50 protein-coding genes and 1 riboswitch (1 of these 51 cut by a window edge) are annotated in these 55,972 nt (G+C 73.6%); of the genes, 32 read left to right on the top strand and 18 right to left on the bottom strand.

Translation table 11 applies throughout. The features are described from left to right. From ACFV3E_RS27885 to ACFV3E_RS27850, 8 genes are all read right to left on the bottom strand, one after another. On the bottom strand, nt 1-737 hold the 5' portion of the coding sequence (locus ACFV3E_RS27885) for an LLM class flavin-dependent oxidoreductase (protein ID WP_500537156.1). It extends 343 nt beyond the left edge of the window; the window shows 737 of its 1,080 coding nt (coding positions 1-737); the start codon lies at nt 735-737; its stop codon lies off the left edge, out of view. Then, the gene (locus ACFV3E_RS27880) at nt 734-2,110 is read right to left on the bottom strand and encodes an NtaA/DmoA family FMN-dependent monooxygenase (protein ID WP_500537155.1); all 1,377 of its coding nucleotides are present in this window, start codon (nt 2,108-2,110) and stop codon (nt 734-736) included. Before ACFV3E_RS27880 ends, ACFV3E_RS27885 begins: the two co-directional genes overlap by 4 nt. Before the next feature lie 19 nt (nt 2,111-2,129). Beyond that, a complete protein-coding gene (locus ACFV3E_RS27875) occupies nt 2,130-3,383 on the bottom strand; it encodes an LLM class flavin-dependent oxidoreductase (protein WP_500537154.1) in 1,254 nt (417 codons plus the stop codon). Nucleotides 3,384-3,454: 71 nt separating this feature from the next. After that, entirely contained in the window at nt 3,455-3,571 is a 117-nt protein-coding gene (locus ACFV3E_RS27870) for a putative leader peptide (RefSeq protein ID WP_500537152.1), read from the bottom strand. Between the two features lie 76 nt (nt 3,572-3,647). Beyond that, the gene (locus ACFV3E_RS27865) at nt 3,648-4,385 is read right to left on the bottom strand and encodes a GNAT family N-acetyltransferase (RefSeq protein ID WP_500537151.1); all 738 of its coding nucleotides are present in this window, start codon (nt 4,383-4,385) and stop codon (nt 3,648-3,650) included. 40 nt (nt 4,386-4,425) lie between these two features. Further along, nucleotides 4,426-5,454: an ABC transporter substrate-binding protein gene (locus ACFV3E_RS27860; RefSeq protein WP_500537150.1), complete on the bottom strand. Its 1,029-nt coding sequence runs from the start codon at nt 5,452-5,454 to the stop codon at nt 4,426-4,428. A gap of 93 nt (nt 5,455-5,547) precedes the next feature. After that, nucleotides 5,548-6,324, bottom strand: coding sequence for an amino acid ABC transporter ATP-binding protein (locus ACFV3E_RS27855; protein WP_500537149.1), 777 nt, complete (start codon nt 6,322-6,324; stop codon nt 5,548-5,550). After that, on the bottom strand, nt 6,321-7,325 hold the full coding sequence (locus ACFV3E_RS27850) for an amino acid ABC transporter permease (RefSeq protein WP_500537148.1): 1,005 nt from the start codon (nt 7,323-7,325) through the stop codon (nt 6,321-6,323). The genes ACFV3E_RS27855 and ACFV3E_RS27850 overlap by 4 nt, the downstream gene beginning before the upstream one ends. Before the next feature lie 634 nt (nt 7,326-7,959). Next, nucleotides 7,960-8,063: riboswitch (SAM riboswitch) on the top strand. Between the two features lie 201 nt (nt 8,064-8,264). Between ACFV3E_RS27850 and ACFV3E_RS27845 the strand changes: the two genes are divergently transcribed. Then, on the top strand, nt 8,265-9,050 hold the full coding sequence (locus ACFV3E_RS27845; protein ID WP_500537147.1) for a glutathione S-transferase C-terminal domain-containing protein: 786 nt from the start codon (nt 8,265-8,267) through the stop codon (nt 9,048-9,050). 75 nt (nt 9,051-9,125) lie between these two features. Here the strand turns inward: ACFV3E_RS27845 and ACFV3E_RS27840 are convergent, their stop codons facing one another. After that, entirely contained in the window at nt 9,126-9,632 is a 507-nt protein-coding gene (locus ACFV3E_RS27840) for a cupin domain-containing protein (RefSeq protein WP_500537146.1), read from the bottom strand. Between the two features lie 139 nt (nt 9,633-9,771). On the opposite strand from ACFV3E_RS27840, the gene ACFV3E_RS27835 reads away from it, so the two are divergent. The 11 genes from ACFV3E_RS27835 to ssuE all read left to right on the top strand — a co-directional run bounded on the left by ACFV3E_RS27835 (nt 9,772) and on the right by ssuE (nt 20,738). After that, complete coding sequence (locus tag ACFV3E_RS27835; RefSeq protein WP_500537145.1) at nt 9,772-10,206, top strand: RrF2 family transcriptional regulator; 435 nt, start codon at nt 9,772-9,774, stop codon at nt 10,204-10,206. Next, nucleotides 10,203-11,120 carry a DsbA family oxidoreductase gene (locus tag ACFV3E_RS27830; RefSeq protein ID WP_500537144.1) on the top strand — a complete coding sequence of 306 codons (918 nt, stop codon included), beginning with the start codon at nt 10,203-10,205 and terminating at the stop codon, nt 11,118-11,120. The genes ACFV3E_RS27835 and ACFV3E_RS27830 overlap by 4 nt, the downstream gene beginning before the upstream one ends. Nucleotides 11,121-11,608: 488 nt before the next feature. After that, the gene (locus tag ACFV3E_RS27825) at nt 11,609-13,183 is read left to right on the top strand and encodes an ABC transporter substrate-binding protein (RefSeq protein ID WP_500537143.1); all 1,575 of its coding nucleotides are present in this window, start codon (nt 11,609-11,611) and stop codon (nt 13,181-13,183) included. 32 nt (nt 13,184-13,215) lie between these two features. Next, nucleotides 13,216-14,244: an ABC transporter permease gene (locus ACFV3E_RS27820; protein ID WP_500537142.1), complete on the top strand. Its 1,029-nt coding sequence runs from the start codon at nt 13,216-13,218 to the stop codon at nt 14,242-14,244. Nucleotides 14,245-14,246: 2 nt separating this feature from the next. Further along, nucleotides 14,247-15,137: an ABC transporter permease gene (locus ACFV3E_RS27815; RefSeq protein ID WP_500537141.1), complete on the top strand. Its 891-nt coding sequence runs from the start codon at nt 14,247-14,249 to the stop codon at nt 15,135-15,137. Beyond that, a complete protein-coding gene (locus ACFV3E_RS27810; RefSeq protein WP_500537140.1) occupies nt 15,134-16,012 on the top strand; it encodes an ABC transporter ATP-binding protein in 879 nt (292 codons plus the stop codon). Before ACFV3E_RS27815 ends, ACFV3E_RS27810 begins: the two co-directional genes overlap by 4 nt. Beyond that, entirely contained in the window at nt 16,009-16,878 is an 870-nt protein-coding gene (locus ACFV3E_RS27805) for an ABC transporter ATP-binding protein (RefSeq protein ID WP_500537139.1), read from the top strand. Before ACFV3E_RS27810 ends, ACFV3E_RS27805 begins: the two co-directional genes overlap by 4 nt. A gap of 26 nt (nt 16,879-16,904) precedes the next feature. Further along, complete coding sequence (locus tag ACFV3E_RS27800; protein WP_500537138.1) at nt 16,905-18,245, top strand: NtaA/DmoA family FMN-dependent monooxygenase; 1,341 nt, start codon at nt 16,905-16,907, stop codon at nt 18,243-18,245. Nucleotides 18,246-18,269: 24 nt separating this feature from the next. Next, nucleotides 18,270-19,310 (top strand): LLM class flavin-dependent oxidoreductase, encoded by a 1,041-nt coding sequence (locus ACFV3E_RS27795; RefSeq protein WP_500537137.1) that lies wholly within the window; start codon nt 18,270-18,272, stop codon nt 19,308-19,310. A 1-nt stretch (nt 19,311) separates the two neighbouring features. After that, on the top strand, nt 19,312-20,124 hold the full coding sequence (locus ACFV3E_RS27790) for an alpha/beta hydrolase (RefSeq protein ID WP_500537136.1): 813 nt from the start codon (nt 19,312-19,314) through the stop codon (nt 20,122-20,124). Between the two features lie 56 nt (nt 20,125-20,180). After that, nucleotides 20,181-20,738 (top strand): NADPH-dependent FMN reductase, encoded by a 558-nt coding sequence (ssuE, locus tag ACFV3E_RS27785; protein ID WP_500537135.1) that lies wholly within the window; start codon nt 20,181-20,183, stop codon nt 20,736-20,738. A gap of 30 nt (nt 20,739-20,768) precedes the next feature. Here the strand turns inward: ssuE and ACFV3E_RS27780 are convergent, their stop codons facing one another. Further along, nucleotides 20,769-21,647 carry a LysR family transcriptional regulator gene (locus ACFV3E_RS27780; RefSeq protein ID WP_500537134.1) on the bottom strand — a complete coding sequence of 293 codons (879 nt, stop codon included), beginning with the start codon at nt 21,645-21,647 and terminating at the stop codon, nt 20,769-20,771. Between the two features lie 103 nt (nt 21,648-21,750). Between ACFV3E_RS27780 and ACFV3E_RS27775 the strand changes: the two genes are divergently transcribed. From ACFV3E_RS27775 to ACFV3E_RS27765, 3 genes are all read left to right on the top strand, one after another. Next, a complete protein-coding gene (locus ACFV3E_RS27775) occupies nt 21,751-22,287 on the top strand; it encodes a universal stress protein (protein ID WP_500537133.1) in 537 nt (178 codons plus the stop codon). 59 nt (nt 22,288-22,346) lie between these two features. Continuing rightward, nucleotides 22,347-22,589 carry a hypothetical protein gene (locus ACFV3E_RS27770; RefSeq protein ID WP_500537132.1) on the top strand — a complete coding sequence of 81 codons (243 nt, stop codon included), beginning with the start codon at nt 22,347-22,349 and terminating at the stop codon, nt 22,587-22,589. A 212-nt stretch (nt 22,590-22,801) separates the two neighbouring features. Further along, entirely contained in the window at nt 22,802-23,641 is an 840-nt protein-coding gene (locus ACFV3E_RS27765; protein WP_500537131.1) for an AAC(3) family N-acetyltransferase, read from the top strand. Here ACFV3E_RS27765 and ACFV3E_RS27760 read toward each other — a convergent pair. After that, nucleotides 23,634-24,749: a hypothetical protein gene (locus tag ACFV3E_RS27760; RefSeq protein WP_500537130.1), complete on the bottom strand. Its 1,116-nt coding sequence runs from the start codon at nt 24,747-24,749 to the stop codon at nt 23,634-23,636. The two genes, ACFV3E_RS27765 and ACFV3E_RS27760, sit on opposite strands and share 8 nt — an antisense overlap. Before the next feature lie 169 nt (nt 24,750-24,918). Here ACFV3E_RS27760 and ACFV3E_RS27755 point away from each other — a divergent pair, with 169 nt between their 5' ends. From ACFV3E_RS27755 to ACFV3E_RS27735, 5 genes are all read left to right on the top strand, one after another. Beyond that, nucleotides 24,919-27,186 carry a large ATP-binding protein gene (locus ACFV3E_RS27755; RefSeq protein ID WP_500537129.1) on the top strand — a complete coding sequence of 756 codons (2,268 nt, stop codon included), beginning with the start codon at nt 24,919-24,921 and terminating at the stop codon, nt 27,184-27,186. A gap of 68 nt (nt 27,187-27,254) precedes the next feature. Further along, nucleotides 27,255-28,160 (top strand): AAA family ATPase, encoded by a 906-nt coding sequence (locus tag ACFV3E_RS27750; RefSeq protein WP_500537128.1) that lies wholly within the window; start codon nt 27,255-27,257, stop codon nt 28,158-28,160. Next, a complete protein-coding gene (locus ACFV3E_RS27745; RefSeq protein WP_500537127.1) occupies nt 28,157-29,188 on the top strand; it encodes a hypothetical protein in 1,032 nt (343 codons plus the stop codon). The genes ACFV3E_RS27750 and ACFV3E_RS27745 overlap by 4 nt, the downstream gene beginning before the upstream one ends. Next, nucleotides 29,182-31,992, top strand: coding sequence for a hypothetical protein (locus tag ACFV3E_RS27740; protein ID WP_500537126.1), 2,811 nt, complete (start codon nt 29,182-29,184; stop codon nt 31,990-31,992). Before ACFV3E_RS27745 ends, ACFV3E_RS27740 begins: the two co-directional genes overlap by 7 nt. Further along, a complete protein-coding gene (locus tag ACFV3E_RS27735; RefSeq protein WP_500537125.1) occupies nt 31,989-33,215 on the top strand; it encodes a toll/interleukin-1 receptor domain-containing protein in 1,227 nt (408 codons plus the stop codon). Before ACFV3E_RS27740 ends, ACFV3E_RS27735 begins: the two co-directional genes overlap by 4 nt. 59 nt (nt 33,216-33,274) lie before the next feature. Here the strand turns inward: ACFV3E_RS27735 and fxsT are convergent, their stop codons facing one another. The 3 genes from fxsT to ACFV3E_RS27720 form a co-directional block, all read right to left on the bottom strand. Next, nucleotides 33,275-37,234 (bottom strand): FxSxx-COOH system tetratricopeptide repeat protein, encoded by a 3,960-nt coding sequence (gene fxsT, locus ACFV3E_RS27730; RefSeq protein ID WP_500537124.1) that lies wholly within the window; start codon nt 37,232-37,234, stop codon nt 33,275-33,277. Continuing rightward, nucleotides 37,231-38,412, bottom strand: a complete 1,182-nt coding sequence (gene fsxC, locus ACFV3E_RS27725; protein WP_500537123.1) for an FxsC protein — start codon at nt 38,410-38,412, stop codon at nt 37,231-37,233. The genes fxsT and fsxC overlap by 4 nt, the downstream gene beginning before the upstream one ends. A 370-nt stretch (nt 38,413-38,782) precedes the next feature. Further along, nucleotides 38,783-39,931, bottom strand: coding sequence for an FxsB family cyclophane-forming radical SAM/SPASM peptide maturase (locus ACFV3E_RS27720; RefSeq protein ID WP_500537122.1), 1,149 nt, complete (start codon nt 39,929-39,931; stop codon nt 38,783-38,785). A gap of 721 nt (nt 39,932-40,652) precedes the next feature. On the opposite strand from ACFV3E_RS27720, the gene ACFV3E_RS27715 reads away from it, so the two are divergent. Then, entirely contained in the window at nt 40,653-42,953 is a 2,301-nt protein-coding gene (locus ACFV3E_RS27715; protein ID WP_500537121.1) for an esterase-like activity of phytase family protein, read from the top strand. Between the two features lie 78 nt (nt 42,954-43,031). On the opposite strand, the gene ACFV3E_RS27710 is transcribed toward ACFV3E_RS27715, so the two are convergent. Beyond that, a complete protein-coding gene (locus ACFV3E_RS27710; protein ID WP_500537120.1) occupies nt 43,032-43,766 on the bottom strand; it encodes a class I SAM-dependent methyltransferase in 735 nt (244 codons plus the stop codon). Nucleotides 43,767-43,876: 110 nt separating this feature from the next. On the opposite strand from ACFV3E_RS27710, the gene ACFV3E_RS27705 reads away from it, so the two are divergent. From ACFV3E_RS27705 to ACFV3E_RS27695, 3 genes are all read left to right on the top strand, one after another. Then, on the top strand, nt 43,877-44,350 hold the full coding sequence (locus tag ACFV3E_RS27705; RefSeq protein ID WP_500362850.1) for a carboxymuconolactone decarboxylase family protein: 474 nt from the start codon (nt 43,877-43,879) through the stop codon (nt 44,348-44,350). A gap of 110 nt (nt 44,351-44,460) precedes the next feature. After that, on the top strand, nt 44,461-45,096 hold the full coding sequence (locus ACFV3E_RS27700) for a DUF1345 domain-containing protein (protein WP_500537119.1): 636 nt from the start codon (nt 44,461-44,463) through the stop codon (nt 45,094-45,096). Between the two features lie 181 nt (nt 45,097-45,277). Beyond that, the gene (locus ACFV3E_RS27695) at nt 45,278-45,604 is read left to right on the top strand and encodes a hypothetical protein (protein WP_500537118.1); all 327 of its coding nucleotides are present in this window, start codon (nt 45,278-45,280) and stop codon (nt 45,602-45,604) included. A gap of 102 nt (nt 45,605-45,706) precedes the next feature. On the opposite strand, the gene ACFV3E_RS27690 is transcribed toward ACFV3E_RS27695, so the two are convergent. Beyond that, entirely contained in the window at nt 45,707-46,186 is a 480-nt protein-coding gene (locus ACFV3E_RS27690) for a MarR family winged helix-turn-helix transcriptional regulator (RefSeq protein WP_500362856.1), read from the bottom strand. Nucleotides 46,187-46,579: 393 nt separating this feature from the next. Here ACFV3E_RS27690 and ACFV3E_RS27685 point away from each other — a divergent pair, with 393 nt between their 5' ends. The 6 genes from ACFV3E_RS27685 (at nt 46,580) to ACFV3E_RS27660 (ending at nt 52,382) form a co-directional block, all read left to right on the top strand. Beyond that, entirely contained in the window at nt 46,580-46,939 is a 360-nt protein-coding gene (locus tag ACFV3E_RS27685; protein ID WP_500537117.1) for a hypothetical protein, read from the top strand. A 68-nt stretch (nt 46,940-47,007) separates the two neighbouring features. Next, the gene (locus tag ACFV3E_RS27680; protein ID WP_500537116.1) at nt 47,008-47,322 is read left to right on the top strand and encodes a hypothetical protein; all 315 of its coding nucleotides are present in this window, start codon (nt 47,008-47,010) and stop codon (nt 47,320-47,322) included. A 529-nt stretch (nt 47,323-47,851) separates the two neighbouring features. Continuing rightward, a complete protein-coding gene (locus ACFV3E_RS27675) occupies nt 47,852-48,505 on the top strand; it encodes an FMN-dependent NADH-azoreductase (protein WP_500537115.1) in 654 nt (217 codons plus the stop codon). A gap of 184 nt (nt 48,506-48,689) precedes the next feature. After that, complete coding sequence (locus ACFV3E_RS27670) at nt 48,690-48,971, top strand: hypothetical protein (protein ID WP_500537114.1); 282 nt, start codon at nt 48,690-48,692, stop codon at nt 48,969-48,971. A gap of 47 nt (nt 48,972-49,018) precedes the next feature. After that, nucleotides 49,019-51,895, top strand: a complete 2,877-nt coding sequence (locus ACFV3E_RS27665; protein ID WP_500537113.1) for a SpoIIE family protein phosphatase — start codon at nt 49,019-49,021, stop codon at nt 51,893-51,895. Nucleotides 51,896-52,118: 223 nt separating this feature from the next. After that, on the top strand, nt 52,119-52,382 hold the full coding sequence (locus ACFV3E_RS27660) for a response regulator transcription factor (protein WP_500537112.1): 264 nt from the start codon (nt 52,119-52,121) through the stop codon (nt 52,380-52,382). 27 nt (nt 52,383-52,409) lie between these two features. On the opposite strand, the gene ACFV3E_RS27655 is transcribed toward ACFV3E_RS27660, so the two are convergent. Further along, complete coding sequence (locus tag ACFV3E_RS27655) at nt 52,410-52,955, bottom strand: TetR/AcrR family transcriptional regulator (protein WP_500537111.1); 546 nt, start codon at nt 52,953-52,955, stop codon at nt 52,410-52,412. A gap of 173 nt (nt 52,956-53,128) precedes the next feature. On the opposite strand from ACFV3E_RS27655, the gene ACFV3E_RS27650 reads away from it, so the two are divergent. Then, on the top strand, nt 53,129-53,980 hold the full coding sequence (locus ACFV3E_RS27650) for an oxidoreductase (RefSeq protein WP_500537110.1): 852 nt from the start codon (nt 53,129-53,131) through the stop codon (nt 53,978-53,980). Between the two features lie 74 nt (nt 53,981-54,054). Next, nucleotides 54,055-55,506: an aldehyde dehydrogenase gene (locus tag ACFV3E_RS27645; protein ID WP_500537109.1), complete on the top strand. Its 1,452-nt coding sequence runs from the start codon at nt 54,055-54,057 to the stop codon at nt 55,504-55,506. A gap of 79 nt (nt 55,507-55,585) precedes the next feature. Here the strand turns inward: ACFV3E_RS27645 and ACFV3E_RS27640 are convergent. Continuing rightward, nucleotides 55,586-55,972, bottom strand: a 387-nt coding sequence (locus tag ACFV3E_RS27640) for an ATP-dependent DNA ligase (protein ID WP_500537108.1), incomplete at its 5' end; no start/stop codon positions are given.

Here is a 55,972-nt window from a genome sequence, read left to right as displayed (position 1 = left end):
TCCTGGGAGGTACGGGCGACGTACAGGCCGGCCGTCCCGGCGCCGACCGCGAGGCGGGCCGGGTCGTGGCCGTGGTGGGCCCAGCGTTCGCGGTAGTGGCGGATCAGTTCCGCGTACGGCTCGACGGGGTGGGTGACGTTCGCCGAGAACAGGGGGTCCCCGTAAAGCGCGGCGAGGTCCACCGACTCCTTGCTGGTGGCGCTGCCGTGCCACACCCGGATCGGCTGCTGCAGCGGCCGCGGCCACGCCTGCGCGTCCTTCAGCGCGGGACGGAACCGGGTGTCGGCGGTCACCTTCCCCTCCCGCCAGAGCCGGCGGAACACCTCGTAGCTCTCGGCGTTGCGGTGCCACTGGTCCTCGGGGGTGACGTGGAACAGCTCGCGCTGCGCCGTGCCGTTGCCCTTGCCGATGATCAGCTCCAGGCGGCCGCCGGACAGATGGTCCAGCGTCGCGTAGTCCTCGTAGGCCCGCACCGGGTCGAGGAGGCTGAGCGTGGTCACCGCGGTGAACAGCCGGATCCGGGAGGTGAGGGCGGCGATGTGGCTGAGCACGACGGGTGGTGAGGAGGACAGGAACGGCCGCTCGTGGCGCTCCCCCACGCCGAAGCCGTCGAAGCCCAGTTCCTCGGCCAGCAGCGCGTTGTCGAGCACCTCGCGGAACCGCGCGGCGGTCGGCTTCAGCGCCCCGGTCACCGGGTCCGGGGCGTGCACGATCAGGGTGATGGCCAGGAACCTCACGACGCGGCCCGCTCCGCCGCGGCGTCGGCGTCGGGGTGGGCGAGACCGAGGTGGTCGCGCAGCGTCGTCCCCTCGTAGTCGGCGCGGAAGACGCCCCGCTCCTGGAGCAGCGGGACGACGGTGTCGGCGAAGCCGTCCAGGCCGCCCGGGGTGACGTGCGGGACGAGGATGAAACCGTCGGCGGCGTCGCCCTGCACGAAGTCGTCGATGGTCGCGGCGACGGTGGCCGGGGAACCCACGAAGGACTGGCGGTTGCCGGTCTCGATGACCAGGTCGCGGATCGACCACTTGTTGGCGGCGGCGAGCTCCCGCCACTCGCGGGCGGTGGTCAGCGGGTCGCGGTACATGCGCACCTGGGCACGGCCGCGGGCGACGGTGTGCTCTCCGGGATCGGGGTCGATGTCCGGGAGCGGGCCGTCCGGGTCGTAGGCGGACAGGTCGCGGTTCCAGACGAACTCCAGGTGCTTGATCGCGGTGGCCCCGCTGACCTGCTGCCGCCGCACCTCGCGGGCCAGTTCGGCGGCCTCGGCGTCGGTGTCGCCGAGGACGAAGGTCGCGGCCGGGAGGATGAGCAACTGGCCGGGGCTGCGGCCGTACTTGGGCAGGCGGCCCTTGACGTCGCGGTAGAAGGCCCGGCCCTCCTCGAAGGTGCTGTACCGGCTGAAGATGGCGTCGGCGTCGGCGGCCGCGAACTCCCGGCCCTCCTCGGAGTCGCCGGCCTGGAAGATCACGGGGCGCCCCTGCGGGCTGCGGGGGACGTTGAACTGCCCGTGGATGTCGAAATGGTGCCCCTTGTGCACGAAGGATCCGGCCCGCGCGTCGCGCAGGAAGGTGCCGGTCGCCGGGTCGGCGACGATCTCGTCGCCCTGCCAGGAGTCGAGGAGCTCGCCCGCGGTGGCCAGGAACTCCCTGGCGCGGGAGTAGCGCTCCTCCTGGGGGAGGAATCCGCCGCGGCGGAAGTTCTCCCCGGTGAAGGCGTCCCAGGAGGTGACGACGTTCCAGGCGGAGCGCCCGCCGGAGAGGTGGTCGAGGCTGGCGAACTGCCGGGCCACCTCGTAGGGCTCGTTGAAGGTGGAGTTGATGGTGCCGGTGAGCCCGATGCGCTCGGTGACGGCGGCGAGCGCGGCGAGGACGGTGAAGGTGTCGGGGCGGCCGACCACGTCCAGGTCGTAGATCCTGCCGCCCTGTTCGCGCAGGCGCAGGCCCTCGGCGAGGAACAGGAAGTCGAACTTGGCACGTTCGGCGGTCCGCGCGAAGTGCGCGAAGGAGCCGAACTCGATGTGGCTGCCGGCCTGCGGGTCACTCCACACGGTGGTGTTGTTGACGCCGGGGAAGTGGGCGGCCAGATGGATCTGCTTGCGCGGCTTGCTCATGGCGTACGGTTCCTCCGGCTCAGGCGGTCGCGCTGGTGGCGGCGTAGCGGTTGGCGGGGCGGGCCAGACCGAGCAGGCCGCGCAGGGTGTGGGCCTCGTAGGCGTCCCGGAACGCGCCGCGGCGCCGCAGTTCGGGCACGAGCCCCCGGGTGATGGCCGGCAGGTCGTGGCCGATCACCGCGGGACGCAGCCGGAAGCCGGTGAGCCCGGCCCGCCGCCACTCCAGCAGCAGGTCCGCGAGGCCGGCGGGCGTGCCGGCGAAGACCCTGGCGTCGCTGGTGTACGGCGTGCCGGCGAGGCCGTCCAGCCGCTCCAGGCGGGCCCGCGCCGCTCCGGCGTCGTCGTCGAGGAGGACCACGAGGTCGCCGAAGACGTGCAGGGGCTCGCGCTCCCGGCCGGCCGCCTCCTGTGCGGCACGTATCCCGGTGACGATCGCGCGGGCCTGGTCACCGTCGTGCGGGGTCACGTATCCGACGTCCGCGGAGCGGGCCACGAGCCGGAACGGCACGTCGCTGTGGGCGAGGGCGCTGACGACCGGCTGGCCCTGGGGCGGCCGGGGTGTGATGGAGGGGCCCTTGACGCTGAAGTGCCGGCCCTCGAAGTCGATGTAGTGGAGCTTGTCGCGGTCGATGAAGCGGCCGGTGGCGACGTCGCGGATCTCGGCGTCGTCCTCCCAGCTGTCCCAGAGGCGGCGCACCACGTCGACGTAGTCGGCCGCCTCGTCGAAGAGGCCGGAGACCAGCTCCCGTACCGCCGGGGTGTCCAGGTCCTCGATGCCGAACGGGGGGATGGCGCGCCTGCCGAAGTGCGCGGCCTCGTTCCGCCGGGCCGAGACCTGGACGCGCAGACCGGCCCGGCCGGTGCTCACGTAGTCGAGGGTGGCGATGGCCTTGGAGAGGTGGAACGGCTCGGTGTGGGTGGCGACCACCGTCGGCACGAGACCGATGTGCCGGGTCAGCGGGGCCACGCGCGCGGCGATCAGGACGGCGTCCAGGCGGCCGCGCACCTGGTCGGTGCGTCCGTCGGGTTCGGTGAAGTGGGAGGACTGCGGACCGAGGGAGTCCTCGATCGTCACGAAGTCGAGCAGCCCCCGCTCGGCCTCGGTGACCACGTCCTGCCAGTAGCGGGCGGTGAGCAGTTCACGGGGCCGGGCCGTCGGCTCACGCCAGGCGGCCGGGTGCCAGCCGGCCCCGTCGAGGGCCACGGCGAGGTGCAGCGGGGCGTTCGGCGAGGAAGCGGGAAGTGGGTACGGCGAAGGGATGTCCGAGGACATGGGAGGGGCCTTCCTGATCGACCACGGGTCTCAGCGGCCCTCGTCGGGAGGGCCGGCGGCGGGAGCGGGGGTCAGGAACGACAGAGGGAGGCGGCCACGCGCTGCAGGTCGATGTGCGCGCGGGAGTAGAGCAGGGGACTGCGGGGTGGGGCGGGGACGACGAGGGACGCGCGGGACGGCATCGGCACGGACCTCACCTCCGCTCTGTCCGGATACGGCGGGCGGCACGGCGCCCGTACTTCTCCTGTCAACGGAACGCCTTCCCTAGCCGGTCTGTTCCCCCGGGCCGCCCGGGGTTCGCAGGAAGAGGAAGGTCGTCCGGCGGCGCAGGGTGAAACCGATCGACTCGTAGAGCCGGATCGCACCGGTGTTGACGGCGGCGGCGTGGAGGAAGGGGGTCTCCCGGCGGTCCCTGATCCCCGCGGCGACGGCCCGTACCAGCCGGGTCGCCAGGCCCCGGCCGCGGTGACCGGGGTGGGTGCACACCGCGCTGATCTCCGTCCATCCCGGCGTCCGCAGTCGTTCCCCGGCCATGGCGACCAGCCGTCCGCCGTCCCGGATGCCGAGGTAGGTGCCGAGTTCGACGGTCCTGGGGAGGAAGGGGCCCGGCTTGGTGAGGGCGATGAGTTCGAGGATCTCGGGGACGTCGGCGGCGCCCAGCCGCACCGCCTCCGGGGCGTGTTCGGCGCGCAGCGAGGTGTCGACGAGCTGCACCCCCACCCCGCCCTCGACGAGTTCCCATCCGTCCGGCGGCTGCTGGGCGCCGGTGACCGCGACGGCGGCCCCCGGCCCGACGAGTACGGTCAGGTCCGCCCAGGCCCGCGGATCGGCCGGGTCGGACAGCGCGGTGAACGGGGAGACGTCGGCGGGGTAGCGGGCGGCACGGCCGACGCGCTCGGCGAACCGGGCGTGCGGACCGGTGAGTGCCGCCCAGGCGGGGTTGTCCAGGACGTGCGGTGCCGCCGGGCTGTGCGGGCGGTCCGCGGGGATGCTGAGGGACATGGCTGCCGGATCTCCGTACGGTCGTGCGGCGGACGGGGCGTCAGGAGTTGTCGAGCGGCAGTCCGGGCGGGTCGACCTCCGAGGTGCCGACGGCCTCGTTGGACAGGTTCCAGGCGGCGAGCCACTTGGCGTACTGCCCGTTCTCGATCAGGTGGTTGATCGCGGCCGCGACCGGCTTCGCGAGCCCGCTGTCCTTCTTCGCGGTCGCGGCGATCAGGCCCTGGAGGCTCGCACCGGCGCCGGAGAACTTGCCCGCGTTGCGGGTGGGGTTTGGGGTCGTGGCGACCTGGGTGACGTGGTACGCGATGCCGGGGTTGGGGCCGAAGTAGGCGTCGATCTTCCCGCCGCCGAGTGCCAGATAAGTGCTGTTGTTGTCGGGGAAGTACTTGACGGTCAGCTCCTTGCCCTCCGCCTGGAGCTTCTTCCGCCACTCCAGCAGGATCTTCTCCTGGTTGGTGCCGGAGCCGACCGCGACGGTCTTACCGGCGAGGTTCCGGTAGTCGTCGGCGAAGTTCCAGGTGCTGTCCTTGAGGACCTCGAAGGCCAGGTTGTCCTCCCGGTAGGAGGCGAACTCGTACTTCCGCTTGCGTTCCTCGGTGTCGGTGACGTTGGAGAAGGCCACGTCGACCTTGCCGCTGTCGATGCCGACGAAGAGGTTCTCCCACGTCGAGTTCTTGAGCCGGGGCTTGAGCCCCAGCACCGCCGCGACCAGACGGCCGAGGTCGGGTTCGGCGCCGGTGAGGGTCTTCTGGTCGCTGCCGACGTACGCCAGCGGTGCGAAGCCGGCGGGCAGCGCGCCGACGCCGATGACCAGCTCGCCCTTGTCGGCGACGGCCTTGGGCAGTCCGGCGCTGATGGACTTCACCTCCGTCACCTTCAGCGTGGTCTCCTTGGCCGCGCCGTTGGACAGGCTGCCCACGGTGACCGTTCCGGCGGAGGATCCCGCGCCGATGGTGGCGGAGGCCTCGCTGTCGCTCCCGCAGGCGGCGAGTCCGCCGGCGAGAAGGGTGAGGGCGGCGGTGGCCGTCAGGGTACGGATGAGTCTGCCGCGAGGGCGAAGAGTGCGCATGGCCGTCCTTGTCCGTTGTCTGTCGTTCGTCGTTCGTGTTCGTGTTCGTGTTCGTGTTCGTCGTTCAGTGGTCCGTGGAGCGCGGGGAAGCGGTCAGAGGACCTTGCTGAGGAATTCCTTCGTCCGCTCGTGTTCGGGGTGGTTCAGCACCCGGTCGGGCGGGCCCTGTTCGACGATCCGGCCCTCGTCGAGGAAGACGACGCGGTCGGCGACCTCCCGGGCGAAGCCGATCTCGTGGGTGACGATCACGAGGGTGGTGCCGCTGGTGGCCAGGTCCTTGATGACGGACAGCACCTCGCCGACGAGCTCCGGGTCGAGGGCGGAGGTGGGTTCGTCGAAGAGGATGACGCCGGGGCGCAGCGCGAGGGCCCGGGCGATGGCCACGCGCTGCTGCTGGCCGCCGGACAACTGCCGGGGATAGGCCGCGGTCCGGTCGGCCAGCCCCACCCGGCCGAGCAAAGTGCGGGCCAGCTCGCGCGCCTCCGGCTTGCGCAGCCGGCCGGTCGCCACAGGGGCGGCGGCCACGTTGTCCAGCACGGTGAGGTGCGGGAAGAGGTTGAAGTTCTGGAAGACGAAGCCGATCCGGCTGCGCTGGGTGAGGATCACCCGCTCGCTCAGTTCCCTGAGCCGGATGCCGTGCCGGCGTACGCCGATGAGCTCCCCGTCCAGACTGACGTGACCGGCCTCGGGCTTCTCCAGATGGTTGATGACACGCAGCAGCGTGGACTTGCCGGAACCGGACGGCCCGATGACGACGGTGACCTCCCCGGGCCGGACCGTCAGGCTGATCCCGTCCAGCACCCGGTGGGCCCCGTACCACTTGTGCACGTCGTGGACCTCGACGGCGGCCGGGCGTATGTCGGCGGTCATGTCGCGGTCTCCGTCCGGACGCGGGCCCGCAGGTCACCCAGGGCGATCCGCAGTTTCTGCAGGGGCGTCGGCGGGACGGTGCGCAGCGCGCCGCGCGAGTAGTGCCGCTCGACGTAGAACTGGACGACGGAGACGACGCTGGTGAGGATCACGTACCAGACGGTGGCGACCAGCAGCAGCGGCACGATGTCGCCGGGGTAGGTGCTGCCCATGCTCTGGACCGAGCCGAACAGGTCGAGCAGCGAGACGTAGAAGACCAGCGAGGTCCCCTTGATCAGCCCGATGAGCTGGTTGACGTAGTTGGGGACGACGGACCGCAGCGCCTGCGGAAGCACGATCCTGGCGAACTGGTAGCGCTTCGGCAGGCCGAGCGCGGCGGCCGCCTCGTGCTGCCCCTGGTCCACCGAGAGGATTCCGGCCCTCACCACCTCCGAGGCGTAGGCCGCCTCGTTGAGGCTCAGACCGACGACGGCCACCACCATGTCGGTGGCGAGCCTGGACTCGTCGAAGGTGAGGAAGGCCGGCCCGAAGGGCACACCCAGGCTCAACGTCCGGTACAGCGCGCTGAAGTTGTACAGGAACAGCAGCACGACGATGAGCGGCACCGAGCGGAAGAGCCAGGTGTACGTCCAGCTGACCGCGCGCAGCACCGGGCTGCCCGAGAGCCTGGCCAGTGCGAGGGCGATCCCGCCGAGCAGGCCGAGCACCGCGCTGTACGCGGCCGCCTCCAGGGTGATGAGCAGCCCGTCCAGGATCACCGGCCGGACGAACCAGTACGCGAAGCGGTCCCACTGGTAGAAGGGGTTGGTCACCAGCCCGTGGGCGATCTGGGCGACGAGCACCAGCACGACCGCCGTGGCGATCCGGCGTCCGCGCCGCCGCAGCGGCAACACCCGCTGTGCGGTGGGCGGTCGTGGTGCGGGAGGCGTCGCGTCGGCGGGTGCTCCGGGCGGGGGCGGCGCCGGGCGGGAGGACACGGCGGTGCCGGGTGGTTCGGTCATGGGGGACTCCAGCGGTTCGGTGCGCCCCGGTCGCGCACGCGGCAGCGGCCCCGCCGGGATCGGGCGTCCGGCGGGCGTGGCGATGGGGCGGGAGGCGGGCGGAGCGGGCCTGGGCGAGCCTGGGCGGGAGGGCACGCCGCCGCGTCAGCGGCGGGGGCCGGGGTTCAGGAAGCCGTCAGCCTTGACAGAGGGCGCGACACTGCGCGGTACACGCGCAACAGGAGGCGCCGGGGACGTGGCGCGCGGCGACGGGGAGCCGCGGGCACGACGGGACGCGGCCGTGGGGCCGCTGTGCGGCCGTCCCCGGGGCTGCGTGCATCGTCGTCACCGTCACCGTTCCGCCCCGCGGGGCCTCGCGTCCATTGCCGTCGTCGGACCGTCCGGTCCGGTCGTCATCCGGGGCGTCCCACCGCGGCACGGGGGGTCGCGGGCCGGCGAGCCGGGCTCGCGCCGGAGCTCATGACCGATCTGCGGCGTAAGTTAGGCACGGCCCACCGGGAATGTCAACGAGGCCGTCTCACATCGTGAGCGGTCCGATGAGACGCGTACGCGTCCCTTGACGCACGGGGTTTGACGACTCGACACTGATGGGCAGGTCACGATCGTCAGCGCCCACCACACCGCCCCGCGGCGCGGTGGGTCATCGGCCCCGGCCCGCTGACCGGCAACCCTCACATCGCGGTGGGGTGCCCCGGGTGACGACCTGGTCCCGCCGGTGCGGCGGGGCAAGCGCGGTCCCGCGTCCTGCGGGCCCCGAGCCGGGGAGGTGGACATGCCCAGGGCACGAGCCCTCCTCCTCACCCGCCGTCTGCACATCGACTTCCTGCGCGTCTGCAGCTCGTTCGGCGCGGCCGGCTGACCTCCACCCAGGACCTTCAGCCGTCCCGCCGCCGGTGCCCCCATGGGGCGACCGGCGGCCCGCCACGCCTTGGAGAGGGCATGACCGAGACGATCCCGCTCGACCCCGCACTCCACGCCTCCTGTTCGGCGCTGCCGCGCGCGTCCCGTCCCGACCGCTTCCGCAGCCGCATCGGTGTCGACCTCGCCGGCGGCTTCTACCCCGCGCCACGCCGGTACGAGCTGTTCCTGTCGCCGGGGTGCCCGCTCTCGCAACGGGTCGCCATCACCCTCGACCTGCTGGGGCTGCGGGACTCCGTCGTCACGACGCCCGTCCCGGCGGGGGCCGCCGGCGACACCGCGCTCGCCGCGCTGCGCGCGGCCTACGAGGCCACGTGGCACCACTACGACGGTCCGCTCACCGTGCCCGCGCTGTGCGACCGGTGGACCGGGCGGGTCGTCAGCAACCACACCCCGGACATCCTCGGCGACCTCGCGGGCCGCCTCGGCGCCGAGGGGTGCGCTCCCGTGGCCCCGCTGTGTCCCCCGGCCCTCCTGCCCGACATCGAGGCCCTCCGGCGCACGGTCGACGCGGGCGTGACGAGAGCCGCCGAACGGGCCGCGGACGGGACACCGTCCGACCGTGACGCGGCCCTGCGGACCCTGCACGCCACCCTCGACCTGCTGGACCGCCGGCTGGCCTGCGGGCCGTACGTCCTGGGTGGGCACCTGACCGCCGCCGACGTCGACGTGTGGGTGGCCCTCTCCCACCTCGCGAGCGGCCTGCTCTGCTCCTACGGCCACCTCACGGCGTACGTCGCCCGTCTCGGCGGGCACCCGGCGTTCCATGCGCAGCCGGCGGCCGCCGCGCTCGCGTCCGCCCCCTGACGCACGCAGCCGTCCCCGCCCTCGCCACAGGGGCGGAGGGCGGGGACGGCTGCGTGGGTCCGCGCCTCCGGCCGCTCAGGCGTCCTCGGCCGGAAGGGCGTACAGACCGGGGAGGTTGACCACGACGGCCTCCTGGGTGCTGCGGGCGATGACGACCACGGCCTCCTCCGCGGGGTCCGGGTTCTCCTCGCGGTGCGGCACGAACGGGGGGACGAAGACGTAGTCGCCGGGCGAGGTGCGCAGGCGCACCTCCTCGGGCGCGTCGCCCGAGTCGTCCAGGAAGACGAACTCGGGGTGCCCGCTCACGACGTAGATCGCGGTCTCGGACTCGCCGTGGTGGTGGTCGGAGGACGCCGTCGCCGGGGCCACGTGGGTCTGGCCCATCCACAGCTTCTCGGAGCCCACGGTCCGCCCGCTGACGGCGGCGAACCTGCGCATCCCGCCGGTCTGCGCCGTCTCGCCGTCCAGGGCGTCCGCGCGGATGTGGTGCAGCCGGGTCCGCAGGGGCGCGGCCGCCTGCCCGGGCGCGTCGTGGAGATGGGGATGGAAGCCTTCACCGGGGTTCGTCAGGGGCTCGCTCATGGCCGGGACGCTAGAGCGGCCCCGAAAAGGATGTCAAGAAGTGTCCTTTGCGCTTCACCTGCGGCAATGCTGCCGCAATGTACCGAGCACGGCAGCCGAACCCCCGGGCGGCACCGACCGGTTGGGGCATGATGGGCCCATGCATATCTCCGCGAAGGCGGACTACGCCACGCGGGCTCTGCTGGAGCTCGCCTGTGAGCCTGCCCGCCCCCTGACCTGCGAGGCCATCGCCTCCGCGCAGCAGATCCCGTTCCGCTTCCTGAAGTCCGTGGTGGGCGAACTGCGCAAGGCCGGGCTGGTGCGCAGTCAGCGCGGCTGCGAGGGCGGCTACTGGCTCGGCCGGCCCGCCGGCGAGATCACCCTGCTGGACGTGGCGCGCGCCGTGGACGGCGAGTTGATCACCCTGCGGGGGGAGTCGCTGGCCGGGCTCGGCTACCCCGGTCCGGCCGCGGGGCTGCCCGGGGTGTGGCGCCAGGTCGAGGCGGGCGCGGCGGTGGTCCTCGGCGGGGTGACCCTCGCCTCGCTCCTGCCGGCGGCCGCCGCGGAACGGCTGGACCGGAAGGGAGCCGCGTGACGGCCCCGCCTCCCCCGCCCGCCGTGGAGGTGGTGGAGTACACCGATCCGCTGTGCCCCTGGGCCTGGGGGTCGGAACCGGTGTTCCGCAGGCTGCGGGCGGCGCTGGGCGGCCGGGTGCGCTGGCGCCGCGTGCACGGCGTCCTGTTCGACGTCGACGACGAACCACCGCCCGACCCGGCCGCGGAGACCGCCTGGTACGCGCGGCACGTCGAGGAGATCAGCGCGCACACCCGGGCACCGCGGGCGGAGCGTCTGAGCCGGGTGGCGGCGAGTTCCTGGCCCGCCTCGCTGGCCGCCAAGGCGGCCGAGCTGCAGGGCGAGGAGGTGGCCGGGCGGGTGCTGCGCCGGCTCCGGGAGACCGTGTTCGTGCTCGGGGAGCCGGCCGACACGCCCGCGCTCGCGCTGGCCGCCGTACGGGGCGCGCCGGGACTGGACCCGGTACGGCTCGCGGCCGACGCGGCGGCCGACCACGTCCTGGCGCGGGTACGGGCCGACCGGGCGGAGACACGGCGCCCGGTGCGCGAGGCGCTGGCGGCGCGCGGCCCGTCGCCGCACCCCGGAGCGGCGAAGGAGACCGCCGACGGCGGGTACCGGTACGCGCTGCCGACCCTCCTCGTACGCGCCCCGGCCGGGCAGCGCGTGGTGCCCGGCTGGCGGCCCTACGAGGAGTACGCCTCCGCCGTCGAGGAGTTGTGCCCGGGACTGCTGCGGACCCCGGATCCGCTCACGCCGGACGAGGGCCTGCGGCGCTACCGGAGCCTCACCGATCCCGAGCGGGCCCTGCTGGTCACCGGTGCCTGGCCGCCACCGGAGGCGGTCCGGGTGGACACCGGGAACGGCCCGCTGTGGCTGCACCCCGAGGAGGCCGCGACGCACCCGGCCACCGCTCGCGGTGCCCGCGCCGTGCGCTGACCGCGCCCTGATCCGCCGTCACGGACCCGTCCCGCCAAATGAGACACCAATTGGTGTCTATTGACAGCCGCTCACGGCGCTCGCCAGGATGAGCAGCATGCTCACGACGCACCCCGGTGTGGTGTGCCGCTACGTGGACCTGCGGCGCACCTGCAGCGCCCTCTGTCGCTGACCGGCCGCCGCCCACGGCCCACAGGCGCCTGACCGCATCCGTCAGCACCGGCCGCGCCGCCGCCCCGTCGAGCCGCGCCCGCCCTCCGCGCCGCCCCTTCCGCGCTCCGCCGCCTTCTCCCACCGCATCCCGGTGAGCCCCCGCGTACCCCCGGACGCCCTGCCCTGAGCGCGGCGTGCCCGGCGTCTGCCCACCAGACCCCGTCGGCACGGCCGTCCCGGCACGGGACGGCGCCGGGCGCGGGTGCGCGCCGTGCCCGCCGCCACGCCCCCGCCTGCCCTGAGCCGGTCCGGGGGCCCTCGAAGAAAGCACTCACATGCCCGGACGACTCACGCCCAGCCGCCCCGGACCCGCCTCCCCCGCCGCCCGGCGCCCGGGCCGGCTGCGCACCGCGGCCCTCGGAACCGCCCTCGTCTCCGTCCTCGTCCCCGCCCTCGGCGCGTGCGGCGGCGGCGCCGGCGCGTCGACGGGGAGCGCCGCACTGAAGTGGGCCTCCTCCTACTTCCCCGCCCACTGGGACCCGGTGGTCTCCGGCAGCGGCGCCCAGTTCCGCCAACTCGCCCTCGTCTACGCCTCGCTGACGCGAACCGACGAGAACGGCAAGGCCGTCCCCGACCTCGCGAAGAGCTGGGAGTACAACGACAAGGGTGACGAGATCACCTTCCACCTCCGCCCCGGCCTGAAGTTCAGCGACGGCGAGCCCGTCGACGCGGCAGCGGTCAAGGCGGCGATCGAGCGGGCCAAGAAGCAGAAGAACTCGGCGCTCTTCGGCGACCTGACCTCGATCGCGTCGGTGGACGCCGACGGCCTGGACGCGGTCGTCCACCTCACCCAGGTCGACTACCAGATACCCCAGTTGCTCGGTGAGCGCGTCCTGCAGATCGCCAGCCCCAAGGCGGCCGCGGCCCCGCAGAAACTGGACCAGAACCCCGTCGGCGCCGGTCCGTTCGTGGTGAAGCAGCTGATCCCCGGCACCAAGGTGCTGCTCAAGAAGAACCCGGACTACTGGGACGCGAAGAACATCCACATCGACGACGTGGAGCTCACCTCCGCCCCCGACGCCTCGACGGTCGTCTCCGGCCTCCAGACCGGCGTCTACAACTTCGCCGACCTCGAACCGAGTCAGGCCGAGGCCGCCGGGAAGGCCGGCCTGGACGTCTTCGTGCAACCCGGTTTCAACGCCTCGAACCTCAGCCTCAACGTCAACAAGGCGCCGTTCGACGACGACAGGGTCGTCGACGCCGTCCGCCACGCGGTCAACCGCGAGGAGTTCGTCGACAAGCTGACCTTCGGCTACGGGGAGGCGACCGACCAGCCCTTCCCGCCGGGGTACGTGGCCTACGACCCGAAGTCCCGGGACCCGTACCCGTACGACCCGGCGACGTCCCGCAAGCTGCTCGCCGAGGCCGGCCACAAGCCGGGCGACATCAAGCTCGACCTCGTCATCCCGGCGGAGGACCCGCAGGCCGAGATCGTGCAGGCACAGCTGGCCGCGGTCGGCATCACCGTCCGCATCAAGGTCGACAAGAACTGGGCCACCCCGTTCTTCGCCAAGGACCTGACGTTCTCGCTCTACGGCACCACCGGGCGTGACTCCGCGGTGCAGACCCTCACCGCGCACTTCGGGCCCAACGGCCCGCTGAACCTGAGCACTCCGTACGAGCCGGCCGGCTTCGACGCGGCCGTGGCGAAGGTCCGCCGCACGCCCCTGGACTCCCCCGACTACGTGGGGAACCTCCAGGCCGCGACCCGCGCCGGGCTGAAGAGCAAGGCCCTGGTCTTCACGTACTCCTCGCCCAACCTCTTCGCCAAGAGCAAGGCGATCTCGGACCTGCCGAAGAACCCGGCCCACATCGACTGGACCGGCGTGACCATCGCCGGCGGCAGCTGACCACCGTCCACCACTCAAGGGGAGGCAACCTCATGACGACGACCGCCGCGCCGGTCGCCCTCACCCCCCGTCGCGGCGTCGCCGCGGCCAGGGCCCGGCACGCCGCGGGCCGGGTCCTGGCCGCCCTCGCCCGGTCCGTCGCGATCATCGTCCCCGTGTTCCTGGTCGCGACCTTCGTGACCTTCGCGCTGCGGGCGCTGAGCGGGCTCAGCCCCGCACGGATCCAGCTGGGCGAGGACGCGACACCGGAGGCCATCGCCCGGGTCGAGGCCCAGTGGGGGCTCGACCGGCCGTTCCTGGTCCAGTACGGGGACTGGCTCGACGGCATCCTGCACGGGCGGCTCGGCACCAGCTGGGCCAACGGCGCCGACATCTCCACCCTCATCGGGCTCGGCCTGGGCGTAAGCCTCTCGGTCGCGACGCTGGCCCTGCTCATCGGGGTGGTCGTGGGCTTCGCGCTGGGCACGGTGGCGGCGCTGCGCAGCACCACCTGGATCGACCGTGCGATCACCGGATTCGTCACGGTCGTCTCGGTGATGCCGGCCTTCGTGGTGGGCATCGTGCTGGTCGTCGTCTTCGCCGTCGGTCTCCACTGGTTCCCCTCCGGCGGCTACGTCCCGGCGGAGCAGGGCGTCGGGCCGTGGCTGGCCCACATCACCCTCCCGGCGATCGCGCTGAGCTTCGACGTGGTCGCCGACGTCGCCCGCCAGCTGCGCGCGGGCCTCGTGGCGGCCCACCGCGAGAACTACGTGACGGGCGCGGTGGTGCGCGGCCTGAGCCCGCGGCGGATCTTCTTCGGCCACGTCCTGCGCAACGGCCTCGGGCCGGCGCTCGCCACCCTCGGACTGAAGTTCCCGGCCCTGGTGGGTGCCTCCGTCGTCACCGAATGGATCTTCGGTCTGCAGGGCTTCGGCAGGTTCGCCAACGACGCCGCCCAGGCCGGGGACGTACCCGCCGTCCAGGGCGTCCTCGTGGTGTCGATCGTCCTGGTCGTCTCCTTCAACCTGATCGTCAACCTGGTGCTGGCGCGCGTGACGCCGGCGTCCCAGCGGGGGGTCTGACCATGGTGCGCCGCGTCCTCTCCCTCACCTCCGGCCGGATCGCCGCGGTCGTCCTGACCGTGATCGCGCTGCTGGCGCTGCTCGGTCCCTGGCTCGCACCGCACGATCCCCTGGCCACCGGCGACAACACCCTGGCCGCCGCCTCGGGCTCGCACTGGCTGGGCACGGACTACCTCGGCCGTGACGTCCTCAGCCGGCTCCTGGACGGCTCGCGCGTCAGCGTTCTCGGTTCGCTCGAAGTCGCCCTGACGGCCCTGGTCGTCGGCGCGGTGCCCGGCATCCTGTCCGTCTACTGGGGCCGGGTCTTCGAGTGGACGACCCTGCGCCTGGCCGACACGCTGGTCGCGCTGCCCTTCCTGCTGTTCGCCGTCGCCGTGGTCGCGCTCCTCGGCAACGGCCTCACCCAGGCCATGCTGGTCACCGGCGTGCTGGTGTCACCGCTGTTCTACCGGGTGGCCCGCGCCGCGACCCTGGCCGTGGCGCGCTCGCCGTACGTGGAGGCGGCGCTCGTCTCGGGTGCCTCGACGGGCTGGATCGTACGCCGCCACGTGTGGGGCAAGATCCTCCCGCCGGTCGCGGTCGCGCTCGCCCAGACCATCGGCGTCGGTTTCGTGATCGTCTCCAGCCTGACCTTCCTCGGCATCGGCGTGCAGCCACCGGCACCCACCTGGGGCGGCCTGCTCGCCTCCGACCTGGGCTACCTCAGCCACCAGCCGTGGGCCCCGGTGGCCCCCGCCCTGCTGATCATGGCCACCGTCTGGGCGAGCAACCTGCTCGCCGACGCGATCCGCGACGTCTCCGGCGAGGCGGGACGCGCACTGCTCGACCGCCGCAGGGCCCGCGCCAACCGCCTCGACAAGACCGACCCCGCCCCCGCCGGAGGTGTGCGATGACGACCGTGTCCGAAGGACTGCTCCCCCGGCCTGCCCCGGGCGCCGCGCCGGACACCCCGGCACCGCCGGTGCTGTCCCTCCGCGACGTGCGCATCGGCGACCGCGCGGGCGACCGCGAGATCGTCCACGGGGTGAGCTTCGACCTCGCACCAGGAAAGGCGGTCGGCATCGTCGGGGAGTCCGGCAGCGGCAAGACCCTCACCTGCCGCGCGGCACTCGGCATCCTGCCCGCGCACTTCGAGGTCACCGGTGGGTCGATCGAGATCGACGGCACCGACGTCGCCACCCTGACACGGGCTCAGTGGACGGCCCTGCGGGGCGCCACGATCAGCGCGGTCTTCCAGGACCCGGCCTCCTACCTCAACCCCTCGATCCGGGTCGGCGCGCAGATCGCCGAAGTCGTGCGCGCCAAGAAGGGGCAGCGGCGCCGCGAGGCCCGCCGGCAGGCCGTCGAGCTGCTGCGGACGGTGCAACTGCGCGACCCGGAACTGGTCTACGGCAGCTACCCCCACGAGTTGTCCGGGGGCATGCTCCAGCGCGTCCTGATCGCGGCGGCGATCGCCGCCGGCCCGCGGATCCTCATCGCCGACGAGGCCACCACCGCCCTCGACGTCACCGTCCAGGCCGGGATCCTCGACATGCTCGCCGAACTGCGCGAACAGGCGGGGCTGGCCCTCGTCGTCGTCTCCCACGACCTCGCGGTCGTCGCCCAGCTCTGCGACGAGGTCGTCGTCCTGCGGGAGGGCGAGGTGGTCGAGCAGGGCCCGACCCGCGCGGTGCTGCACGACCCGCGGCACGAGTACACCCGTCTGCTGATCGCCGAACACGAGCAGTACGGCCTGGAGAAGTTCCTCAGCGTGAAGGAGGACGCATGACGGGCGAGCCGCCGCGGACGACGCCGGCCGGCGGTGCGGACCCCGCCGGTCCCGTGCTGGAGATCGCCGGCCTCGACGTGCACTACGGCCTGCGGCGCCGGCGCCGCCAAGCACTGCGCGGGGTGTCCCTGACCGTCGCGCCCGGCGAGGCCGTCGGCCTCATCGGCGAGACGGGATCCGGGAAGTCCACCCTGGCCCGGGCCGTGCTCGGCCTGGTGCGCGCCTCGGCCGGGTCGGTCGTCGTCGGCGGGGAGGACGTCACCCGTCACGGCCCACGCCAGTGGCGCGCCCTGCGCCGCCGGGGCGTCGTCCAGTACGTCTTCCAGGACCCCCTGCGCAGCCTCGACCCGGACCTCACCGTCGAGGAGTCCCTCACCGAACCGCTGCTCCTCCAGGGCGTCCCACGCGAGGAGGCGGCCGACCGGGCGCGGGCGTTCCTCCCCCGCGTCCGCCTGCACGAGGAGCTCCTCGGCCGGCTGCCCGGGGAGCTCTCCGGCGGGCAGCGCCAACGGGTCGCGGTGGCCCGGGCGCTGGTCACCGGACCGCGCCTGGTCATCCTCGACGAACCGGTGAGCGCCCTCGACGCGGCCAACCGCGTGCAGATCCTGGAGATCCTCAAGGAGCTCCGCGCCTCCGGAGTGGCCCTGGTCTTCATCTCCCACGACCTCGGCTCCGTGGCCGGGGTCTGCGACCGCGTCGCCGTGCTCCACCAGGGCGAACTGGTCGAGGTCGGCACCACCCACGACGTCGTCAACCACCCCCGCCATCCCTACACGCGCCTGCTCATCGGCTCGGCGCCCACCCTGCGTTCCGCCCCGGCGGACCGGGCCGAACGCGAAGCGCTGCGCGCCCTGCTGCGCACCTGACCCCACGACAGACAGGAACAGCCACCATGTCCCGCAGGATCCACCTCGCGCTCCACCCCTACGGCGTCGGCGGCCCCGGCCAGCACGGCCTGTGGAAGGACTCCCGCGTCGCCAAGAACGCCAGCACCGACATCAACTACTACATCGCGCAGGCCAAGGCAGCCGAACACGCCCTATTCGACGCCCTGTTCATCGTCGACAGCCAGTTCATCAACGCCACCTACCCCGCCCACTACCTCAACCGGCTGGAGCCGCTGACCCTGCTGTCGGCGGTCGCCACGCACACCCGTCACGTCGGGCTGGTCGGCACGGCCAGTTCGACGTACAACTCGCCGTTCAACCTCGCCCGCCGCTTCGCCTCGCTCGACCACATCAGCGGCGGCCGCGCCGGCTGGAACGTCGTGACCAGCTTCGACACGGGCACCTCCAGGAACTTCGGGTTCGACGAGCACCTGGACTACACCTCCCGCTACGGCCGTGCCCTGGAGTTCGTCCGGGTCGCCCGCGGCCTGTGGGACTCCTACGAGGACGACGCCTTCCCGGCCGACGTGGAACGGGGCGTCTTCCTCGACCCGGCCAAGTTGCACGCGCTCGACCACGAGGGCGAGCACTTCAGGGTCGCCGGCCCCCTCAACCTGTCCCGGTCCCCGCAGGGCCAGCCCGTGATCTTCCAGGCCGGCGTCTCCGAGGAGGGCCGCGACCTGGCCGCCCAGGTGGCCGAGGGCATCTACGCGCCCGGGGGCACCCTCGGGCAGGCACAGGAGTACTACGCCGACATCAAGCAGCGCACCGCCTCCTACGGCCGCGACCCCGACCACATCAAGATCTTCATCCACGGCGGACCGGTGGTCGCCGCCACCGACGAGGCCGCCCGGCGCCGCGAACGGGAGATCTTCGAGGAGGACAACGACTTCGACCGCAACCTCGCGCTGCTCGGACGTTCCTTCGGCGCCTACGACTTCAGCGTGCACGACCTCGACGCGCCCTTCCCCGACGTCGCGCACCTCGCCGAGAAGGGCGGACGCACGGGCGCGGCCAGGATCATCGAGCGGGCCAGGGCGGAGAACCTGACCCTGCGCCAGGTCGCTCAGTCGGCCAACGAGTTCCGCACCTCGCCCTTCGTCGGATCGCCGCGGACCGTCGCCGACACCATCGAGCAGTGGTTCGACGCCGGCACCTTCGACGGCATCAACCTCGCCTTCCGCACCGACGACGAGCTCGAACTCTTCGTGGACGGCGTCGTGCCCCTCCTCCAGAAGCGCGGCCTGTTCCGCACCGAGTACGAGGCCGACACCCTGCGCGGCAACCTCGGCCTGCCGGTCCCCGCCAACCGCCACACCCGCGAGCGCCTGCTCGTGGCCGACTGAGCACGGGACGGGACGGACAAGGCCATGACCACCGAGCACCCGCGCCTGCGACTCGGCTTCCTCACCCACGTGCAGGGCCGCGACGACGACCCGGTCCGCACCTACCGCAACGCCCTGGAACTCTTCGTCGCCGCCGACGAACTCGGCTTCGACGCCGGCTGGGTGGCCCAGCACCACGTCTCCCTCGGCGGCGGGGGGCTGTCCTCGCCCTGGACGTTCCTCGCCCACGTCGCGGCGCGCACCACCCGGATCCGGCTCGGCACCGCCGTCACCATCCTCCCGCTGGAGGACCCGATCCGGCTCGCCGAGGACGTCGCCACCGTCGACACCCTCAGCGGCGGCCGCGTCGAGATCGGCGTGGGCAGCGGCTACAACGGCCTGGAGTACGCCGCCTTCGGCCGGGACGTCGCCCGCAAGCGCGAGCTGACCAGCGAACACCTCGACGTACTGCGCAGCGCGCTGGCACGTGAGGAGGTCGGCGCGCCCGGCTTCCGCATCCAGCCGGCCGCCGGCGACTTCGGCGACCGCATCTGGCAGGGCGCCTTCAGCACGCAGGGCGCCGCGTACGCGGCGGCCGCCGGGTCGAACCTCCTGCTCAACCGGGCGGCGTACGGCTTCGACTCCCCGACCGACGCGGTGCAGCGACCCTGGGCGGACGCGTACCTCGACGCCTGGGACCGGCCGCGCCGCCCGCGAATCGGGCTGTCGCGGTTCGTGTTCCCGGCCAAGGACCGGCGGACGGCGCTGGGGCAGATCGGCGAGGACGTCCACCGGGCGGCGCTGCGCATGGCGGAGGGCGGCGCCTTCCCGAAGGGCCTGGACCTGGACGAGGCGCTGCGCCGCTTCCACTCCTTCTTCGGGCATCCCGAGGAGATCGTCGCGGCGCTGCGGCGGGAGCGGGTCCTGCCGGTCGCGACCGACCTGATCACCCAGTTCAACCCCGCCGTCCCCGACCACGACGCGGCGTTGCGCGCCCTGGAGCTCATCGCGACCGAAGTGGCGCCGACGCTGGGCTGGCGGCGCGCGGCCGAACCCGAGCCCCGGCCCGAGCCGGCAGGAGTCTGACATGACCGAGCAGACCGAGCAGCCCAAGCAGACCGACCGCATCGACCACGCCGACCACACCGACCACCACGGGCCCGAGGGCCTGCTCGTCCGCGGCACGGTCGTCGTGGTGCCGGGCCGCGGCGAGACACGGGCGACCTACGCCCGCTTCGCCCGGCGGTTGGCCGCCGACGCCTATCGCGTACGGGTCGTCGACCCCCCGGAGCCGGACGCGGACGACCCGGCCGGTTCCCTGACCCGGTTCGGCGAGCGCCTCGCGGACGCCGTCGAGGGCACCGCCGCCGAGGGCGCGCCGGCCGCCCCCGTCGTCCTGGTGGGCGCCGACTCCGGCGCCGTCGCCGTCGCCGCGCTCCTGGGCGGGCCCGGCCGGGCCGGCGTCCGGCCGGACGGCGTCGTCCTCGCGGGGCTTCCCGGCCGGGCGGCCCCCGCCGAGGACGGCGGCTGGGACGGGGAGCTCGACGTCCGCACGTCCTGCCCCACCCACCGCGACACGCTCACCCGGGACCCGCGCGTACGCCGGGGCTCGCTGGGCGAGGCGGTGCCCGACGCCCTGCTCACCGCCGCGTACGAGGCCGAACTCACCCTTCCCGCGCTCTTCCTCGCCGGCGACGCCGACCCGCTCGCCGATCACGACGCGCTCGCGCGCGCCGCCAAGTCCCAGCCCCGCGCCCGGCTTTCGGTCGTCCGCGGCGCCCACCACGACGTGCTCAACGACGTACAGCACCGCTCGGTGGCAGCCGAGGTCGTCACCTTCCTGGAGACGCTGCGCAACGGGCTGGTGCCCGTCGTGGCCGTGGAATCCAGCACCTGGTGACCGCATCGAGGTCCCCGCTCGCCCCCACCCCGCCCGCCCGAACCCGGAAGGTCCCCATGGCCGTCATCCTGTCCGTCTCCGGAAGCCCCTCCGCCACCTCCCGCACCCAACGGCTGCTGCGCCACCTGGACGACCGGCTGCGGCTCCAGGGCCACGAGGTGGTCCCCCTGGACGTGCGTACGCTGCCCGCCGACGCCCTGCTCGGCGCCGACGTCCACCACCCGGCCATCACCGGGGCCGCGGCCCTGTTCCAGCGGGCGGACGGGGTGGTGATCGGCACGCCCGTCTACAAGGCCGCCTACTCGGGCCTGCTGAAGTCGCTGCTCGACCTGCTCCCGCAGTTCGCCCTCGCCGACAAGACCGTGCTGCCGCTGGCCACCGGTGGCACCACGGCCCACGTCCTGGCCATCGACTACGCGCTGCGCCCGGTGCTGAGTTCCATGGGCGCCGCCCACATCGTCCCGGGGTGGTTCACGCTCGACAAGGACCTCACCGTGGCCGACGACGGCACGCTGACCGTCGCGCCCGCCACGGCCGAGGCCCTGACGCAGGTCACCGACCGCTTCTCCGCCGCGTTGGGAGGCCGTACGACCGTGCTCGCGCCCACGGGGTGAGCCCGTGCCCGCCGTACGCCGCGCGCGGGGTCACATCGCGGGGCCGGCCCCCTGGCACAGGTCGCGGATCGCGGTCACGTGCGGGTGCCAGGGGCGCGTGGCCGGCCCGGTGAGGAGCAACCGCCGTTCCACGCGCGGCAGTACGGGGACGAGGGTGAGGCCGCCGGGCAGCATGCTGCCCGCCAGGGAGGGGACGACCGCGACGCCGAGGCCGGCCTCCACCATGCAGAGCAGCGTGCCCAGTTCACGGATGTGCTGGGTGGGGCGGTAAGGAACCCCGGCCCGCGCGTGGAGTTCCCTGAGCTGGCTCTCGGCGCCGGAGGTGGTGGCGAGCAGCGGGTCGTCCAGGAGGTCGGCCAGTTCGACGGACTCCTCGCCGGCCAGCGGGTGGTCGCCGCGCAGGACGGCCTCGAGCGCGTCCGTCGCGACCTGGACGGCCCCGCGGGGCGCCGGGTCCGGGTCGATGAGGATCGCCGCGTCGACCGTGCCGCTCTCCAGCCACTGGGTGATCTCCTCGGCGAAGCCCTCGAAGATCCTGACCTCGACCTGCGGGACGTTCTCGCGCCACAGCTTCAGCAGCCGGGGAAGCAGCCCGTGCGCGGCGGTCGGCGGCACGGCCAGGGTGATGGCGCCCTCGGCACCGGCGTCGTGCCGGGCGGCCGCCGCGGCGTCGAAGGCCCGGGCCGCGGCGAGGGTGGCGCGCGCGTGCGGCAGCAGCGCGTCGCCCAGGGGCGTGGGCCCGACGGGTGCGGCGCGCCGCACCAGTTCACCCTGCACGGCGCGCTCCAGGGAGGCGAGCGAGTGCGACACCGAGGACTGGCTCATGCCGAGCGCGGCGGCCGCCGTGCCGAATCCCCGGTGGTCGGCGACCGCGACGAACACGCCCAGTTGCCGCAGGGTCACGTCCATCGGTGCCTCGCATCACGGGATGAGTGCCATCGATTTGCCTCATCCTACGCGGCCCGGCGACGCTGGCGGAGTCCCGACGGGACCCATCGACGGGAGGCACCCCATGCGGAACACGACAGGAGCGGGCCGGGTCGTCGTCGGCGCGAGCGGTTCCCTCGCCAGTCTCGCGGCGCTGCGCCGCGGCGTCCTCGAGGCCCGCGCGACCGGGCGGCCGCTGCTGGCCGTCATGGCCTGGGAGCCTCCGGAGGGCGAGGTCCTCTACGGCCTGCAGCCCGAGTCCGCCTGGGCGGACGCGTGCGCCGCGGAGGCCGCCGGACGCCTGGACCGGGCCCTGGACGAGGCGCTCGGCGGCATGCCGCCGGACGTGCGGATCGAGCGGTGCGTACTCCGGGGCGCCCCCGGGGCCGTGCTGTGCGCCGTCGCGTCCGGCGCCGACGACCTGCTGCTCGTCGGCGCGGCCCGGTCCTCGCGGACACCGGTGGGTGTGCACCGCAGGCCCGTGCAAAGGGCCGTCCTGGCGGACGCCGTGTGCGACGTCGTGATCGTCGGCGGACCGCGCCTGCGGCCCGCGGAGGCGCGGCTGCTGCGCCGCTGCCGCCGGCAGGACGCCCGGCTGAGGACACGTCAGCAGCCGGTCTGAGTGCGTACACCGTCGGCGTACGGACGTCACCGACCACCGATCCCCGGAGGGGACCCCGTATGACCCGAGGGACCGGCCCCGCTCCCCACGCCGATCCCGGCAGGGCCCGCGATTGCCGGACCTGCCGCGGTTGGGGAACGCTCGTCACCGGCCACGACGGCCTCGCCCTGTGCCCGGTCTGCCAGCTCCCCCGGCAGCGGTCCTGCCCCGCCGTCCCGCACGCCGAGGACCCTCCCCCGCGCCGCGCCGCCCGGTACTCCGCGGCCGCCGCGGCCGTCCGCTGCCGCTGCGCCGGGCGCTGAGGCCCCGGGCGGCACCGACCGGACGGTGCCACCCCTCCGGGGCCGTCCCGCGGGGCGACCCGGCAGGGGCCCGGCGATCGTCGCCGTGCGCGGGGGGCGGGCCGGATCCGGCCCCCTACCGGGCGGCCGGGCCCGGGCGGGACACTGACAGCGCGGTCGTGCCGGGCGGGGGGCGGGTGGGTCCCGCGGCGCGGAGGGGGAAGGGGGACGGGATGGCGGTCGGCTCCACCGAGGTGACGGCTCTGGCGGGATCCCTGACGGCACTCGGCCTGGAACCGGGCGGGGTCGTCCTGGTGCACGCCTCGCTGCGCGGCGCGGGCGGCACCCGCGCGGGCACGGTGCTCGGCGCGCTGCTGCGGGTGCTGGGACCGCACGGCACGCTGGTGACGCCCAGTTTCACGCCCGAGAACTCCGACTCCTCCTCCGCCCACCGGGCGCGTGTGGCGGGGCTGGACCCCCGGGAGGCCGCCGCCGTACGGGGCGCGATGCCGCCCTTCGATCCGGCCTCCACACCCGCGCCCGGGATGGGGGTGCTCTCGGAGACCCTGCGCACCGCGCGGGGTGCGGTGCGCAGCGCCCATCCGCAGACCTCCTTCGTGGCGTACGGCCCGGCCGGGGACGCCATCACGGCGGGGCACGGCGCCGACTGCCACCTCGGCGAGCGGTCCCCCTTGGCGGCGCTCTACCGGGCCCGCGCCCGGGTCCTGCTCCTCGGCGTCGGGTTCGACGTGTGCAGCGCGTTCCACCTGGCCGAGTACCGGGTGCCCCGGCCGCCCCTGCGCACCTACCGCTGCGTCGTCGTCAGGGGCGGCCGGCGTTCCTGGTGGAGCTACGAGGACGTGGCCCTGGACGACTCGGACTTCGCCGCCCTGGGCGCGGCGTACGAGGCCGAGGGCACGACCAGGACCGGCACCGTGAGCGGGCTCCGGTGCCGGTTGCTCGACCTGCGGGAGGCCGTCGACTTCGCGGTGCGCTGGATGCCCGCGAACCGGCCGCGCCGGGCGGGCGCCGGGGCCGGGACCGGGCCCGGGCCCGGGCCCGGGCTCACCTGAGGCGGTCGAGGACCCTGCCGGCCCGCAGGAGGTGCAGGTCGTGCCGTACGGCCGCGGGGAGCGCGGCCTCGTCGTACGGCACGCCGTCCAGGAAGTCGCGCAGTCCGACGTCGCCGACGCGTGACATCGTGTACGGCGGAACGGAGTGCCGGGTGAGCACGAGGGGCCCCGGTCCGGCGTGCCCGAGCGCCTCGGCGAAGATCGCGCGCACCCGGTGGAAATGACGTTCCTGGACGCCGCCGATGTCGATGACGCCGACGGCTTCCGCGTCGGAGGGCGCCGTGCCGCCGATTCTTCGCAGCGGCAGCCGGCCGAGGTCGTGCAGCAGCACGTGGGCGGCGGCGTACTCGAGGGTCTGCCGGTCGGAGAGGCTGCCGCCCTTCCCCTGGAGCCGCCGGGTGATCTCCTCGCGCGGCTCCTCCCCGAGCCGGGCGATGGTGTCCTCGATCGGATCCTCGCCCGCGTGCAGGGGGAGGTCGGCGAACAGCCCGTAGTGGCCCGCCATCGGGCCCTGGTCCAGGACGCGGCACAGGTGCTCGGCGAGGAGCCGGCCCTCCTCCGCGACGACCGCGGCGGGCAGGGCGTTGATCCGCGCGCCCAGTTCGCCCACATAGAGCACCTGCAGGTACGGCGGGCGGCCCGTGACCGCCTGGACCCGTTCCGCCATGAGCACGGCGGGCAGCACGTAGCTCAGGGCGCGCAGCGGCATGCGCACCGACGCGCCGAACACCACCCGCAGCACCGGCGGTCCGTACACGGCGGCCTTGCCCACCACGTCCAGGAGCGGCTCCACTCCCCCCTCGGGCAGCCCGCGGACGTACCCCTGCAGCCGGGCCGTACGGCCGACGACGGCGTCGAGGAGGGCCGGGCGCACCCGGTTGACCACCCCCGCGGCGGCTCCGTACTCCGAGGGCCGGAACCGGGCCAGGCACGAACGGACGTCCGCTTCGGCGAACGGGATCATGGTGTCCTGTCCCATCAGCGGGATTCCGCGCAGGACCGCGGTCAGCAGGTTCTCCTGCCGCTTGCCCAGGCCCGGGGGCGCGGAAGGGGACGGCGCCGGCCGGGGGCCGGGACGGGAGAGCGTCGCGGGGTCGACCCCACCCATCAATGAGTCGTACATATAAAGTGATAGCCAGTCATACATGTGCTGCGGAACGGGTCATGACGAGACGTCAGCGGATTCTTCCATGATGGCGCCAGTGCGGGCGTCCGTGACCGCGCCCGTTCGTACCGGTTCGGACGGGTGGGGGATGAAGAATACGTACACCTACGCCGTGAGTTACCTGCATGGCAGGGACGAGGCCTGGGTGGCGCGCTTCCTGGACGACCTGGACCGGCGGCTGGGCACCTCCCCGGTCCGTTTCGTCAGGGCGGCCGCCGACGGCGGCCGGGGCCCGGCCTCGCCCGGGGTGGCGACGGCGGACCGCGTCCTCGTCCTGTGCTCACCGGCCTACTTCAGCGAGGGCCCCGCGGACGCGGACTGGGCGATGCTCGCCCACCGCACGAGCCTGGACCGGGCCCGCGGGGCGGCGGAGAACGGCATCGTGCTGCCCCTGCTCTGGGAACCCGTGCTCCAGCGGATGCCGACGGTGGTGGCCGAGGCGGACACGTTCACGGCGGGGCAGCCGCCCGAGTACCGGACCCACGGACTCGCGTTGATGACGATGCAGGCCGCGCGCCACCGGGCCGCCCTCGACGAGGTGCTCGGCAACCTCACCCGATGGCTCACCACCGCTCCCCCCACCGGAAGCGGCCCCGCCCCGCAGGACATCCCCGCCGAACTCCCCCCGGCCCTGACCTCGGACGACACCCGGTTCACCGGCCTGTACCGCGGCCAGCTGACGGGCACCGCGCCCGGACTCACCGGCGGGCGCCCACTGGGCCGGCGACTGAGCTGGCAGGACGGTCCGTCGCGACGGCACACCCCGTCCGGGGAGCCGGCGGCCGCGGGGCGGCGGCTGCTGCTGATCGGCCCTGCGGGTTCCGGGCGCAGCGCCGTGCTCGGGCACCTGGCGGACCGCGTCGCGGCCGGACCGAGCGGAGCGCCCTGGGGCTGCCAGGTGGCGTTCACCCTGCGGGCGGACACCGGCGGCCTGCCCTCCCCCGACGGGATCGTCCAGGCGGCCGCCCCCTCGCTGGCCGCCCGGGAGCCCGCGGGCTGGACCGCCCGGCAACTGCGCGGCGGGCGCGCGCTGCTGGCCGTCCACGGCCTGGACCGCGCGCCGGTCCGCATGCGCCCCGCGGCCTGGGAATGGCTGCTGCGCACGGCCGAGCACTACCCCGACGCCGTGATCCTGGTCGAGGCCAACGGCAGTTCGGTGCCCTGGCACCGGCTCGACGGTGTCTTCACCCCGGTCCTCCTCGACCCCCTCGACCCCGCGGAACGCGAAGCCCTCCTCGCCGGGGGCGATCCCCTCGCCGGCGCCCCCGGCGGCAGGTCCGCGCTCACCGCCCTGGCCGACGACCCGCTGCTCACCGACGCCGTCCGCTGGCCGTCCGCCGCGGTCGCCGTCCGGCACGCGGCCCGGGCCGCCGGGGACCGCGGGCCGGACCGCATGGATCTGCTGCGCGCCGCGGTGGCCGCCGTCTGGCGCCCCGACCGGGAGGCCGCCAACGCGCGTACCAGGGTGCGCGACAGCGTCCTGCGGGCCGCGGCCGGCGGCCTGGCCGCGGCGACGCTCGGGTCCGGCGACGCCCCGCTCCTGGCCGACACGGCACTCGACGCGCTGTACGGACTGAGCGCGCCCGGCCTCACCGGCACCGTTCCCCCCGCCCGGCTGCTGTCGCAACTGGCCGACGAGGCGGGCATCCTGTACGCGCCGGCTCCCGCGACGATCGCCTTCGCCGGCGAGTCCGTACGGCAGTACCTCGCGGCGGAGCACCTGGCCGCCCACGCCGGTCCCGACGGCGACCGGATCCTCGCCGAGCACCTCGAACGAACGGGGTCCTCCGGGCTCGCCCGCCTGGTCGCCGAACTGAGCGCGGTCCGCAAGTCGCTCCCGGACGTCCCCGGGCTCCTGGAGCACGGTGCCACCGGCCGGCGCCTGACGGCATCGGCGACGCCGGGGAGGCGGGCCACGGGTCCCGTCGTCGTACGGTCCGCGGACGAACTCGCGGGCCTGGCCGCGCGGCGGGACGCCGCGCCCGAGGTCTGGTGCCAGGGGCCGCTCGGGGAACTGGAGGCCGTGCTGCCCGGGATCCCCGGACTGCGGAGCCTGGTGATCCTGGACCACCCGGAGATGACCGCGGTGCCGGACCTGAGCCGCTGCGCCGCGCTCCGGTCGCTGCGCCTGTCGAACTGCCCCCGGCTGCGCGACCTGACCCCCCTCGGCGCCTCCCCGGTGATGTTCCTGACCATCGCGCCCTGGCTCCCGTCCCTGGACCTGAGCCCGCTTCAGCATGCGCCCTGGCTGCGGAGGATCGACCTGGTGACCGCCGCTGCGCGGGGCGGCGACGACGCCGTCCGCGCCCCGCGCGTCGGGCGCGCCGACGTGCGCGTGCTCGCGCCGCCGGGCCCTCCGGGGGGTCCTCCCGGCCTGTAGATCAGCCGCGACGCGGTCCGTTACAGTGGCGCCACAGCGTGTGGTGGCATGACGTTCTCGGGGGGCACATGCGGTACACCAAGGTCTTCGACCCGCAGGCGCCCGCCGCCGTCGGGGAGACCGGCGCCGACACATCCTCGGGGCGTCAGGACGACCAGGTGTACCTGTTCGACGAGGACACGGTGCTCGCCGTCAACGTCGCGCTGGTGACGCGCCGTCCGCTGCTCGTCCTCGGCCCGCCCGGCTCGGGCAAGTCCACGCTCGCCCCCAACGTGGCACGCGTCCTGCGCTACCGCTTCTACGCGGAGGTCGTCACCGCCCGCACGGAGGCACCCGATCTGCTCTGGCGCGAGGAGGCGTTCCGTCAGCTCAACGACGCCTCCCGGGGCAGGCTCGGCTCGCCCGGCGACCACCCGTACCACCGGCCCGGCCCCTTGTGGAAGGCACTGGACCCCGCCCAGGACGACGCGGCCCCGGACGGTCTGCGCGACCGTCCCGCCGTGGTCCTCATCGACGAGATCGACAAGGCGGACCCCGACCTCCCCAACGCGCTCCTCGACCCGCTGGACAACCTGCGCTTCGAGGGCCCGGACCGCTCCCGGGTCACGGTGCGCCCCGAGATCGGGCCGCCACTGGTCGTCATCACCAGCAACGAGGAACGCGAGTTGTCGGCCGCGTTCCGGCGGCGCTGCATCCCGCTGCGGCTGCAGGTCCCCGGGCGCGCCCACCTGCTGGAGGTCGCCCGGCTGCACATGGGATCGGACTTCGATGCGGAACTCGGCGCCGAGGTGGCCGACCTCTTCCTCGCCCAGGGCTCCGGTACGGGTCGTCTCGCGGCGGCGAGCACCGCGGAATACCTGGACACGCTGCGGGCGTGCCACGAGATGGGGCTGACCGCAGATTCCGAACTGTGGCGCAGCGTCGCGCGGTTCGCCATGGTCAAGGACACCTACGAGCCGACGGCCTTCGCGTGAGCCGCGGTCCGGTGCACGCCGGCGACGTCGTGCGCGCCGCCGCCGCGCTGGGCATCGCCGACCCCGCGGGCGTCCTCTCCCTGGTGCGCGCCATGGGTCTGCCCGGCCCCGGACCCCGGCCCCCGGAACCGGACGGCCCGGGGACGGAACCCCGGCAGGGCGGCGAACCAGCGCCGCCGGCCCGTCCCGTCGGCCGGACGGTGCCCGGGGCCGGCGGCGGCGTGCCGGAGCCGTCCCCGGGGACCGCCACCGGCGCCGACCCCGCGGGCCGGTCGGTCATCACCTTCGCTCCTCCGCGGACCCCGCCCGGACCCGGGCGACCGGCCGGTGAGCCGGCCGGTCCTGAGGAGCCGCTCTTCGCCGACCGCGCGGAGGTCACCGAGCAGCCGCCGTCGCCGCCGTGGAATCCGCGCACCCAGCAGGCGATCATGCTCACGGTGGCGGCCACCGAGGCGCTCGGCAGGGAGCTGGACCATCGCAGGCTGATCGACCTGATGGTCCGGCGCCTGGGTGGAAGGCCGTCGTCCGGCGGCCTTCGCCTCCCCTACCGGCCCCGCCCCACCACCCGGGCGGGGCTGCACGTGCTGCTGGACCGGAGCCCTTCCATGCGGCCGTTCCGCCACGACCACCAGTGGGTCGCCCGGCTGGCCCGGCAGGTACTCGCCCCCGACCAGCTGCGGATACTCGACTTCCGGCTGCCCCAGGGCGCCAGCGCGGACGGCGGCCGCACATGGGGTGCGGCGCTCCGCCCGGCACCCGGCACTCCGGTGCTGCTCGTCTCCGACCTCGGCCGGCTGCGTCCTCCGGTGGCGGTGCGCAATCAGGCCTCACCGGCCGACTGGCTCGCGTTCCTCGGCCGGCTGAAGCACGCCGGTCACCCGGTGACCTGCCTGACCCCGTTCAGTCCTGACGTCTACCCGCCCGCCGTCCGCCGGTTGGTGGCCCTCGTCCCGCTGGACCGCCGTACGTCGGTGTGGTCGGCGCGCTCCCAGATCAGACGGCTGCGCCGCCGGAGGCAGGCATGGTGACGGCGGCCGCCGGACGGACCTCCGCGGCCAGGCTGATCCACGAACAGCGCCAGGAGGAACCGGACGTGGTCCGGCTGGCCCAGTCGCTGAGCCTGGCGGCGCAGGCCGAACCGTACGTCGTGCGTGCCGCGCGCCTGCGGTTCGTGCCGCGCAGCAGCGCCGGGCTGGAGGCCCAGCTGTGGTTCTCTCCCCTGGTCGAGGCCGCAGGAAGCCTGACCATGGTGCTCGACCCCGCGGTGGCCGCGGTCCTGCGCCGGGACCTCGCCACGAACGACCGCGCCCTGCTCGCCTCCGTCCGCAGCTTCACCGAACGCGCCCACCACGACGCGCCCCTGGCGGTACGCACCTTCGAGACCCTCCTGTGGGCCGGCACGGCGCAGGCGGTGCCCGCGGAAGGCGACATCCGGCGGGAGCTCGAACCCTTCCTCGCCCAGGTGCTCTCCGACGGCCCCGAGGCCCTGGAGGCCGGCCGGTGGGCGATCCGTCACCTGCCCCGACTGCCCGAGGCCGTACGGGACTCGGCACCCGCGCGGCGCCTGCGCATCGCCGCGGCCGAGCGCCTGGGCCTGGAGCTGACGCCCGCCGCGGCGGGTCTGCTCCCGGAGGAGGTGACGGCCGTCCGCCGGATGGTCCACCGTGACGTCGACGTCGGGATCCGCGCGGAGCCCGGCGGCATCGTGCTGACCAGACCTCCGGAACGCGACGCCCAGGTGTGCCAGGTGAGCGGGGCCGCCAGGGTCAGATTGCGCCTGCGGGCCGCCCTCCCCGGAGCGGCCTGGCACGAACTGGACCTGCACGACCGCAGACGGGCCACCGCGCCCCTGGACGTGGTGGCCGCGGCCCGGCTCGACGGCAGCCTCGACGGCGCCCGGGCCGAACTGGGGGACGTGGTGCGCTGCGTCTGGGCCGGGGAGCACGGAGCGCTCGCGGTCAGCGCGGCGGGCCGTACCGAGATCCGGGTCGACGCGGCCGGACGGGTGCTGGTCGCGGACCTCCCGGTGCCCCCCGACCTGCTCGCGGTCGCCGACGCGGGGCCGCCGAGGGCGGCCGCGGCCGGGGGCTCCGGGCTCCAGGTGGTCGGCGCCGCCCTCGACGCCTCGGGCGAGGTGACCGCCCATCCGTGGTCCCCTGCGCCGACGGCACTGGGCTGGGCGGCGCCGGGCGGGCCGGGCACCGGCCCGGCCGTCCTCTGCGTGGCGGAGGGCCGGAAGGTGCACCTGCTGGACGACGGCGATCCGCGGCGCGTGGTCCTGACCCTCGATCACCCCGCCGACGTGACCCACCTGTGGACCTCGGTCTCGGCGGCCCTGATCGCGGTCGCGGACGCCGAAGGAAGGGTCGTGGCACGTCACGCCGCGCCCGGGAACGGCATGGTCTCCCGTCGGTTCGCCACCGGGGGGTCCCCGGTGACCGCGCTCGCGGGCGATCCGCTGACCGGGGACGTCGTCTGGGCCACCGAGGACGGCCGGGTGTGGCTGGCCCGGAGCCCGGAGGACGACGCGGGCCATCCGGTGCCGCTCGGCCGGCTGCCCCGGCCGGCCACCTCACTGGCCGTCTCCTCCTCCGACGCCACGGTGGTCGCCGCGGACGGGGGACGCCACCTGCTGCGGCTGCGCCGTCCCGCGGCCGGCGACCCGGAGGACCCCGGCTCCGCGCCGCTCCCCGGCGCCCGGCTGCCGTTCCAGGTGCGCGAGGTGTTCACGGCCGGCCGGGGCCGCCTGATGCTCACCGGAACCGGCGGGCCGGTCGAGATACGGTCCGAGGACGGCAGGGTCCACCTCGTCCTGCCCTACCCCGCCGCCACGTCCGCGTCCACGTCGACGTCGCGGGCGCCGGGGCCGGGGCCCTCCTGGCTGCGCGCATCGGTCGGCGTGGCGCTTCCCGGCCCCGGACCGGAGGCACCGCCCGAGGACGTGCTGCGTGCCGCCCGCCGCTGCGGCATCGGCCACATCCGGCTCTCCGGGCCGCACCCGCACGACTCCCGTCGCACGGACCTCGTGGTCGAGCGGGCCGGGGAGGCCGGACTGCGCGTCGTCGCCGGCCTTCCCGCTCCCCTGCCGCAAGCCGCGCCCGCCGACGTCCTGCTCGACGCGCGACGTCTCCTCGACGCCCGCGTCGACGCACTGCTGCTGGAGGACCTGGCGGCCTGGCCCGCCCACCTGCTGGACGACCTGCGGCACCTGACGGACGCCTACACCGGTGTGGGCCTGATCGGCACCGCCGGACCGTCGCCCACCGGCGGGCCCGAGGAAGCGGCCCCGCGAAGCGCCGTCCATCTGACGGTGGGCCCTCCGCCGCTCCCGCGACCCGGGGCCTGGACGGTCCCGCCGGGCACGGCCTGGGTGCTTCCGGAGCGGCCGCCGGCCGATCCGGGCGTCCTGCTGGCCCTGCCCGGCTGCCACGAGGTCCCCGCCGGTCTGCTGACGGCCACGGGGCACCGGGCGGAGGCGCTGCGCGTCCTGCTCTCCGTCCGGGCACGGCAGCAGGCCCTGGTCCACGGCTTCGTCGACGCGGCGCTGCCCGAACCGGTGCCAGGGGTGACGGCGTTGTGGCGGCGCCACGGCAGCGAGGCCGTCCTGTGCCTGGGCAACGCCGGCGACGCGCCGGTCGCGGTCACCGTACCGGCGCCGCACGACGGGCCCGAGCTGGTCGGGATCGCGACGCTCGGCGCCGCCGGGGGAGAGCCGCGGCCGCTCACCGTACGCCCGTCGGCCGGCGGGTACGCGATCACGGTGGCCGCCGGTGCGACCCACTGGCTGAGCCTGTGGGAGAGCACCGACCCCGGATGGCGGCCGGGCGCATGAACGGGACGACGTCGCGCCCGCTGGTCTTCCTCAGCCGCAGCGAACCGCCCGGCTGCACCTGCACCTGCTGGCCGGCCAGGAGATCGGTGATCGGCCTGCTCGAGGCCGCCGGCTGCGAACCGATCGTGATCGACAGGCAGACGCTGGTGCCGGGCCAGGACTGGATGGAGGCCATATCCGACGGCATGGGCAACGCCCACGGCATGGTGCTGCTCGCGTCGCCGCACGCCGTCGAGTCACCGCACGTCCAGAACGAGCTGGCCATGGCGGAACTGCGCAACCGGCACGACGGCTTCCCCATCATCCTCGTGCTGCTCCCCGAGATCGACCGGGAGGGCCTGGAGGCCAGCAGGCTCGGTTCGCTCAGTCCCACCCGGCGGCAGAACATCGACTGGCCCGCCGACGGGGACCTCGCCGACGTCGTCAGGGACATCACTCCCCAACTGGAGCTGATGCGGGCCCAGGTGAACGAGGACCGGGTGCACCAGCGGGTCGTCCAGCACCTGCGCGAGGTCGACGGGCCCGTCCTGAGCCGTGCCGGGGACCGGCTCGGTGTCTCGCGGGAGATCCTGCTGCCCCTGATGCACCACCGCGTCGCCGAGGGGCTGCTCACGGAACGCCGCAGTGAGCCCCAGGACGATCCGCTGCGCGCGGCCCTCACCGAACTCCTGCCGCTCCAGGCGACCTCCGGATCGCGCGAGGTGATCGAACTCAGCGTCACCCATGCCCGGGTCCCCGCATCGGACTCCCGGCGCATCAACGAGGTGCTTACGGCCCCGGCGGCCCCGCGGGCCGCGGTGCTGCCCGCACACTCCACCGAGACCGCCCGGCGCTTCGTCCACCGCGCCAGCGGGCAGCCCGTGGCCTGGGACCACTTCGTCGTGCCCATCGACGTGGGTTCCGGCGTCGCGGAGAGCCTCATCGCCGGCGTCCGGGACCACCTGACCGAGGTCGACGTCCACGACCTGGAGACCCTGCTGCAGCACGAGCACGACTTCGGACCGGTGGTGGTGATCGTGCCGCATCCCCCGGACCCCGACCTCGTGGCGCGGCTCGGCGAGGAGTTCCCGGCGGGTGTGCTCTTCCTCTTCGTGGTGGACGGCGACCTGGTCGGCACCGCGCCCGATCCGCTGCCGCGGCTGCAGGGGCTGCCCCGCCCGCACGAGGAGGAGATGAACCGCACCATACGCACCTTCGTGCGCCGCTACGCGGGCCGCAACTGACGACGAGCCGCCCCCGGGATCCGGGAGCGGCTCGTCGTGGCGGCGGTCCGGCCGCCGGGTCAGATCGGCGGCATCTCCAGCTCGAAGTCGATGCGCCGCTGTTCCCTCATGGCGACGGTCGTGGGATGCGTGTCCCCGAACCGGGCGGCGGACCGGCGCGTGATCTCCCGCACGCGGTCCTCCGCTCCGGGGTCGCCGACGCGCATCCGGTCGACCGCGAGGTTGTACTCACCGCAGAGCACGCGGGGGTGCCGGTCGCCGAAGAGGGACAGGAACTCGCGGTGCGCGCGCTCGTCCTCCGCCACCGCCTCGTCGTACCTCTCCAGCTGGACGAGGACCCCCGCCACGTCGGCCCGGCAGGCGACCGCCGCCGGATGCCCGCCGCTCACGCGCCGTTCGAGCGCGGCGAGCGTCGGACGCCCCAGGTCGAGGGCGGCCAGCGGTTCGCCGCCCAGCCTGCGGGCGATGATCAGGTTGGTCGCCGCGGCGAGCGTGAACGGATGCTCGGCGCCCAGCGTCGTGTGGTAGTTCGCGTGGTTCCGCTCGGCGATCTCCCGGCCCTCGTCGAAGGAGGGGTCGCCCTGCGTGCCGGCCAGCGCGAGCAGGTCGCAACTGAGGTTCGCCGCGCAGGCCAGCGTCTCCGGGTGCCGCTCGCCGTACCGGCGCCGGTACTGGTCGTACGTCGTCCGGGACAGGGCCTCGGCCGCCCGGAACTCGCCGAGCCGGCGACGGGTCACGGAGAGCGAGGCGTCGGTGCGCATCACCTCGGGCGAGTGCTCCCCGGACAGGGCGACGTAGTGCTGCCTGGTCTCCAGCAGCAGTTCGAGCGAGCCCTGGTAGTCGCCCATCTCGCGGCGGTCCAGGGCGGCACCGAGCGCGTAGCGCGAGCAGGCGGGGCTCCTGACCCCCAGCACCTGACGGGCCGTCTGGTACGCCTCCTCGGCGAGTGCCAGCGCCTCACGGGGGCGTCCGATGAGGTTCAGCGACACGCCGTAGTTGTTGATGGCGCGGAGCGTGTCCGGGTGGTCGTTCCCCACCGACCGGCGGTACCGGTCCAGGGTGTCCGCGTCGGACTCGCAGGCCTCCGCGTAGCGGCCCAGACCGTTCAGGTCGGCGCCGACGTTGCGGGCGGTGATGAGGGTGTGCGGGTGGGCGAGACCGAGCGCCGGGTGCTCGCGCTGCCTGCGCAGGGTGTCCGAGTCCAGTTCGAAGGCCTCGGCGTAACGGCCCATCGAGCGGAGCGGGTTGGCCAGCTGAGCCGCCAGACGCAGGGTGAGCGGGTCGTCGGCACCACGGTTCGCGGTCCACGCGTCCAGGGCCCGGCGCCCCAGACCGATCGCCGCCAGGTGGTCCTTGACCAGCCACAGGTTGCGGACCTGGCTCACCACCCACTCGCCGACCTGCGGGTCGACGCTCTCGATGGCTCCGGACGGTTCGAGGTGCGGGCGGAGCTCCGCGAAACGCTGGAGCGACGCAGGGTGGTCCTCCCCCTGCGAGGGCGAGGGGAGCGCGCTGGCCAGCACGAGGTGGGCCTGGCCGCGGGTACGCACCAGGGCTTCGGGGTCCACCGCCATCCACTCGCGGACCAGGGCCTGCAGGAGCCGGTGCACCTGCAGCGAGCGTCCCTCCAGGCGGGCGAGGGCGTACCTGCTCAGATCGCGGATGAGGTAGCCCATGATCATCGGGTCGCGGAGCGCGGAGTCGGACTGCGCCAGCTCGTTGCGCATGCCGTCGCTGTAGAGCAGGGAGTCCGCGATCGGCTCGGGTGAGAAGAACGAGCACAGTTCCAGCAGGCGGACCGCCGCGGGCCGCTCCGCGCGCAGCCGCTCCACGGACAGCCGCCAGACGGCGGGCAGTTGGGTCTGCCGCTCGAACTCCCCCGCGGGGCCGGCGCTCAGCACTTCACCGACGCGGCTGCGCACCTGTTCCAGGTAGGTGTCCACCGGCATCCCGGTCTCCCGGAGCCACGCCGCGGCGAGTTCCACGGCCATGGGCAGGTCGCCGAGTTCCTCGGCGATCCGGTCCGCGTCCTGACGGGTCAGGTTCTCCACGCGGCGCCGGAGCAGCGCGACGCTCTCCGCCCGCCGGAAGACGCCCACTTCGACGGTGGCGGGGCCGCTGTCGGACTCCCGCGCGGTGATGATGACGTGCCCCGGCCCGTTGGAGGGCAGGTAGTCCTCGAGCCGGCGGCCGCTCTGGCGGGTCTCCTCGTCGTTCGCCGCGTTGTCGTAGACCAGCAGCCACTTGCCCCGCCTGCCGCTCTCCAGCTCGGCCAGGGTCGCCATGGCCAGGTCCTCGGCGGTCTCGCCCTGGACGCCCAGCTGGACGCCCAGGTTCGCCAGGCTCTGCGGGATCAGGTCGGTCTGCTCCGCCGGGATCCAGTGCACCAGGTCGTACTGGGCACCGAAGCGGTGGACGTACTCCAGGGCGATCTGCGTCTTGCCCATGCCGCCGAGCCCGTAGAGGAAGAGGCGGTCCGCGGGGGTGTGCACGTCGTCCAGGGAGTCCTGGCCGAGGTCGTCCCAGAACTTGTCCAGCTCCTGGTCCCGGCCGGTGAACAGGTTGTACCGGGGCGGGGCCTTGAACGTCGAGGGGGCCTCGCCCGGGTACCGGGTGCGGCCCGCGACGGGCTCGTTGAGGGCCGGCACCCCGATGAGCGCGGTCACCCGCTCCAGCGCCGTCGCGGCCGTCATCCCGACCAGGGAGAACCCGGGGAGGCTCGCCAGCGCCGTCGGGGTCTGGAACTCGCGGGTCCGCAGGCCGAGGATCCTCGGACCGTCGCCGCGGCGGTCGGCGGCCTCGACCAGGGTGACCAGTTCCTCCGCGACGTTGGTGTTCACGAAGTCCGGTGACAGCAGCGCCAGGACGGTGTCCGCGGCGGTCGCGGGGACGGGCGCCATCGCGGTGGCGCTGCTGGGGCGCAGTGTCACCGTCACGCCCGCCGCCTTGAGCTGGTCGGCGATCCACTCGGCCCACAGCCGGTCGCGCAGGGCGTGGTCGATGCGGACCCGCGGGGTGGCCGCGCCGGCCACGGGCACCCGGTCGAACCGCTTGACCAGCGACGCCCGCTGCTCCTCCGCCATGTGCCCGATCGCGGTCACCTCGCCGCGCGTGATGACGGATGTGAGGCGTTCGTAGGCGGCGAGCAGCGTGCCCTGGTTGCGGATCGGGTCCTTCAGGGTCGCCAGGACCTCTTCGTAGGCGTAGTAGGGGCGGTAGGGGATCTCGATGTCACCCCAGTACCGGTCCGGGTCCGGGTGCGCGGATTCGTCGAGGAACTCCTGGAAGCGGCTGCGCGCGTGCTGCCGGGCGGTGTCCAGCCGGTCCTGCTCGGCGGGGTCGACGCGCATCGGGACCGGCAGGATCGTCACATGGGGGGCGAACCTGCGGACGTCGCGCGCGACGTTCGCGCCGCCGTCGACGGACTGGACGTTGAAGGTGAAGCAGTTCACCAGGACGTCGGGCAGCAGGAGCGTGGTGATGCCCGAGGTGTCGCTGAAGCCCGTGCGGCTGTCGATCAGCGCGTAGTCGTAGCCCGCCTGCATGTCCTCGCGCAGGGCGTGCAGGAACGCCTTCCCGTTCCGGTTCTCGTAGAAGCCGCGCCAGTCGTAGGTGTTGACGTTCTCGGAGTACTCCGGGGTGCGGCGGCCCGAGGAGACGAACTCGATGAAGCCGCCGCCGGGGAAGGAGCACTCCAGCGAGTGCGCGTGGCGGTCGACGCGTGCGTACGTCCGCAGTCCGTCCGTCAGGTGCGGGCTCATCCGCTCGAATTCGCGGACGAGGTCGATCACGCCCGGCGTGGAGCTCAGTTCGGGGTCCCGCAGGAAGGGGGCGAAGTAGCGGTGCAGACCCGGCGCCTCCAGGTCCCAGTCCATGACCAGGACCCGTTTGCCGTTCGTGGCCAGGATCCAGGCGACGTTCGCCATGGCCATGGTACGGCCCGTACCGCCCTTGAACGAGTAGAACGTCACTACGGTGCCGGGCCCCTGGGCGCCGGGACCGCCCGAGTCGTGCGTCATGAGGAAGACCTTCCGAGCAGGGGGAACGAGTCGAGGCCGCCTGTGGGCGTGGGCAGGCGCTGAGCGACCTGTGCGGACTTCATGGCGTCGTTCTGGGCGCGGACCAGGGCCTTGCGGAGCGCGGCGGTGAACTTCTCCTCGTCGGGCAGTCCCCAGCGCTCCAGTTCGGTGGCCTGGCCGCGCAGCGTGGGCAGCACCTCGTCGAGGGCGGCGTCCAGGTCCTCGGCGTGCTGCCACGACTGGGTGTCGTCCTGGTTGCGCGGTTCCAGCACGGCGGTGCCCTCGGGCACGGCCGCGTCGAGCGAGGTCAGCAGGCGCTGCTGCCGCTCCGCCTTGGCCGCCCAGGCGTCGACCAGCAGGACGACCAGTTCCTCCGGCCGCGGTCCTGAGCCCACCTGTTCCACGGTGCTCTCCTCGAGCGCCAGGACGTCGGGGGCGAGGTCCAGTTCCGCCGCCGTGTCGCAGAGCAGGGACGCCAGCTCACCGGGCCGCCCGGGCGCGTACGGGGACCAGTCGACGGGCGTGGTGCCGTAGTACTCGCGGGCGGTCCGTTCCCCCGGCAGGTCGTCGGCGGCCGCGGCGGCCACGACGAAGCTCACCGTCTGGTGTCCCGGGTACGGCGGGAGGGGCGGTGCGCCCTGTCGCCTGCCGGTGGCGTCGAAACCGGCGGCGTCCGGGAGGTGCTGCCCGAGGGCGGCCGCCACCCGGTCCGCGAGGGCCGCCACCACGAGCCGGTAGTCCTCGGCGTACCGGGCCTTCAGACGCAGGAGGTGGAGCAGTCCTTCACGGGCGTAGGCGGTCGAGTCGGCGGTCAGCGGCCCCTTCCGCCGGACGACGGGGGGCAGCGGCTCGGTGGCCGGCGCCCAGACCACCGGGATGATGGCGTCCGCGCTGCGTCCCGTCCGGGACCACAGCACCTCGGCCCGGTGTTCGAAGTAGGACCATTCGGTGGCACAGTAGGACTGGCCGAAATACGTCGGTGTGTAGAGCGCCACCATGGTGGTCGCACCGCGCATGCGCTCCACCGTGGCCTCGGGTGACCGGGGCGTGCCGCACACTCCGACCGACTCGGGCGACTCGCCGGTCCGGGCGGCGACCGCGTTGCGGAGGTCCCGGAATAAGGTCGCCGTCCACTCGTCGTCGACCCCGCGGATATGGCTCATGTAGAACCGGCTCATGGTGACTCCGTCGCGCATGTCGGGACGCCCCGCAACGAGCGCGGCAGCGGGGACGACTCGATAGGGGCCAACGGCTCGCCGTAGGCATCACTATTCGAGCAATAGCGGATAAATACCACATCCGGGCACCGCAGACGGGCGCGCATCGGGACCGTCACCCCTTCCTGATCAGGCTTTCCGCACCGTCCGTCGGGGAGCCTGCTCGGCGTGCCCGTGCGCTGCGGGGACAAGGGGGACGCACCCGGCGGGCGGCCCGGCCGGCCGCGGGGGCGGCGGGGCGCGCGGCCATCGGCGCGGTGCGCCGGAGGTTCATCCGGACGGGTACCCGCCATGGACCGTTCGGCCATCCCGGCGGACGGTGGAGGGGCGCTCATGACGCCCCTCCGATCAGAGCGCGGACGTCGGCGGTGACCCGGTCCCTGATGTGCTCGGTCAGCAGTTTGAGATCGGCGCAGTAGACGCTCGGATTGGCGAACCCGCTCGAGGGGCGGTAGCGGTGCGCCCGCAGCCCGCCCCCGCACAGCCGCACCACGTCGCAGGCCCGGCACTCCGGGGAGAGGGAGCTCAGCCCGCGGCCCTGCTCCCGCAGCAGCGGATGGTCGGCGGCGGTGTCGAAGTCGTCCGCGCCAATGTCCAGGCCCATGGCGGTGGCGCCTTCGTACGCCGCCTTGAGCGAGTCCGGCTGTTCGATCGACCCATCGGTGTCGACGACCACGAACGGCGGGCGGTCGAGCCCGACGGCTTCGGCCGTCGCCTTGCCGCCGAGCACCAGATCCATGATCGTCTCGAACATCCGGATCCGGGTCTCGCGGACCGGCGCCGCGTACCAGCGGTCGAAGACCGCGAGCAGCCACCGGCCGTAGGGCGCCGTCGCGGGGTCGTGGCCCGGCGGCGGGAACTCCCAGGTCGCGTGCGGGAGCAGCAGGTCGATGACCGGGGGCCGGTGGCTCAGCAGCGACTCGTAGACACCGAGGGGTTCATTGGCGAGGTCGACCGTACACAGCAGGCCGCCGTATAAGCCGGCGTTCTCCGCGCGCCGCAACAGCCCGATCCCCCTCTCGGCAGCAACGTGGCTGCTCTGCCCCCCACGTGTGCGCCGGTGGCGGTCGCTGGCGTCCCTGCCTCCGTCGAGGCTCACCCCCACGCGCACACCGTAGCGGCGGAACAGGTCCATCCAACCAGGGTTCAGCAGCGTCCCGTTGGTCTGTGCGGCAAATTCCACGGACGTGATTCCGTGCGCCGCCTCGCGCACCGATTGCAGCAGGTGCTCGACCCGCCGCCGTCCCGCCAGCAGGGGCTCACCACCGTGCAGGACGACTCGGACGGACGGCAGCCGATGGCGCTCGGCGTGCTCGGCTATCCGCGTGGCCAGTCGCTCGGCGAGGGCACGCGACAGCACGGCGGGCTTGCGCTGCCAACTGCTGTCGCGGAGTTCGTAGACGTAGCAGTACGAGCAGGCGAGGTTGCACAGGCCGTGCACCTTCACCACGAACTCGTGGATGGGCCGCGTCCCCTCCATCACCGACCTCCCGCCGGGCCCTCACCCCCGTCCCGGGGTCACAACGAGGAATCGAATCCGGTGTGCGGGTCGGGAACGTGCTCCGACCGGTCCTCCACGACGCGGAGCAGCGATTTCACCAGTGCGCACGGTGGGAGCGCGCGGAGGCGCTCCGGCTCGATGCGCAGGTGCATGACATCGCCGTGCGCGTCACGTGGTGCCGTTTCCATCGACCAATGCCCCCGGTACCCCTTGCCGCCCACGGTGGCTCGACCCTGCCGACGCGTGCGTGATCGGACGTGGCTGGAGCCCTCGGGTATCACCGCCGGCTCCCCCGTGCTGACTGCTGAAGTGTCCCTTCCAGGGAAGCACAGCGCCACGGACCAGGCCAGACCGCCTCCCGGACAGCTTCACGCCCTCCGGCGCGGCATCGAACGCCACGCCCGGAACGGAGGACCGGTCCGCCGTACGATGCGAGCCGGTCCTGTTCTCCGGCCGATGTCACCGCGTGCCACCGCCGCCGCGGCTCCCACCGCACCGGCATGCGGCCGGACCTGACGGTACGTCATCATCGTGCGGATCGCGGTACGTCCCGCCGGGCCCCGCACCCGCACCCGCACGGACCGGGGCGTTCCGGTCACTCTGTCCGGACGATCTTCGTCGTTTGTTCATCTGGGTGCCCGATTGCGCTGGTCCGGCGGCGAGATGATCGCCGTTCCGACCGTAGCGCAACGGAGAGACGATGCTCCCCAAGAGAACCTACGCCGCGCTCACGACCGCGGCTGTCGCTGCCGGCACGCTGGTGGCCGCGAGCCCCGCGAGTGCCCACCACCCGCACGTGACGCCGGCCTTCCAGCGCACCGCCACCTACCCGGTCTTCCAGAACCGCCCGGCGGGCGAGGACCCGGCCACGGCGACCGTCGCCGAGATCTCGGCGGTCAGCGAGGACGGCCGCACCCTGGTCTACACCGACGCCCTGGCGCGCCGGATCGGCTTCCTCGACATCGGCAGGCCGGGCAGCCCGCGCGGCCTCGGCACCCTGTCGCTGGCCGAGCTCGGCGACGCCGAGGACGAGCCCACTTCCGTGGCAGTGGTCGGCCGGTACGTGCTGGTCGTGGTCAACACCAGCAGCGGCTACTCCACCCCCTCCGGACGTCTCGACGTCATATCCCTGCGCGACCGCAAGCGGGTCACCAGCATCGATCTGGGCGGCCAGCCGGACTCCATCACCATCACCAAGGACAAGCGGTACGCCGCGATCGCGATCGAGAACGAGCGCGACGAGGAGGCGACCCCGCCCGGTGGCGAGGAGGGCGACCTGCCCCAGGCCCCGGCCGGCTTCGTGCAGATCGTCGACCTCAAGGGCACCTCGCCGCAGCACTGGCGCACCCGGGCCGTGCCGCTGACCCGGCCCGACGGTGGTGCGCTGCCCGTGCTGACCGCCGCCGGGATCGTGGAGCCCACCGACCCGGAGCCGGAGTACGTCGCCGTCAACGGCCGCAACCAACTGGTGGTGACGCTGCAGGAGAACAACGGGCTCGTCCTGGTGGACCTGCCGACGGGCCGGATCACCAAGGCCTTCAGCGCCGGCACGGCCACCGTGCACGGCATCGACACCGTCAAGGACGGCGTCATCGACCAGACCGGCTCGATCACCGACGTGCGGCGCGAGCCCGACGCCGTCAACTGGATCGACGACCGCTACTTCGCCACCGCCAACGAGGGCGACTGGAAGGGCGGCACGCGCGGCTGGACCGTCTTCGACAGCCGCACCGGCAAGGTCGTGTGGGACGCGGGCAACAGCTTCGAGCGCCTCGCCGTGCGCTACGGCCTGCACAACGAGGACCGCGCGGGCAAGAAGGGCACCGAGCCGGAGGGCGTGGTCGTCGCCACCTTCCACGGCGTGCGGTACGCCTTCGTCGGCTCCGAGCGCAGCAACTTCGTGGCGGTCTACGACGTCAGCCGGCCGACCGCCCCGGTCTTCCGCCAGATGCTGGCCACCACCAACGGCCCCGAGGGGCTGCTGCCGATCCCGTCGCGCGACCTGCTCGCGGTCTCCAGCGAGGAGGACGACGCCTCGGTCAACGTGCGGGCCTCGGTCAGCCTGTTCCAGCTGGGCAAGGGCACCCCGTCCTTCCCCGGCATCGTCTCGGCCCCGGACTCCACCGGCGCGCCGATCGGCTGGGGCGCGCTCGGCGCGCTGTCCGCCGTCCCCGGCCGGCCGCACGAGCTCTACACGGTCACCGACGCGGCGTACTCCGTCACCAAGATCATGACCATCGACACCTCGCGGAAGCCGGCGGTCATCACCCGGGCCCTGACCGTCAAGGACGCCGACGGCAAGCCGGTCGGCTACGACGCCGAGGGCATATACGCCCGTCCCCAGGGCGGCTTCTGGCTCGCCGTCGAGGGTGCGACCGGCGACGGCAACAAGCTGGTCCGGCTCGACCGCGACGGCGTGACCCGCCAGGTCGTCACGCTCCCGGCGGACGTCGCCGCGGGCCTGGCGAAGCAGGGCTTCGAGGGCGTCACCGCCACCACCGACGGCAACGGCCGCGAGGTCGTGTGGGCCACACTGCAGCGCGAGGTCAAGGGCGACCCGGCCGGGGTCGTCCGGATCGGCCGCTACGACGTCCGGTCGGGCACCTGGAGCTGGTTCGGCTACCGGATCGGCACCACGGACACCCCGGGCGACTGGATCGGCCTGTCCGAGATCACGGCGGTCGGCGACAAGCTCGCCCTGATCGAGCGGGACAAGCTGAACGGCCCGGCCGCGAAGATCAAGCGCGTGTGCACGGTCGACATGCCGAAGTCCGCCGCACCGTCGGGCCCGCTCCAGGTGCTCCCCAAGAAGCTCGCCCACGACGTGCTGCCGGACCTGCGGGCGACGAGCGGGTGGACCCAGGAGAAGCTCGAGGGGCTCAGCGTGGGCGGTGACGGCCACGTCTACGCCGTGACCGACAACGACGCCCTGGCCGACGCCACCGGCGAGACGGTCTTCCTGGACCTCGGTTCCGGCAAGAAGGTCTTCGGGCAGCGCTGATCCTCCGCGACGCCCTCCCCCGTACGGCCGCCGGTCCGCCGGCGGCCGTACGCGTCAGGCCCGTGCGGGCCCGGCCGGTCACGCCTCCGGACGGCGCGCGAGGAAGACGAACTCCCGGCCGGGCCGGTCCGGGGCGTCCCGCACCTCGTCGAGGTCGTACCCCTGCACGGTGAGCGCCGCCTCGACCTCCTCCCGCTCCCGGAACCGGAGGGTGGAGGTCGAAGTCAGCACCTCCCGGCCGGCGGCCAGGACGTAGGTCCAGCGGAAGGTCACCAGCGGCCCGCTGACGTCGAGCAGGTCGACCCAGTGCTCCACCGGTCCTGTGCCCGGCACGTCCACCACCCGGTGCGACGCCTCGCGGTTCCAGCCCTCCCATGCGCGCTTCGCCGGGTCCCGGGTCTCGAACACCAGGCGGCCGCCCGGCCGCAGCGCCTCGTACGCCCCCCGCAGGGTGTCCCGCCACACCCCGGGGTCGTCGATCGCCTGGGCGACGTTGGCCGTCATCGTCGCCAGGTCCACGCGCAGCGGCGGCAGCGCCGTCGCGTCACCGCGGATCCACCGGACCCGCTCACCCCCCGGCTTGGCCCGGGCGACGTCGAGGGCCGCCCCGGCCGGGTCGACGGCGACGACCTCGATGCCGAGGCCGGCCAGGCGCAGGGCGAACACCCCCGTTCCGCAGCCGATGTCCAGGACCCGGCGCGCGTCGCACTCCCGCACCAACGCGGTGTACGCGTCGAGGTCGCCGCGGCCGGGGTTGTCGAGGGCGTCGTACAGCGCGGCGAGCCGCGGGTCCCGGAATTCCTCGTCAGCCATGGGGCGACGCTACCCGCGGTGGGACCCGCGTCACATCCGTGCCCGTGTCACGTTTCCGCCGGCCCGTCCGTCATGGCTGCGTAACCGTCACCACGCAAGAGGAGCCCACCATGGAAGCCCGCGTGAACCTGTTCGGCAACGACCTCGCGCTCAGGTTCTTCAAGCACCTCAACTCGGCGGGCAAGCTGCCCGCGGAGTCGGGACTGCCGGCCGCGACCCAGGAGCTGGTGAAGATCCGCGCCAGCCAGATCAACGGCTGTGCCTTCTGCGCCGACATGCACACCAAGGAGGCCGCCGCGGCCGGTGAGACCTCGGTGCGCCTGAACCTCGTCGCGACCTGGCGCGAGGCCACGGTCTTCTCCGAGGCCGAGCGCGCCGCCCTGGAACTCACCGAGCAGGGCACGCGCATCGCGGACGCCGCCGGCGGCGTCACGGACGAGGTCTGGGCGAACGCCGTCAAGCACTACGACGAGGACCAGCTCGTCGCCCTGATCGGCCTCATCGCCGTCATCAACGCCTACAACCGCGTCAACGTCATCAACCGCCAGCCCGCGGGCGACTACCGGCCCGGCCAGTTCGGCTGAGGGCGGGCGCCCCGGCCCGTGCCGATGGGCCGGGGCGCCGCTGCACCCTCCGGACGATCCCAAGTGCCGCTGCCACGGGCCGCGGACGCCGGGTTGTAGCGTGATGCGGCATGAGGACCAGTTCGCCGCTCTCCGCGGTCCCCCGGCTGGCAGGCGCGATCGTCGTCGGAGCGCTGACCGGCGTGGTCGTCGGTGTCCTGACGGACGCGTCGCTGGGCGTCCTCGCCGGGATCGCGGCGACGGAGACGGTCTTCGTCGTGACGGGCTGGTTCGTGCTGTGGCCGATGGACGCGACCGCCACCCACCGCAACGCCCGGCGGGAGGACTTCCGGCCCGTCGTCGAGGAGCTGGTCGTCGTCGCCGCGGCCCTGTGCGGGCTGCTGGCCATCGTCGTCCTGCTCCTGCGCGGCGGCACCGACAGGGATCACGCCGCGGCGGCGACCGCGCTGGGCGGGGTGTTCATGGCCTGGGCGGCGCTCCACCTGATGTACGCCGCGCGCTACGGGTACCTCTACTACGCGGCCGCGGCGGGCGGGATCGACTTCAACTCCCCGCACCCGCCGACGTACCGGGACTTCTTCTACTTCAGCTACAACCTGGGCATGACCTACCAGGTCTCCGACACGGACGTCTCGAGCCCGGCGATCCGTGCGACGGTGCTGCGGCACTCGCTGCTGTCGTACGTCTTCGGCACCAGCATCCTGGCCACGACGATCAACCTGGTCGCCGGGATGGTCACCGGCTGAGGGCCGACCGGCCGCGCGTCTTATATCCCGAGTCGAAAATTCCTGTCAAGTCCCGAATTGCAGCGACATGACGCCGGGCGCCGTACCCGGCTTACTGGAGACATCGGGTTCCACCCCCCAGGGGCGGCCCACCGGACACCACCGGAACCCCCTCCACCCCCGCTCACGAAGGACAACGACCATGGCCCCCACCCTCCGCACCAAGCGCCTCGTCACCCTCACCGCCGCGGCCACCCTGGCCGCGGGAGGGGCGCTGCTCCCCACCACCGCGTTCGCCGCCACCGCGCCGGCCGAGTCGCACGCGGCCACCGCGAAGGAGTCCGGCCGGGGCGGCGGTCACGGCGGAGGCCGGGGCCACGACGACGGGGGCTGGGGGCACGGCGGCTGGAACCAGGGCGGCAACCGCCCGAACGCCAATGGCAACGGCAGCATCATCATCGTCGTCGGCGACAACAACTCCACCAACATCAACAACGGCACCGTCAACAACGGGGTGATCTTCGACTGAGCGTCACGTACGTCCCGCCGACCCGAAACCACCAGCACCTCCGGCCACCGGGGGTGCTGTTCCCGTCCCCGTGCGCGGACAGGCGCCGGCCGGGCCCGCGGGTCACTCCTCGGTGCAGAGCTCGTCGCCCGGCGAGGTGCGCACCCGGGCCAGGAGGCCGCGGAGCGCCGTGACCTCCTCCGGGGACAAGTCCCCGAAGAGCCCCCGCTCGACCTCTTCCACCGCCGCCTGGGCCTCGGCCAGCACGCCGCGCCCCCGGTCCGTGATGGCGACGATGTGCCGACGGCGGTCGGACGGGTCGCGACGGCGCTCGACGAGCTCCGCGGACTCGAGGTCGTTGAGGATCGCGACCATGATGCTGGGATCCACCTCGAGCGCCGCGACGAGACCCTGCTGGCCCATGGATCCGCACCCGCCGAGCAGCATCAGCGTGGCTCCCGCCCGCGGTGTGAGGCCGCAGGAGGCGAAGGCGCGCTGGACGCGGCCGTTCGCGATGGCGCCGTGCCGGGCCAGCAGGAAACCGAGCTGCTCCAGCGGGTCGCCGCCGGCAGCACCCTCAACCGCGATCTCGTTCACTGCCATGCCTGCATCATAGCGCGCCGCCAACCATCGTGATCGATGGGTAATCCATGACCTTCAACGATTTCGGGACCACGACCCGCTACGGCCCCACCACGACCCCTACGGACGAGTTCGCCCCAAGCGGTCGTTTGTGCCGCGTTATTCCACTTCCCCTGATTCCTTGCGCGAGGCGATGGTCACACCCCATAAATGATTGACCCTCCTCAATCATCTGTTAGGTTCCATTCACCAGCGATCCACAGGGACGCCGGCCCCGCGGAACCAGCGCCTGCGAACCAGGCGCCCCGCCCCGGCAACACCACGGAATCGCCCCCGCACGACGGGGACCGGCCCACCCGGCCGGACCGTCGTCCGACGCCCCGCACACCGGGGCACAGCAAGGAGACACCAGTCATGAACAAGTGGACGCGCATCATCGCCACCTCCACCGCCTCGGTGGCACTCGCCGGCACCGCCCTGCTCGGAGCCACGGGTTCCGCCTCCGCCGCCCCCCGGCCCATCGGCCAGGACCGGCAGGCCGTGAGCGTCAGCAGCACGGCGTGGGACAGGTCCGCCGACCGCGCCGGGAACGACGACCGGCGCTGGAACGACGAGGTCACCCGCCACCACTACGACTACGGCCACCACCAGGTGCAGTACTGGTACGGGTACGACGGCAAGCTCTACCGCTACGACGGCCACCGCCTGGCCCGCTGGTCCCACGGTCACTGGGTGACCGTCTGGCAGTCGTACGGCCACGGGCCCGTCCGCTGAGGCGCGACCGGATCCGGCACACCCCGCCGGGCCACGCACGCCCCGCCGACAGGCAGGAAGCCACTCCGGTGCCGAGCCGCCCCGTCCTCGCACGGCCCGGCACCGGCACCGGCCCCCGCCTCTCCCCCACCCGTGCCGCCACCGGCACACCGAAAGACCCGGAGAACACCATGCCCATCCCGACGACGAAGTCCGGCGGCCTGCTCAACAACGCCTTCGTGGCGGTACGGCGCCTGCAGCCCCCGGCCACCGCCTCCGGTACCGGACGGCACCGCGGCCGGCCCGCCGGTGAGCGCATCACCTCCATCGGCGTCCGGGGCATGGGCGCCCACCGCCGCCCGCTCGACACCCCCGGCTCCGGCGACACGGCCGCCCAGGCCTGAACACCGCCTGCGCCGTCCCGCCCCCGACCTCACCGACCCGTGCCTGCGCCTGCGCCGGGTCGCCATCGGAGGGAACAACCAACTCCGCTGCCCCGGAGATGAGTTGGCCGCGCGTCCGCCGCGCACACCGCGCGCCCCGGCACCCCTCCGTGGAAAACCGCCCCGGCTCCCCGTCCTGACTCCTCCGGACCGGGGAGCCTTCGGCGTGCCGCCGCACACGCGCCGTCGACCCCGGCCGGACGGCGCTGCGGCGCGCCATGGCGCCCCTGCGACGGCGGCGGCAGGCCGCCCCCTTCGCGGCTCGACCCCCTTGCCACCGGCGGCAGTTCGCCGCTCCACACCCAGGAACTTACCAAAAGTTAGCGGCTAATCCCCTCTTTGGCCCGCGGGACCCGGGTGCACCACGGTGGAGCCGTGGGACCCGCACCTCGCATCCCCCGGCGACGCGGGCCACCGGGCTCCCCGGCGCCATGACGCCGGGGAGCCGCCCCACGGGGACACGCACACGTCTGACGCACCTGGAACTCACATGGCAACCCTGCTGCACCTCGACTCCTCCCTCCACCCGGGCTCCGGCTCCCGCTCCCGCACCGTCGCGCTGACCTTCCGCGACGCATGGCAGGAGCAGCACCCGGACGGCACCGTCGTCTACCGCGACCTCGCCGCGGACCCGCTCCCCCACCTCGACGTGCACGGCTTCTCCGCCGCCTTCGTCGACGCCCCGTCGCACAATCCCGAACAGGCGGCGGCCTTCGCGGGCCGTCTGGCCCTGATCGAGGAACTGGAGAAGGCCGACGCCGTGCTCCTCGGCGCCCCGATGTACAACTTCACGATCCCGTCGACGCTCAAGAGCTGGATCGACCACGTGCTCATGGTCGGCCGCACGACCGGTGACACCTCCAGCGTGAAGGGCGTGCCGGTGACCGTCATCGCCAGCCGCGGCGGCTCCTACGCTCCGGGCACCCCGCGGGAGTCCTCCGAGTACGTCCAGAACTACCTGCGGTCCATACTCGGCGAGTACATGGGCCTGGACCTGGACTTCATCGTCCCCGAACTGACCGCGGCGGCGTCGAACCCCGCCATGGCCGAGCTCGTCCCGCTGGCCGAGGCCTCGTGGACCCGGGCGCTGGAGGACGCGGCCACCAAGGGCAAGGAAGTCGCGCAGCGCGTAGCAGCCGCCTGACCGCGGGCCGTGTCCTGCCCGCACCGGGCAGGACACGGCTTCCCCCGTTCCCTGCCTGGTACCGGGAGGCATGGGAACAGCGTTCCGTGGCCGGCGCGGCCGCGATGACGCAGCCTTGGCCGTGTCCGGCACACCTCGCACGGCCGCCCGCCGCGGTCACCCCCGCCCCGTTCGGAAGACGCTCATGAGCACCCAGACGACCACCCATCGCCACGCCGCCGTTCCCCACGACCCCGCCGGCCCCGACGCCGCCTCCGGCCCGCAGGAGTCCGGCATCGACGGTCTGGCGCACCTGGTCGACGACCTCGCGCACGCGATGGCGACGACACCGGAGGCCCTCCTCGCCGGCATGTCGGACGACGTGCTGAACGCCCTCTTCCTCCTGCACGTCCAGGAGGGACCCGGCCGGATCCCACGCCCCGGCGGCCCCGGGGAGCCCGAGCGGAACCGGACCACCACGGAGTAAGGCCTGCCTCGCCTGCCAGCTTTGCTCCATAAATGTACATTTACATCGTGAACGACCGATTGGCGCTCCTCGCCGATGTGGAGAAGGGCATCGGTGAGGGCGAGGTGCTCCGGCTCGCGCTGCAGCACGCGGTCGCCGAGCTGGACGGGCTGGGCGGCACGGTCCACCTGTGCGGGCCGATGTCGGCGCTGCGCCTGGTGTCCACGGTCGGGCTGTCACCGGGGTACGTACGCCCCTGGGAGATCATCGACCAGGAGAGCCCGGCGGTCCCGGCGCGCGCCGTGCGCCGGCGCGGCCGCGTGTGGGCGGCGGACGGATCGGCCGGCGCGGGCCGGCCCGGGACGGCGAAGGGATGGCCCGGCACCGGGCTGGCCTCCGTGGCCCTGTCCGACGGGGTGAGCTCGGTGGGGTCGCTGACCGTCGTCACCGGCTCGGCCGGGGAGCCCACCGAGGAGCAGTGGCGGTTCCTCGAGGCGGTGACCGCCTGGGCCCAGGAACGCGTGGACCAGGCGCCGCCCCCGACCCGCCCCACGCACGAGGAACCCAGCGGCAGCCGGCTGCGGCAGGCGCTGAAGGCCGTCGAGGTGGGCACGTGGGACTGGAACATCCGCACCGGCGAACTCGCCTGGGACGACGCGGCCATGGCCGTCTACGGCACCGACCCCTCCGACTTCGTGCCCCGGGTGGAGAGCTGGATGAAGGTCGTCCACCCCGACGACCTGCGGTGGACACTCGCCACCGCCGAGAGGGCGATCCGGGACCGGGGCGTGTTCGAGGCCGAGTACCGGGTGCGCCGCCCCGACGGCAGCTACGGGTGGACCGAGACCCGCGCCAAGGTGGTCCTGGACGACAGGGGCGAGCCGTACCGGATGATCGGCACGGCGTGGGAGAGCAACGAGTCGCGGTCCGCGCGTGACGCGCTGAGCCGCGCCCTGCGGTACATGAGCGACGGCTTCCTCTCCGCGGACGAGGACTGGCGCATCACCTTCGTCAACCTGGAGGCCGAGGACGTGCTCGGCTCCTCCGAGGAGGAGCTGTTCGGCCGGGTGCTCTGGACGCTGCCGTCGCTGCGGCAGATCCCCGGCCTGGAGTCGCGCTGCCGGGAGGCAGCCGCCAAAGCGGCGCCCACGAGCTTCGACGTACGGATGCCGGACACGGGCTCCTGCTACCAGGTCCGGCTGGTCCCGCTGCCCGACGGGGTGACGCTCTACTTCACCGACGTCACCGACCGGCGCAGGCACGAGGCCGAGCGCGCCGCCTCCGAGCGGGCGGCGGGCGAACGCGCGACCCGGATCGCCGAACTGACCGCGGCCCTCGCCAAGGCGACGACCTCGCGCGACGTGGTGGACGCCGTCGCCCAGCGGGTCCTGCCGCCGTTCGGCGCCACCGGGCTGCTGGTGCAGGCGCTCGAGGACGGCAGGGCCTACAACGTGGGGTCCGTCGGCTACCCGCAGGCCTTCCTCGACAACCTCCACGGCCGCCCCCGGGGCGCCAGGGACCCGGTGTGGGACGCCATCTCGACCAGCGGACCGGTGTTCGTCTCCTCGGCCGAGGAGTACGCGGCGCGGTACCCGGCCATGGCCGACCGCCCGCACCTGACCGGGAAGGGGTCCTGGGCCTTCCTGCCGCTGACCGCCTCCGGGCTCACCTTCGGCGTCTGCGTGGTCGCCTTCGACCAGCCGCGGCGCCTGACGGACGAGGAGCGCACCCTGCTGAGCGCCATCAGCGCGCTGGTGGCCCACGCCCTGGAACGCGCGCGGCTGTACGACGCCGAGCACACCCGCTCCCGGGAACTGCAGAGCGCGCTGCTCCCCCAGGAACTGCCCGGGCTGCCGTCGTGCACCCTCGCCGCCCGCTACCTGCCGACCGAGCAGGGCGCGGACGTCGGCGGCGACTGGTACGACGTGATCCCGCTGTCCGCCGGCCGGGTCGCCTTCGTCATCGGCGACGTGATGGGCCACGGCCTGTCCGAGGCGGTCACCATGGGACGCCTGCGCACGGCCGTCCACACGCTGGCCGGTCTCGAACTGCCCCCCGACGAGATCATGGGGCACCTCAACGACATCGTCGGCGGACTCGGCGCCGACTCGTACGCCACCTGCCTCTACGTGCTCTACGACTCGACCACCGGCACCTGTTCGGTCACACGCGCCGGGCACCCCCCGCCCGCGGTCGTCCATCCCGACGGGACCGTGCGCTTCCCGAAGGCGGCGCCGAACCCGCCCCTGGGGGCCGCGGAGCAGCCGTTCGAGAGCGTCGAGCTGCAGGTCCCCCGGGAGAGCCTGCTCGTGCTGTTCACCGACGGGCTGGTCGAGTCCTCCGAGCGCGAGATCGACGAGGGCCTGGGCGACCTGGCGCGCCTGCTGACCGACGCGGACGGCGAGGACCTGGGGGCGCTCTGCGACGCCCTCATCTCCGGGCTGCTCCCCGTCGGGCGGACCACCAGCGACGACATCGCGCTCCTCGTCGCCCGCGTCCACGCGCTCGCTCCCGAGCGGATCGCCTGCTGGCCGCTCCCCGAGGACCCGCGGGCGGCGGGGATGGCCCGCGGACATGTGCGGGAGCAGTTGTCCGCGTGGGGTCTGGAGGAGCTGACGCCGACGACGGAGCTGCTCGCCAGCGAGCTGGTGGGGAACGTCGTCCGCCACGGGAAGGGCCCGATGACGCTACGGCTGCTGCGGGACATCGACCTGGTCTGCGAGGTCTCCGACGACAGCCTGACGATGCCCCGCATCCGCCACGCCTCCGAGACGGACGAGGGGGGCCGGGGCCTCCAGCTCGTCGCCTCCCTGTCCCAGCGGTGGGGCACCCGCTACACCCCGAACGGCAAGTGCATCTGGACGGCGCAGCAGCTGCCCGACCCCGACGCCTGCCTGCCGCTCCCGGAGCCGTTCGACGTGGACGCCGTTCCGCCCCTCGACTGACCGGCCGGGCAACTTCCCTCGTGGGCAGGGGTGTTGGCGGGCCGGCGGCCGTCCGGCCCCGCGGGGCATGGCGTGACACGTCTGTGACAGTCGGCGGACGGGGTCATGACGTCGCAGCGCGAAGGTGGTTTATAGAGGGCAAAACGCCCTAATCGGACATCGACCTCCTGCTTCCGAGGGCGTGAGCAGGGACCGCAGCCGCCGAACCGCCGAAGGACACCCCATGAGCTCCGCACCCGCCACGCCCCAGGCCGACGCCAGCCCCGACGCCGACACCGCCGAGACCAGCGGCGACGTCCCCGAACTCGCCCCCCGCGAACGCGAGACCCTCCGCCACATCGCCGCGGGCCGCACCTACCTCCAGACCGCCCGCCACATGGGACTGTCCAAGCACACCGTCGACGCCTACCTCCGCCGCATCCGCGCCAAGCTCGGCATCTACAGCACCGCCGAACTCACCCGCACCGCCATCGCCCTCGGACTGTGACCGCGGCGGTCCCGGCCGTCGCAGGGATCAGGAGCGGCCGAAGCCGTTGAGGAACGTGTCCACCACGAGGTCGGCCGCCCGCGGGGGCTCCACGTCGGGAAAGCGGTGGGCGACGGTGTCCACCAGTTGGTCGAGGACCGCCCTCACCCACTCCGGGGAGGCGTCGGGGCGCAGATGACCCTCCTCCGCGGCGCGCCGCAGGAAGGCGTCCAGCCGCGCGCTCTGCTCCGCACGCCGGCGGTCGGCCTCGGGGTCCTGCCGCATCATGCGGCGCGTGTCGACGGGCCACTCGCGGCTGACGGGGACGATCCCCTCCACGTAGCGGTGGAGGGCCACACCGACGGGCGCCTCCATGAGCCGCGCCTCGTCGAGGACGCGCTCGGCGGAGTCGAGTTTCGCGTGGAAGACGGCGTTGAGCAGGGCTTCGCGCGTGGCGAAGCGGCGGTGGACGGTCGTCCGGTCCACCCCCGCCGCAGTGGCGATGGCCGACATCGAGGTGCCGGGGTCCTCGGCCAGCAGCCGGGCCCCGGTGCGCAGGACCACGGCGAGGTTACGTGCGGCGTCGGCTCTCATGATGGCGTCATGGTATCAGCGAGTCGCAGTTAGACGTACATCACCATCACACCCGCTGCATCGGGCACGCATAGTGCTACATTGGTGTTGCAGTTAATCGAAGAGCTTCGACAGTGACCTCGGATCCGCCCCTCGGCCCGAGAGCGCTCGTCGCAGGACAGGAGGAACGTTCCATGACACGTACGTGGCTGATCACCGGTGGTTCCCAGGGCCTCGGGAAGGCCCTCGCGGTCGCGGCGCTGGAGGCGGGCGACCGGGTCGTGGTGACCTCGCGCAAACCGGAGGCGCTGGCGGAGCTGGCGGCGGCACACCCCGAGCGGTTCCAGAGCCTCGCGCTGGACGTCACCTCGCCCGCGGAGGCCCGGCAGGTGGTCGCGGCGGTGGTCGATCGCTTCGGCGGCCTCGACGTCGTGGTCAACAACGCGGGCTACGCGACCAACGGCTCGGTGGAGGACTTCCCGGAGGACGAGTTCCGGGCCCAGATCGAGGCGAACCTCTTCGGGGTCGTCAACGTGACGCGGGCGGCGCTGCCCGTCCTGCGCGGCCGGCGTTCCGGGCACTTCGTGCAGATCTCGTCCATCGGCGGCCGGGTCGGCGGCACGCCCGGCCTCAGTGCGTACCAGACCGCCAAGTTCGCGGTCGCGGGCTTCTCCGAGGTCCTGGCGAACGAGGTGGCCCCGCTCGGCATCAAGGTGACCATCGTGGAGCCGGGCGGCATCCGCACCGGCTGGGCCGCCGGCGCCGCGCTGACCTCGGGCCCGATCGGTGCCGACTACCAGCAGACCGTCGGGCAGTGGCAGGAGCGGTTCGCGGCCTACAGCGGCAACGAGCCCGGCGACCCGGCCCGCATGGCCCGGGCGATCGTCGACGTCGTCGGCGCCGAGGAGCCCCCGCGCCGCCTGCTGCTCGGCAGCGACGCGCTGGAGATCGCACTGGACGCGGAGGAGGCACGTCTGACGGAGGCCAGGACGTGGGCGCACCTCAGCCGCTCCACGGACCACCCGGTCGCTCCCGCCTCCGCGTGACCCCGCACCCGCCTGCCCCCGCCCCGGCTTTGCCCTTGCCCTTGCCTTGCCCCCGCAACTGGAAGAAGTGACTGATGACCCTTCGCGACAGGCTCTTCATCGGCGGCTCCTGGGTGACCCCCAGCGACCCTGACCTCCTCCTCGAGATCCGCTCCCCCCACGACCAGTCCCTCCTCGGCCGGGTGGCCCAGGCGTCCGATGCGGACGTGGACGCGGCCGTCGCCGCGGCGCGTGAGGCCTTCGACAACGGGCCGTGGCCGCGCACCGACCCCAAGGAGCGGCAGGAGGTGATCCGCCGGGTCAACGCGCTGCGCGAGGCCCGTGCCGACGAGATCGCCGCGACCATATCCGCCGAGAACGGTTCGGCGGGCTGGTTCACCAAGGCCGGTCAGCCGTTCCTGACCCGCCAGGTCGACGCCTACCTCAAGGCCGCCGCCGAACTCGGCTGGGAGGAGGTCCTCGAACCCTCCGACCCCTCGGTGGCCTTCGACACCGTGGTCAGGCGCGAGGCGATCGGCGTGGTCGCCGCGGTCATCCCGTGGAACTCGCCCTTCTCCGCGGCCACGGCCAAGCTGACCCCGGCCCTGCTGGCCGGCAACACCGTGGTCCTGAAGGTCTCCCCGGAGAACTCGCTGAGCATGATGCTGCTGGCGGACCTCTTCCACGAGGCGGGCCTCCCCGAGGGCGTGCTCAGCGTCCTCCCGGCGGACCGGGAGACCAGCGAGCACCTCGTCTCGCACCCGGACGTCGACAAGATCGCCTTCACCGGCTCGACCCGCGCCGGACGGCGCATCGCCTCGATCGCCGGCGAGCAGCTCAAGCGGGTCAGCCTCGAACTGGGCGGCAAGTCCGCGGCCGTGATCCTCGACGACGCCGACCTCCCCGCCGTGATGCAGGGGCTGCGCTTCGGCTCCCTGGCGAACAACGGCGAGGCCTGCATCCTGCAGACCCGGATCCTGGCGCCGCGCAGCCGCTACGAGGAGGTCGTCACGGCCCTGAAGGAGATGGTGGAGTCGCTGAAGGTCGGCGACCCCTCCGAGCCGGACACCTTCATCGGCCCCATGATCCGCCGTGACCAGCAGCAGCGCGTGATCGACTACATCAAGCTGGGCGTCGAGGAGGGCGCCCGCCTGGTGACCGGCGGGCCCGAGGTGCCGCGGGGGCTGGAGGAGGGCAACTACGTCACCCCCACCGTCTTCGCCGACGTCGACAACGGCATGCGCATCGCCCGGGAGGAGATCTTCGGCCCCGTGCTGGTCGTGATCGCCTACGACGACGAGGACGACGCGGTGCGGATCGCCAACGACTCCGACTACGGCCTGTCGGGGGGCGTCTGGACCACGAGCCCCGAGCGTGCGCTGGCGGTCGCCCGCCGGCTGCGCACCGGGACCGTCACCCTGAACGGCTCCCCGATGAGCTTCGACGGCCCGTTCGGCGGCTACAAGGCCAGCGGCATCGGCCGCGAGTACGGGTCGGTGGGCCTGACCGGCTACGTCGAGCACAAGACGATCACCCGTCGGCGGTGACCACGGACGGGCCGGGCCCGGGAGGTGTGTGGGGCGCCCCGGGCCCGGCGGTCACCGGTCGCGGCGGCCCGGGTGGGGGTCAGGAGTCGTCGGCGTGGAGGTTCTTGACCTTGATCCAGTCACGGCTGCGGCGACCCGGAAGGTACGTGCTGGTCAGCCGCTTCGCCACCACACCGTCGTACCCCTCCTGACGGATGTAGTGCAACGCCTCACTCGCCATCGCCGGCCAGTACGGCGGCACCACCACATGCGGCCCCGACACCCCCAGATCATCCAGCAACGCCCGCCGCGCCGTGTACGGCGCATGCAACACCGGCTCCCCCAAGTGCAGGATGTCGTACACCACCAACTGCGCCGGCATCGCCTCCGCCGCCTCCGCCACCGCCGCCGGATGCCGCAGACTCATCCGCCGCTGCAACCGCTCCACCGACACCCCACCATGCTTCCCCAACGCCACGATCTCCCC

This window comes from Streptomyces sp. NPDC059718, from assembly GCF_042733315.1.
Taxonomy (GTDB): domain Bacteria; phylum Actinomycetota; class Actinomycetes; order Streptomycetales; family Streptomycetaceae; genus Actinacidiphila.
The sequence above is the reverse complement of the archived record's forward strand: the minus strand, read 5'-3'. Positions and strand labels throughout refer to the sequence as shown.

Bases quoted from the DNA above. Each gene is read 5' to 3' on its own strand.
- ACFV3E_RS27660 (WP_500537112.1), top strand. From the start codon at position 52,119: ATGAGCTCCGCACCCGCCACGCCCCAGGCCGACGCCAGCCCCGACGCC.
- ssuE (WP_500537135.1), top strand. From the start codon at position 20,181: ATGGCCGTCATCCTGTCCGTCTCCGGAAGCCCCTCCGCCACCTCCCGC.
- ACFV3E_RS27835 (WP_500537145.1), top strand. From the start codon at position 9,772: ATGCATATCTCCGCGAAGGCGGACTACGCCACGCGGGCTCTGCTGGAG.
- ACFV3E_RS27670 (WP_500537114.1), top strand. From the start codon at position 48,690: ATGAGCACCCAGACGACCACCCATCGCCACGCCGCCGTTCCCCACGAC.
- ACFV3E_RS27780 (WP_500537134.1), bottom strand. From the start codon at position 21,647: ATGGACGTGACCCTGCGGCAACTGGGCGTGTTCGTCGCGGTCGCCGAC.
- ACFV3E_RS27825 (WP_500537143.1), top strand. From the start codon at position 11,609: ATGCCCGGACGACTCACGCCCAGCCGCCCCGGACCCGCCTCCCCCGCC.
- ACFV3E_RS27855 (WP_500537149.1), bottom strand. From the start codon at position 6,324: ATGACCGCCGACATACGCCCGGCCGCCGTCGAGGTCCACGACGTGCAC.
- ACFV3E_RS27675 (WP_500537115.1), top strand. From the start codon at position 47,852: ATGGCAACCCTGCTGCACCTCGACTCCTCCCTCCACCCGGGCTCCGGC.
- ACFV3E_RS27650 (WP_500537110.1), top strand. From the start codon at position 53,129: ATGACACGTACGTGGCTGATCACCGGTGGTTCCCAGGGCCTCGGGAAG.
- ACFV3E_RS27810 (WP_500537140.1), top strand. From the start codon at position 15,134: ATGACGACCGTGTCCGAAGGACTGCTCCCCCGGCCTGCCCCGGGCGCC.
- ACFV3E_RS27765 (WP_500537131.1), top strand. From the start codon at position 22,802: ATGGCGGTCGGCTCCACCGAGGTGACGGCTCTGGCGGGATCCCTGACG.
- ACFV3E_RS27685 (WP_500537117.1), top strand. From the start codon at position 46,580: ATGAACAAGTGGACGCGCATCATCGCCACCTCCACCGCCTCGGTGGCA.
- ACFV3E_RS27715 (WP_500537121.1), top strand. From the start codon at position 40,653: ATGCTCCCCAAGAGAACCTACGCCGCGCTCACGACCGCGGCTGTCGCT.
- ACFV3E_RS27880 (WP_500537155.1), bottom strand. From the start codon at position 2,110: ATGAGCAAGCCGCGCAAGCAGATCCATCTGGCCGCCCACTTCCCCGGC.
- ACFV3E_RS27805 (WP_500537139.1), top strand. From the start codon at position 16,009: ATGACGGGCGAGCCGCCGCGGACGACGCCGGCCGGCGGTGCGGACCCC.
- ACFV3E_RS27710 (WP_500537120.1), bottom strand. From the start codon at position 43,766: ATGGCTGACGAGGAATTCCGGGACCCGCGGCTCGCCGCGCTGTACGAC.
- ACFV3E_RS27775 (WP_500537133.1), top strand. From the start codon at position 21,751: ATGCGGAACACGACAGGAGCGGGCCGGGTCGTCGTCGGCGCGAGCGGT.
- ACFV3E_RS27860 (WP_500537150.1), bottom strand. From the start codon at position 5,454: ATGCGCACTCTTCGCCCTCGCGGCAGACTCATCCGTACCCTGACGGCC.
- ACFV3E_RS27795 (WP_500537137.1), top strand. From the start codon at position 18,270: ATGACCACCGAGCACCCGCGCCTGCGACTCGGCTTCCTCACCCACGTG.
- ACFV3E_RS27845 (WP_500537147.1), top strand. From the start codon at position 8,265: ATGACCGAGACGATCCCGCTCGACCCCGCACTCCACGCCTCCTGTTCG.
- ACFV3E_RS27865 (WP_500537151.1), bottom strand. From the start codon at position 4,385: ATGTCCCTCAGCATCCCCGCGGACCGCCCGCACAGCCCGGCGGCACCG.
- ACFV3E_RS27740 (WP_500537126.1), top strand. From the start codon at position 29,182: ATGGTGACGGCGGCCGCCGGACGGACCTCCGCGGCCAGGCTGATCCAC.
- ACFV3E_RS27655 (WP_500537111.1), bottom strand. From the start codon at position 52,955: ATGAGAGCCGACGCCGCACGTAACCTCGCCGTGGTCCTGCGCACCGGG.
- ACFV3E_RS27875 (WP_500537154.1), bottom strand. From the start codon at position 3,383: ATGTCCTCGGACATCCCTTCGCCGTACCCACTTCCCGCTTCCTCGCCG.
- ACFV3E_RS27800 (WP_500537138.1), top strand. From the start codon at position 16,905: ATGTCCCGCAGGATCCACCTCGCGCTCCACCCCTACGGCGTCGGCGGC.
- ACFV3E_RS27690 (WP_500362856.1), bottom strand. From the start codon at position 46,186: ATGGCAGTGAACGAGATCGCGGTTGAGGGTGCTGCCGGCGGCGACCCG.
- ACFV3E_RS27695 (WP_500537118.1), top strand. From the start codon at position 45,278: ATGGCCCCCACCCTCCGCACCAAGCGCCTCGTCACCCTCACCGCCGCG.
- ACFV3E_RS27760 (WP_500537130.1), bottom strand. From the start codon at position 24,749: ATGGGTGGGGTCGACCCCGCGACGCTCTCCCGTCCCGGCCCCCGGCCG.
- ACFV3E_RS27850 (WP_500537148.1), bottom strand. From the start codon at position 7,325: ATGACCGAACCACCCGGCACCGCCGTGTCCTCCCGCCCGGCGCCGCCC.
- ACFV3E_RS27645 (WP_500537109.1), top strand. From the start codon at position 54,055: ATGACCCTTCGCGACAGGCTCTTCATCGGCGGCTCCTGGGTGACCCCC.
- ACFV3E_RS27700 (WP_500537119.1), top strand. From the start codon at position 44,461: ATGAGGACCAGTTCGCCGCTCTCCGCGGTCCCCCGGCTGGCAGGCGCG.
- ACFV3E_RS27840 (WP_500537146.1), bottom strand. From the start codon at position 9,632: ATGAGCGAGCCCCTGACGAACCCCGGTGAAGGCTTCCATCCCCATCTC.
- ACFV3E_RS27815 (WP_500537141.1), top strand. From the start codon at position 14,247: ATGGTGCGCCGCGTCCTCTCCCTCACCTCCGGCCGGATCGCCGCGGTC.
- fxsT (WP_500537124.1), bottom strand. From the start codon at position 37,234: ATGACGCACGACTCGGGCGGTCCCGGCGCCCAGGGGCCCGGCACCGTA.
- fsxC (WP_500537123.1), bottom strand. From the start codon at position 38,412: ATGAGCCGGTTCTACATGAGCCATATCCGCGGGGTCGACGACGAGTGG.
- ACFV3E_RS27720 (WP_500537122.1), bottom strand. From the start codon at position 39,931: ATGGAGGGGACGCGGCCCATCCACGAGTTCGTGGTGAAGGTGCACGGC.
- ACFV3E_RS27705 (WP_500362850.1), top strand. From the start codon at position 43,877: ATGGAAGCCCGCGTGAACCTGTTCGGCAACGACCTCGCGCTCAGGTTC.
- ACFV3E_RS27770 (WP_500537132.1), top strand. From the start codon at position 22,347: ATGACCCGAGGGACCGGCCCCGCTCCCCACGCCGATCCCGGCAGGGCC.
- ACFV3E_RS27750 (WP_500537128.1), top strand. From the start codon at position 27,255: ATGCGGTACACCAAGGTCTTCGACCCGCAGGCGCCCGCCGCCGTCGGG.
- ACFV3E_RS27790 (WP_500537136.1), top strand. From the start codon at position 19,312: ATGACCGAGCAGACCGAGCAGCCCAAGCAGACCGACCGCATCGACCAC.
- ACFV3E_RS27735 (WP_500537125.1), top strand. From the start codon at position 31,989: ATGAACGGGACGACGTCGCGCCCGCTGGTCTTCCTCAGCCGCAGCGAA.
- ACFV3E_RS27820 (WP_500537142.1), top strand. From the start codon at position 13,216: ATGACGACGACCGCCGCGCCGGTCGCCCTCACCCCCCGTCGCGGCGTC.